The 55,569-nt window shown below is 62.0% G+C and carries 56 protein-coding genes and 2 tRNA genes (1 of these 58 running past the window's edge); 23 read left to right on the top strand and 35 right to left on the bottom strand.

Going from position 1 to position 55,569, the window contains the following annotated elements:
* Positions 1-85: 85 nt before the first annotated feature.
* The 4 genes from earP (at position 86) to ABH945_RS02905 (ending at position 4,515) form a co-directional block, all read left to right on the top strand.
* Entirely contained in the window at positions 86-1,300 is a 1,215-nt protein-coding gene (gene earP / locus ABH945_RS02920) for an elongation factor P maturation arginine rhamnosyltransferase EarP (protein WP_429249661.1), read from the top strand.
* A 437-nt stretch (positions 1,301-1,737) separates the two neighbouring features.
* Complete coding sequence (gene efp, locus ABH945_RS02915) at positions 1,738-2,295, top strand: elongation factor P (protein ID WP_074764902.1); 558 nt, start codon at positions 1,738-1,740, stop codon at positions 2,293-2,295.
* Between the two features lie 290 nt (positions 2,296-2,585).
* Positions 2,586-2,792, top strand: a complete 207-nt coding sequence (locus tag ABH945_RS02910) for a CsbD family protein (protein ID WP_074764904.1) — start codon at positions 2,586-2,588, stop codon at positions 2,790-2,792.
* Between the two features lie 340 nt (positions 2,793-3,132).
* Positions 3,133-4,515, top strand: a complete 1,383-nt coding sequence (locus tag ABH945_RS02905; RefSeq protein ID WP_429249660.1) for a sigma-54-dependent transcriptional regulator — start codon at positions 3,133-3,135, stop codon at positions 4,513-4,515.
* Between the two features lie 108 nt (positions 4,516-4,623).
* Here the strand turns inward: ABH945_RS02905 and nagZ are convergent, their stop codons facing one another.
* From nagZ to ABH945_RS02795, 22 genes are all read right to left on the bottom strand, one after another.
* Positions 4,624-5,652, bottom strand: coding sequence for a beta-N-acetylhexosaminidase (nagZ, locus tag ABH945_RS02900; protein ID WP_429249659.1), 1,029 nt, complete (start codon positions 5,650-5,652; stop codon positions 4,624-4,626).
* 69 nt (positions 5,653-5,721) lie between these two features.
* Positions 5,722-6,174, bottom strand: coding sequence for a holo-ACP synthase (gene acpS, locus ABH945_RS02895; RefSeq protein WP_074764910.1), 453 nt, complete (start codon positions 6,172-6,174; stop codon positions 5,722-5,724).
* Between the two features lie 16 nt (positions 6,175-6,190).
* The gene (gene pdxJ / locus ABH945_RS02890) at positions 6,191-6,955 is read right to left on the bottom strand and encodes a pyridoxine 5'-phosphate synthase (protein ID WP_429249658.1); all 765 of its coding nucleotides are present in this window, start codon (positions 6,953-6,955) and stop codon (positions 6,191-6,193) included.
* Positions 6,952-7,860 carry a DNA repair protein RecO gene (gene recO, locus ABH945_RS02885; RefSeq protein WP_074764915.1) on the bottom strand — a complete coding sequence of 303 codons (909 nt, stop codon included), beginning with the start codon at positions 7,858-7,860 and terminating at the stop codon, positions 6,952-6,954. Before recO ends, pdxJ begins: the two co-directional genes overlap by 4 nt.
* A complete protein-coding gene (gene era / locus ABH945_RS02880) occupies positions 7,847-8,746 on the bottom strand; it encodes a GTPase Era (RefSeq protein ID WP_074764917.1) in 900 nt (299 codons plus the stop codon). Before era ends, recO begins: the two co-directional genes overlap by 14 nt.
* A 54-nt stretch (positions 8,747-8,800) precedes the next feature.
* Positions 8,801-9,994, bottom strand: coding sequence for a ribonuclease III (gene rnc / locus ABH945_RS02875; RefSeq protein WP_429249657.1), 1,194 nt, complete (start codon positions 9,992-9,994; stop codon positions 8,801-8,803).
* Positions 9,995-10,168: 174 nt separating this feature from the next.
* Entirely contained in the window at positions 10,169-11,062 is an 894-nt protein-coding gene (lepB, locus tag ABH945_RS02870) for a signal peptidase I (protein WP_074764921.1), read from the bottom strand.
* Positions 11,063-11,080: 18 nt separating this feature from the next.
* The gene (gene lepA, locus ABH945_RS02865) at positions 11,081-12,874 is read right to left on the bottom strand and encodes a translation elongation factor 4 (protein ID WP_074764923.1); all 1,794 of its coding nucleotides are present in this window, start codon (positions 12,872-12,874) and stop codon (positions 11,081-11,083) included.
* A 203-nt stretch (positions 12,875-13,077) separates the two neighbouring features.
* Positions 13,078-13,341: a glutaredoxin family protein gene (locus ABH945_RS02860; protein WP_429249656.1), complete on the bottom strand. Its 264-nt coding sequence runs from the start codon at positions 13,339-13,341 to the stop codon at positions 13,078-13,080.
* Positions 13,338-14,858 (bottom strand): DegQ family serine endoprotease, encoded by a 1,521-nt coding sequence (locus ABH945_RS02855; RefSeq protein WP_429249655.1) that lies wholly within the window; start codon positions 14,856-14,858, stop codon positions 13,338-13,340. Before ABH945_RS02855 ends, ABH945_RS02860 begins: the two co-directional genes overlap by 4 nt.
* 36 nt (positions 14,859-14,894) lie before the next feature.
* Positions 14,895-15,938, bottom strand: coding sequence for a MucB/RseB C-terminal domain-containing protein (locus tag ABH945_RS02850; RefSeq protein WP_429249654.1), 1,044 nt, complete (start codon positions 15,936-15,938; stop codon positions 14,895-14,897).
* Positions 15,939-15,942: 4 nt separating this feature from the next.
* On the bottom strand, positions 15,943-16,566 hold the full coding sequence (locus ABH945_RS02845; RefSeq protein WP_074764931.1) for a sigma-E factor negative regulatory protein: 624 nt from the start codon (positions 16,564-16,566) through the stop codon (positions 15,943-15,945).
* Positions 16,567-16,648: 82 nt separating this feature from the next.
* Positions 16,649-17,248, bottom strand: coding sequence for an RNA polymerase sigma factor RpoE (gene rpoE, locus ABH945_RS02840; protein WP_006051939.1), 600 nt, complete (start codon positions 17,246-17,248; stop codon positions 16,649-16,651).
* 101 nt (positions 17,249-17,349) lie between these two features.
* On the bottom strand, positions 17,350-17,808 hold the full coding sequence (locus ABH945_RS02835) for a protein YgfX (RefSeq protein ID WP_429249653.1): 459 nt from the start codon (positions 17,806-17,808) through the stop codon (positions 17,350-17,352).
* 40 nt (positions 17,809-17,848) lie between these two features.
* Positions 17,849-19,087 carry a beta-ketoacyl-ACP synthase II gene (gene fabF, locus ABH945_RS02830; protein ID WP_074766510.1) on the bottom strand — a complete coding sequence of 413 codons (1,239 nt, stop codon included), beginning with the start codon at positions 19,085-19,087 and terminating at the stop codon, positions 17,849-17,851.
* A 219-nt stretch (positions 19,088-19,306) separates the two neighbouring features.
* A complete protein-coding gene (gene acpP / locus ABH945_RS02825; protein WP_004197638.1) occupies positions 19,307-19,546 on the bottom strand; it encodes an acyl carrier protein in 240 nt (79 codons plus the stop codon).
* 155 nt (positions 19,547-19,701) lie between these two features.
* Positions 19,702-20,448, bottom strand: a complete 747-nt coding sequence (gene fabG, locus ABH945_RS02820; protein ID WP_074764933.1) for a 3-oxoacyl-ACP reductase FabG — start codon at positions 20,446-20,448, stop codon at positions 19,702-19,704.
* A gap of 104 nt (positions 20,449-20,552) precedes the next feature.
* A complete protein-coding gene (gene fabD, locus ABH945_RS02815; RefSeq protein ID WP_429249652.1) occupies positions 20,553-21,488 on the bottom strand; it encodes an ACP S-malonyltransferase in 936 nt (311 codons plus the stop codon).
* A gap of 102 nt (positions 21,489-21,590) precedes the next feature.
* Complete coding sequence (locus ABH945_RS02810; RefSeq protein WP_429249651.1) at positions 21,591-22,580, bottom strand: beta-ketoacyl-ACP synthase III; 990 nt, start codon at positions 22,578-22,580, stop codon at positions 21,591-21,593.
* Positions 22,580-23,686 carry a phosphate acyltransferase PlsX gene (gene plsX / locus ABH945_RS02805; RefSeq protein ID WP_429249650.1) on the bottom strand — a complete coding sequence of 369 codons (1,107 nt, stop codon included), beginning with the start codon at positions 23,684-23,686 and terminating at the stop codon, positions 22,580-22,582. Before plsX ends, ABH945_RS02810 begins: the two co-directional genes overlap by 1 nt.
* Before the next feature lie 172 nt (positions 23,687-23,858).
* Positions 23,859-24,038: a 50S ribosomal protein L32 gene (gene rpmF, locus ABH945_RS02800; protein ID WP_006051932.1), complete on the bottom strand. Its 180-nt coding sequence runs from the start codon at positions 24,036-24,038 to the stop codon at positions 23,859-23,861.
* 101 nt (positions 24,039-24,139) lie between these two features.
* A complete protein-coding gene (locus tag ABH945_RS02795; protein WP_429249649.1) occupies positions 24,140-24,784 on the bottom strand; it encodes a DUF177 domain-containing protein in 645 nt (214 codons plus the stop codon).
* 279 nt (positions 24,785-25,063) lie between these two features.
* On the opposite strand from ABH945_RS02795, the gene ABH945_RS02790 reads away from it, so the two are divergent.
* Both ABH945_RS02790 and ABH945_RS02785 read left to right on the top strand, forming a co-directional pair.
* Positions 25,064-25,681 carry a Maf-like protein gene (locus ABH945_RS02790; RefSeq protein ID WP_429249648.1) on the top strand — a complete coding sequence of 206 codons (618 nt, stop codon included), beginning with the start codon at positions 25,064-25,066 and terminating at the stop codon, positions 25,679-25,681.
* A complete protein-coding gene (locus ABH945_RS02785; RefSeq protein ID WP_429249647.1) occupies positions 25,678-26,397 on the top strand; it encodes an SAM-dependent methyltransferase in 720 nt (239 codons plus the stop codon). The genes ABH945_RS02790 and ABH945_RS02785 overlap by 4 nt, the downstream gene beginning before the upstream one ends.
* Before the next feature lie 105 nt (positions 26,398-26,502).
* Here ABH945_RS02785 and ABH945_RS02780 read toward each other — a convergent pair whose 3' ends face one another.
* From ABH945_RS02780 to ABH945_RS02765, 4 genes are read right to left on the bottom strand one after another with little or no spacing between them, the layout of a single operon-like run.
* A complete protein-coding gene (locus ABH945_RS02780; RefSeq protein WP_429249646.1) occupies positions 26,503-27,507 on the bottom strand; it encodes a S49 family peptidase in 1,005 nt (334 codons plus the stop codon).
* 33 nt (positions 27,508-27,540) lie between these two features.
* Positions 27,541-27,939, bottom strand: a complete 399-nt coding sequence (locus ABH945_RS02775) for a Rieske (2Fe-2S) protein (protein ID WP_429249645.1) — start codon at positions 27,937-27,939, stop codon at positions 27,541-27,543.
* Complete coding sequence (locus ABH945_RS02770; RefSeq protein WP_429249644.1) at positions 27,936-28,595, bottom strand: HAD-IIIA family hydrolase; 660 nt, start codon at positions 28,593-28,595, stop codon at positions 27,936-27,938. The genes ABH945_RS02775 and ABH945_RS02770 overlap by 4 nt, the downstream gene beginning before the upstream one ends.
* Positions 28,588-29,613: an RluA family pseudouridine synthase gene (locus ABH945_RS02765; RefSeq protein WP_074764952.1), complete on the bottom strand. Its 1,026-nt coding sequence runs from the start codon at positions 29,611-29,613 to the stop codon at positions 28,588-28,590. Before ABH945_RS02765 ends, ABH945_RS02770 begins: the two co-directional genes overlap by 8 nt.
* Positions 29,614-30,343: 730 nt before the next feature.
* Here ABH945_RS02765 and ABH945_RS02760 point away from each other — a divergent pair.
* The 6 genes from ABH945_RS02760 to ABH945_RS02735 all read left to right on the top strand — a co-directional run bounded on the left by ABH945_RS02760 (position 30,344) and on the right by ABH945_RS02735 (position 37,911).
* Positions 30,344-33,685: an Rne/Rng family ribonuclease gene (locus tag ABH945_RS02760; RefSeq protein ID WP_429249643.1), complete on the top strand. Its 3,342-nt coding sequence runs from the start codon at positions 30,344-30,346 to the stop codon at positions 33,683-33,685.
* Between the two features lie 220 nt (positions 33,686-33,905).
* Positions 33,906-35,015 carry a GTP 3',8-cyclase MoaA gene (gene moaA / locus ABH945_RS02755; protein WP_429249642.1) on the top strand — a complete coding sequence of 370 codons (1,110 nt, stop codon included), beginning with the start codon at positions 33,906-33,908 and terminating at the stop codon, positions 35,013-35,015.
* A gap of 16 nt (positions 35,016-35,031) precedes the next feature.
* Positions 35,032-35,646, top strand: coding sequence for a molybdenum cofactor guanylyltransferase MobA (mobA, locus tag ABH945_RS02750; protein ID WP_429249641.1), 615 nt, complete (start codon positions 35,032-35,034; stop codon positions 35,644-35,646).
* Between the two features lie 75 nt (positions 35,647-35,721).
* Positions 35,722-37,035, top strand: coding sequence for a molybdopterin molybdotransferase MoeA (gene moeA, locus ABH945_RS02745; protein ID WP_429249640.1), 1,314 nt, complete (start codon positions 35,722-35,724; stop codon positions 37,033-37,035).
* A gap of 117 nt (positions 37,036-37,152) precedes the next feature.
* Positions 37,153-37,428, top strand: a complete 276-nt coding sequence (locus tag ABH945_RS02740) for a hypothetical protein (protein WP_074764961.1) — start codon at positions 37,153-37,155, stop codon at positions 37,426-37,428.
* Positions 37,429-37,911, top strand: coding sequence for an N-acetyltransferase family protein (locus tag ABH945_RS02735; RefSeq protein WP_429249639.1), 483 nt, complete (start codon positions 37,429-37,431; stop codon positions 37,909-37,911).
* Positions 37,912-37,943: 32 nt separating this feature from the next.
* Here ABH945_RS02735 and ABH945_RS02730 read toward each other — a convergent pair whose 3' ends face one another.
* The 5 genes from ABH945_RS02730 to pncB all read right to left on the bottom strand — a co-directional run bounded on the left by ABH945_RS02730 (position 37,944) and on the right by pncB (position 43,962).
* Positions 37,944-39,392, bottom strand: a complete 1,449-nt coding sequence (locus ABH945_RS02730) for a DNA recombination protein RmuC (protein WP_429249638.1) — start codon at positions 39,390-39,392, stop codon at positions 37,944-37,946.
* Entirely contained in the window at positions 39,389-40,378 is a 990-nt protein-coding gene (locus ABH945_RS02725) for a 2-hydroxyacid dehydrogenase (protein ID WP_429249637.1), read from the bottom strand. Before ABH945_RS02725 ends, ABH945_RS02730 begins: the two co-directional genes overlap by 4 nt.
* 42 nt (positions 40,379-40,420) lie before the next feature.
* On the bottom strand, positions 40,421-41,803 hold the full coding sequence (locus tag ABH945_RS02720) for a sodium:proton antiporter (protein WP_429250355.1): 1,383 nt from the start codon (positions 41,801-41,803) through the stop codon (positions 40,421-40,423).
* Between the two features lie 127 nt (positions 41,804-41,930).
* Entirely contained in the window at positions 41,931-42,593 is a 663-nt protein-coding gene (locus tag ABH945_RS02715) for a LutC/YkgG family protein (RefSeq protein WP_074764969.1), read from the bottom strand.
* A gap of 172 nt (positions 42,594-42,765) precedes the next feature.
* A complete protein-coding gene (gene pncB, locus ABH945_RS02710) occupies positions 42,766-43,962 on the bottom strand; it encodes a nicotinate phosphoribosyltransferase (RefSeq protein WP_074764971.1) in 1,197 nt (398 codons plus the stop codon).
* Positions 43,963-44,253: 291 nt separating this feature from the next.
* Here pncB and fdxA point away from each other — a divergent pair, with 291 nt between their 5' ends.
* From fdxA to ABH945_RS02670, 8 genes are all read left to right on the top strand, one after another.
* The gene (gene fdxA, locus ABH945_RS02705) at positions 44,254-44,577 is read left to right on the top strand and encodes a ferredoxin FdxA (protein WP_074764973.1); all 324 of its coding nucleotides are present in this window, start codon (positions 44,254-44,256) and stop codon (positions 44,575-44,577) included.
* Between the two features lie 126 nt (positions 44,578-44,703).
* Positions 44,704-44,779, top strand: a tRNA-Asn gene (locus ABH945_RS02700).
* A 62-nt stretch (positions 44,780-44,841) separates the two neighbouring features.
* Positions 44,842-44,917: transfer RNA gene (locus ABH945_RS02695), tRNA-Asn, on the top strand.
* A gap of 290 nt (positions 44,918-45,207) precedes the next feature.
* On the top strand, positions 45,208-45,684 hold the full coding sequence (locus tag ABH945_RS02690) for a CreA family protein (RefSeq protein WP_074764975.1): 477 nt from the start codon (positions 45,208-45,210) through the stop codon (positions 45,682-45,684).
* A gap of 96 nt (positions 45,685-45,780) precedes the next feature.
* On the top strand, positions 45,781-46,611 hold the full coding sequence (locus tag ABH945_RS02685; protein ID WP_429249636.1) for an AraC family transcriptional regulator: 831 nt from the start codon (positions 45,781-45,783) through the stop codon (positions 46,609-46,611).
* A 284-nt stretch (positions 46,612-46,895) separates the two neighbouring features.
* Entirely contained in the window at positions 46,896-47,576 is a 681-nt protein-coding gene (locus ABH945_RS02680; RefSeq protein ID WP_429250354.1) for an AzlC family ABC transporter permease, read from the top strand.
* On the top strand, positions 47,573-47,896 hold the full coding sequence (locus ABH945_RS02675; RefSeq protein WP_074764981.1) for an AzlD domain-containing protein: 324 nt from the start codon (positions 47,573-47,575) through the stop codon (positions 47,894-47,896). The genes ABH945_RS02680 and ABH945_RS02675 overlap by 4 nt, the downstream gene beginning before the upstream one ends.
* Before the next feature lie 377 nt (positions 47,897-48,273).
* Positions 48,274-49,044 (top strand): DUF4088 family protein, encoded by a 771-nt coding sequence (locus ABH945_RS02670; RefSeq protein ID WP_074764983.1) that lies wholly within the window; start codon positions 48,274-48,276, stop codon positions 49,042-49,044.
* A 241-nt stretch (positions 49,045-49,285) separates the two neighbouring features.
* Here ABH945_RS02670 and ABH945_RS02665 read toward each other — a convergent pair whose 3' ends face one another.
* The 3 genes from ABH945_RS02665 to ABH945_RS02655 form a co-directional block, all read right to left on the bottom strand.
* Positions 49,286-51,424 carry an ATP-dependent helicase gene (locus ABH945_RS02665; RefSeq protein WP_429250353.1) on the bottom strand — a complete coding sequence of 713 codons (2,139 nt, stop codon included), beginning with the start codon at positions 51,422-51,424 and terminating at the stop codon, positions 49,286-49,288.
* A gap of 263 nt (positions 51,425-51,687) precedes the next feature.
* Positions 51,688-51,954: a hypothetical protein gene (locus ABH945_RS02660; protein WP_074764987.1), complete on the bottom strand. Its 267-nt coding sequence runs from the start codon at positions 51,952-51,954 to the stop codon at positions 51,688-51,690.
* Positions 51,955-52,044: 90 nt separating this feature from the next.
* Positions 52,045-52,485 carry a hypothetical protein gene (locus ABH945_RS02655; RefSeq protein WP_429249635.1) on the bottom strand — a complete coding sequence of 147 codons (441 nt, stop codon included), beginning with the start codon at positions 52,483-52,485 and terminating at the stop codon, positions 52,045-52,047.
* Positions 52,486-52,801: 316 nt separating this feature from the next.
* Here ABH945_RS02655 and ABH945_RS02650 point away from each other — a divergent pair, with 316 nt between their 5' ends.
* Positions 52,802-53,020 carry an RNA-binding S4 domain-containing protein gene (locus ABH945_RS02650; protein ID WP_011489423.1) on the top strand — a complete coding sequence of 73 codons (219 nt, stop codon included), beginning with the start codon at positions 52,802-52,804 and terminating at the stop codon, positions 53,018-53,020.
* A 288-nt stretch (positions 53,021-53,308) separates the two neighbouring features.
* On the opposite strand, the gene ABH945_RS02645 is transcribed toward ABH945_RS02650, so the two are convergent.
* Positions 53,309-53,431 carry a hypothetical protein gene (locus tag ABH945_RS02645; protein WP_429249634.1) on the bottom strand — a complete coding sequence of 41 codons (123 nt, stop codon included), beginning with the start codon at positions 53,429-53,431 and terminating at the stop codon, positions 53,309-53,311.
* On the opposite strand from ABH945_RS02645, the gene ABH945_RS02640 reads away from it, so the two are divergent.
* Positions 53,430-54,845: an MATE family efflux transporter gene (locus tag ABH945_RS02640; RefSeq protein ID WP_074764991.1), complete on the top strand. Its 1,416-nt coding sequence runs from the start codon at positions 53,430-53,432 to the stop codon at positions 54,843-54,845. The genes ABH945_RS02645 and ABH945_RS02640 overlap by 2 nt on opposite strands.
* 406 nt (positions 54,846-55,251) lie before the next feature.
* On the top strand, positions 55,252-55,569 hold the beginning of the coding sequence (panS, locus tag ABH945_RS02635; RefSeq protein ID WP_074764993.1) for a ketopantoate/pantoate/pantothenate transporter PanS. 642 nt of this gene lie beyond the right edge of the window; only the first 318 of its 960 coding nucleotides appear in the window; its start codon is at positions 55,252-55,254; its stop codon lies beyond the right edge, outside the window.

Raw genomic sequence — 55,569 nt, 5'->3', positions numbered from 1 at the left:
CGGCGCGCGCAATCGTGAACGAAGGCTTTAGAATCGCCAGTTTAGAACATTCCGCGCGCGTTCGAACCCCGTCCCTCAGGCCGCCATGTCCTCAGCCTCTCCCGCCTCCCCCGCCAGCGAACAAGTCCCCGAACAACCCGCCGCGCCGTCCGCGGCGATTTCCTGCGACATCTTCTGCGCGGTCATCGACAATTTCGGCGATATCGGCGTGTGCTGGCGGCTCGCCCGCCAACTCGCGGACGAACACCGCTGGCAGGTGCGCGTGTTCGTCGACGATCTGCATTCGTTCCAGAAACTGTGCCCGGCGCTCGCGCTGGATCGCGCCCGGCAGACGGTCGACGGAATCGTCGTCGAGCACTGGCACGAGCCGTCGCATGCGGGCGATACGGTCGAGGTAGCCGACGTGGTGATCGAAGCTTTCGCCTGCGAACTGCCGTCCATCTATGTCGCCGCGATGGCCCAGCGCGAGCGCGCGCCGGTGTGGCTCAACCTCGAATATCTGAGTGCCGAGGATTGGGTCGCGGACTTTCATCTGCGGCCTTCGCCGCATCCCCGCTATTCGTTGATCAAGACGTTCTTTTTCCCGGGACTCGGCCCAGGCACGGGCGGCGTCCTGAAGGAACCGCAGCTCGACGCAGCGCGCGAGGCCTTCGAGGCATCCCCGGCAGCCCGCGAAGCGTGGTGGCTCGACACCACCGGCCACGCGCCGCCGGCCGCCGGCACGACCGTGATCTCGCTGTTTGCCTACGAAAACCTCGCCGTCGACAGCCTGCTCGAACAATGGCGCGACAGCGCGTCCCCGGTCGTCCTGCTGGTGCCGGAAGGCCGCATATCCGGCGCGGTGGCGCGCTTTTTCGGACTGCCGTCGTTTGCCGCAGGCTCGCACTCGACACTCGGCAGCCTGCGCGCGCATGCTCTCGCCTTCACCGATCAACCCGGCTACGACGCGCTGCTGTGGGCGAGCGACGTCAATTTCGTGCGTGGCGAAGACTCGTTTGTCCGCGCCCAGTGGGCCGAGAAACCATTCGTCTGGCACATCTATCCGCAAGCCGACGACGCCCATCTGCCCAAGCTCGACGCCGCGCTCGCCCACTACGCCCGCACCTTGCCCGACGACGCCCGCGAAGCGCTGGCCCGCTTCTGGCACGCGTGGAACGGCGCCGGCCGCCCCGACTGGGCCGAATTCCAGCGCTACCAGCCGGCGCTAACGCAGCGCGCAGCCGAATGGGCCGGCGAACTCGCCCAAGTCGGCGACCTCGCTGGAAATCTGGCCTTGTTCGCAAAAACTCAGTTAAAATAAGCGGTTATCCAACGGCCGACGACGCAAGCGCGGCCCGATCAGAACAACGCACCTAGTCAAACCGTCAGGCCTTTTTCATCGGCCTCATGGGCCGCACGGCATCGAAAGATGCAAGACATGTCGCCAAGCCGCGTCGCTCAGCTTCGGTGGCATGGCGGAAATGTCAAAAAAGGGACGTATGTTGTGGATCGGCGCCACTCGTGTACACGCCCGCACCGGGTAAAAGCAGGTAACGGATTGTCTGGGATCGGTGGAACTCATGGGGCTGCGGCCTCGCTACCGGTCCTCGCAGCAAGCCGGCCACGCTTCTCACACTTACGGTTCACCGCACCGCTCGCATGCGGCGCGGTATCCAGTGAACGAAGCGCCGAAGCCGCTTGCGCCGTATGCCGTTGAGCAACAGTTGAAGCTACTCATTTCGTACAGGACAGTTTTTTATGAAGACCGCACAGGAACTCCGCACCGGCAACGTCGTGATGATCGGCGCAGACGCAATGGTCGTGCAAAAGGCCGAATACAACAAATCGGGCCGTAACTCCGCCGTCGTCAAGATGAAGTTCAAGAACCTGCTGACCGGCGCAGGCATGGAAAGCGTGTACAAGGCTGACGACAAGTTCGACGTCGTCGTGCTGGAACGCAAGGAAGTGACGTACTCGTACTTCGCCGACCCGATGTACGTGTTCATGGACGCCGACTACAACCAGTTCGAAGTCGAAGGCGAAATGATGGGCGACGCCCTCCATTACCTCGAAGACGGCATGGCTTGCGAAGTCGTGTTCTACAACGAGAAAGCGATTTCGGTCGAACTGCCGACCACGCTGGTCCGCGAAATCATCTACACGGAACCGGCTGTCAAGGGCGATACGTCGTCGGGCAAGGTTCTGAAGAACGCCAAGCTGACCACCGGTTTCGAACTGCAAGTGCCGCTCTTCTGCAACATCGGCGACAAGATCGAAATCGACACGCGTACCCACGAGTACCGCAGCCGCGCATAATTTGCGCGTCAAAGTCCGCTAGATGAAACCAGCTTCGGCGCAACGCCGCCGCTGAGAAATAAATCCAAAAAAAAGCGCCCAAATTGGGCGCTTTTTCTTTTTTGTGCCGCCGTGTATGGTTGAGGAAAACTTTACCGGCGGCTGTCCAGAATTTGCCATCCCATGTTCGCAAACTTCCCATGACTCATCGGACAAACCGTTGATAATTCTAAGCAAATTGCGTTGGCATGGTTCATGCTCGAATTGAAGGGAAGCCATATGGAATATTTTCTTCACTTTGGGAGAGAACCATGAATAACGATATTGCTGAAGGCAAGTGGAAGCAGATGGTCGGTAAAGCGAAGACGGCATGGGGCGAATTGACGGACGACGAGCTCACCAAGGCCGAAGGTCGCGCGGACAAACTTGCGGGGCTGATTCAGGAACGTTACGGCAAGACCCGCGAAGAGGCAGAACACGAAGTGCGCCGCTTTTTCGACAGCAACCGGGATTTCTGACTAACCGGTGAGGAACCGCAAAACCGCAAACGCCCCGCCATGCCAGTCAGATACGAGACAGCACCGGAGGGGCGAGTACTTGCCAAGCCCAGAAAATCCAAGGACCAGAGTTACGTGAGTCGAATCGCCATCCGTCGCACCCGGCATCACTGGATGCCTGACGCCGTGCTTCCGCCTGCCGCCCCGTTACTTGCGGGTTGCACAGGCGAACGCTGGCCGCGCGACGCGTCGTTCGACCACATCGGCCAGCCATCGCGCCCGGGCGCGCGCCAGCCAGCAAGTGAATCCCTGCTGCTACGGTGCCCCAGGCATTCCATCCATCTACAAAATAGCGCTCGCCATGCCACACGCCCTGATTGTTGAAGACGATCCTAATAGCCTGTCAGGCCTGTCCGCCATCCTCTCGGCCGACGGCTTTTCCGTCGATACCGCGACCACGATTGCCGAGGCTCGCGCGGCGCTGACGCGCTTTATCCCCGACGTCGTACTGGTCGACCTGAATCTGCCGGATGGCAGCGGACTCGACCTGTTGCAGCACCTGCCGGCGCATCCTCCCGGCGGCGCGTTGCCGGTGATCGTGATGACCGGTAATGCCACCGTCGAAAGCGCCATCGAGGGCTTGCGGCACGGCATCTGGGACTACCTGCTCAAGCCGGTCAACATTCCGCGCCTGCGCAGTCTGCTCGCACGCATTCCGCGTCCGTACGAACTGACCGAAGAAGTGCAGACGCTGCGTGCATCGCTGCGTCAGCTGGGCCGATTCGGTTCGATGCTTGGCCGCAGCGGCGCGGTCCAGCACGTCTACGACACGATCGAACATATTGCGCCGACCGAAGCTGCTGTGCTGATTTCCGGCGAACCCGGCACGGGCAAGCAGATCGCGGCGCGCACGCTGCACGACATGAGCCGCCGTCGCAAAGGCCCGTTCGTTACGCTGGATTGCCGGGGCACGGCAAACGGCGGCGCGCAACGCTCACTGGAGAGCCTGTTACTCGGCCACGAACGCGGTGCGTTCAACGGCGCCGAGCATCGCGAACCCGGTCTGTTCGAACAGGCCAGCGGCGGTACGCTATTTATCGACGAAATCGCCGAATTGCCGCATGCGCAGCAGGAAGCGCTGCTCCGCGCGCTCGATTCGCAGACCTTCATGCGGGTCGGCGGCACGAACCAGGTGGCGACGGATTTCCGCCTGATCGCGTCGACTCGCAAGTCGCCGCGCGCCGCCGTGGCCGACGGCAGTCTGATGGAGGATCTGGCGTTGCGCCTCGAAGCGGCTGCGGTGACGTTGCCGCCGCTGCGCGAACGCGGCGAAGATCCGGCGCTGATCGCTCAGGCGATGGTCGACGAATTGAATCGCGAGGCCGCTGCACATGGCGCGTCCGAGGGCGCGAAGCAGGTTGGGCCGAACTTCCTGCGCGAATGTCTCGCCTACGAATGGCCGGGCAATGTGCGCGAATTGCAGGAGCGCGTGCGGCGGGCCTATCACGCGTCGGGCGACGTGCTGGAATCGTTGCGCGCCGACGACGCAGGCTCGCCGAACGGTCGCGATCTGAACGGCAGCCGCGTGCAGGTCACGGTCGGCACGCCGCTCGCGGACGTCGAAGAAATGCTGATTCGCGCGACGCTCGACGCAGTCGGCGGTACGCGGCATCGGGCGGCGTCCCTGCTGGGCATCAGTCCGAAGACGCTGTACAACAAGCTTCAGCGGATGAGGTTGAACTGAGTCGGCGCTTAATCAGCACCGGCTAACGAAAAACGGCGCCTTGATCGAATCAAGGCGCCGTTTTTTATTTTGCTGAAGTGGCCCGCAAAGGGACAAACAAAGCCAGGCTCAAGCAAACACACTACGCAGCAAAGACTGCGCGTCCAGATACTGCGGATCAGCAACCAGCTTGCTCCACTTCAGCGCCTTGCCGCGCGGCCGCATCCGCTCGATGCGCCGCCGCGATTCCTTCGACTGCGTGAATCGCAACGCATCCAGCACCTTCTCCGCTTCATCCGGCTGATTACAGATCAACACCATGTCGCAGCCGGCCTGCAACGCGGCGGTCGCGCCCTCGGTCAGCGTGCCGCCCTGACGCGCGGCTTCCATCGACAGATCGTCGCTGAAAATCGCGCCTTCGAAGCGCAGCTTCTTGCGCAGAATGTCCTGCAGCCAGATCCGCGAGAAACCCGCCGGCTTCGAATCGACCTGCGGATAAACCACGTGCGCGGGCAGCACAGCACCCAGCGACAAACCGAGCCAGTCATACGGCGCCACGTCGTCACGCATGATTGCTTCGAGTGAACGATCGTCGACCGGCATCGCGACGTGCGAGTCCGCGTGCGCGAAACCATGCCCCGGAAAGTGCTTGCCGCAATTGCTCATGCCGGCCAGCGCGAGGCCGTGATTGAGACTCTTGGCCAGCAAAGTCACCACGCGCGGATCGCTGTGGAACGACCGGTCGCCGATCACCTGCGACTGCCCGTAATTCAGGTCGAGCACCGGCGTAAAGCTCAGGTCGATCCCGCACGCGCGCAATTCCGTCGCGAGGATATAGCCGACCGCCGTCGTCACCTTCGTGGCGTGCAGAACGTCGCGGTCCCACAGCGCGCCGAGCTTGCCCATCGACGGCAGCACCGTGAAGCCGTCCGTACGAAAACGTTGCACGCGGCCGCCTTCGTGATCGACGGCGATCAGCAGATCGTCGCGAATCGCGCGGATCGAATCGGTCAGCGCAATCAGTTGCTCGCGGCTCTCATAGTGGCGCGCGAACAGGATCACACCGCCGGTCATCGGATGGGCAAGGCGGCGCTTGTCGTCGTCGTTCAGCGTTTTGCCGACCACGTCGAGCATCACCGGTCCGGGAATGATTTTCATCGGATTTCGCCAGAAAAAAGCTTGGAACAGGAAGAGACGCGACCTGCATGGGCCGCGTTCAGAGAAGGGTTATTCGATGGCGGCCGAAGCGTTCGGAAGACTCGGTGTGCCGGCCTTATCGCCCGCTTGCCCGGTCTCCGCAATCACGAACGACACCGCGTAATCGCGCTCGTCGCTAATCGTTACGCGCGCCGTGATGCCGCGCGCGTCGAGCCATTCGGCCAGCTCGCCCGATGCGACCACCATCGGCTCGCCGCTCGGCTTGTTCAGCGTTTGCAGCGCGCGCCAGGTCATCGGCCAGCGCATGCCGAGGCCGATCGCTTTCGAGAACGCTTCCTTCGCCGAGAACCGCGTGGCGAGGAACGCGAGACCGCGCGCAGCCGAGCGGGCCGTGCGCGCGTGATAGACGCGAAGTTCGTCCGGGCCGAGCACTTTCTCGGCGAAACGGCCGTTGGTGCGGGTCATCACCGCGGCCACGCGGCTGACCTGAACGATGTCGGTACCGATGCCGTAGATCGCCATATGCAAGCCGCCGGGCTTAGGCGCGCGCGCCGAGACGCGCGGCGACCATGATCGCCTTCATCTCGCGCACCGCGTTTTCCCAGCCCGCGAAGATCGCGTGCGCGACGATCGCATGGCCGATGTTCAACTCGACAATGCCGTCGATCGCCGCGATCTGCTGCACGTTGGTGTAGTGCAGGCCGTGGCCCGCGTTGACCTTGATGCCGAGCGTCGCACCGAATTCGACCGCACGCACCACGCGCTCGAATTCACGTTGCTGTTCGGCGGGATCGTGGGCCTCCGCGTAACGGCCCGTGTGCAACTCGACCACCGGCGCTCCCGCTTCGTGCGCTGCACGAATCTGCGTCTCTTCCGGGTCGATGAACAGCGAGACGCGCGAGTTCGCGTCGGCGAGTTGTTTGCACGCGGCACGCACGGCTTCGAACTGACCGGCGACGTCGAGACCGCCTTCGGTCGTCAACTCCTGGCGCTTTTCCGGCACGAGGCAAACGTCGTGCGGCTGCACTTCGCACGCGATGTCGAGCATCTCCTGCGTGACAGCGCATTCCAGATTCATCCGCGTCTTCAGCAACGGACGCAGCTTGCGCACATCGGCGTCGACGATATGACGGCGGTCTTCGCGCAAATGTAGCGTGATGACATCCGCGCCGGCCTCTTCGGCCATCAAGGCTGCGCGGATCGGATCGGGATAAGACGTGCCGCGCGCGTTGCGCAGCGTGGCGACGTGATCGATGTTCACGCCCAGGTCAATCACATTCGGCGACGTAAGAAAGAAGCTCATAAGTTCTGCAAGTCGATCAGGATCTGGCGCGTCGCGAGCGGCGTGCCGCCAAGGTAGGTGTTGAGCAGGAAGCGCATCAGCGTTTTGCTTTGCGCCACGGTCTGCGCTCGATGGTAATCGTCCTGTTCCATATCGAGCAAGGTTTGCCCCGAAATCACCGGCCATTGCAAAGGCCACTCGTCGGACGCTTCGCGCACGCCACGCTCGGGATCGAACACATAGCGGCCTTCGGCCACCACGGCCCTACGCGCGACGGTTCGATCGAGCGCCATTGCGTAGCCGGTTTCGCGCAGCAGCACGCGCTCGAACGAACGCAGCACCTGCACGGGCGGTTCGTCGTGCGCGAGACGCGTCATCGTGACAACGTAGTGGTGAAATAGCTGCGGATGCGGGTCTTCGCGCGCGCAGAACTTGACCAGCAGTTCGTTGACATAGAAGCCGCAGAGCAGCGCGCCGCCTGTCAAAGGCAACATGCCGCCGACCCATTCGGCGCCCGTCAGCGTGCGCATTTCGGACTTGCCCGACCACGACAACGCGAGCGGCTGGAAGGTCTGCAACACGCCTCTCAGCGCGGAGTGAGGACGCTTCGCGCCCTTCGCGACCAGCGCAATGCGGCCGTGATCACGCGACAGCACGTCGATGATCAGACTGGTCTCGCGGTACGGATAGCTATGCAGAACGAACGCGGGTTGCTCCGCGATCTTGTAGATGGAGGCGGAAGTGCGCGGCGCGCGGGGTGTCGGTGATTTGCGCGCCTCGCCTTCGCCGGCGGACGCGCTTTTGCTGGAAGTTTTTTTGATGCTACGAGCCGGTTTGGACGATGGCTCGCGAGCCGGCGCGGCCGGCTCCTGGTCGTCCGGGGCTGCGTCGGAATTCAGCGTCATCCACGCGTCATTCGTACCCATACGCACGGAGCCCGGCTTCGTTGTCGGCCCAACCGCTCTTCACCTTGATGAAGGTTTCCAGATACACGGGGCCGTCGAACAGCTTTTCCATATCCAGGCGCGCTTCGGTGCTGATCTGCTTCAGCTTCGCGCCCTTCTGCCCGATGATCATCGCCTTGTGCGTGTCGCGCTCGACCATGATGGTCGCGAAAATGCGACGCAGACGGCCTTCGGTTTCGAACTTGTCGATCAGCACGGTGCTCGTGTACGGCAGCTCGTCGCCGGTCCAGCGGAACACCTTTTCGCGCAGGATTTCAGCGGCAAGGAAGCGCTCGCTGCGATCAGTCAGATCGTCTTCGCCGTAGATCGGCGAGCCTTCCGGCAGGAACGGCTTGACGGTCGCCATCAGACGCTTGATGTCGTCGATGTTTTTCGCCGACAGCGGCACGATCTCGCTGAACTTGTGCAGCGCACTGACCTGCTGCATGAACGGGAACAACGAAGCTTTATCCGACACGCGATCGAGCTTGTTCGCGATCAGCAGCGTGGGGACCGACGGTGGAATCAGGTCGAGCACTTTCTGATCGTCCGCGCCGAAACGGCCGGCTTCGATCACGAACAGGATCGCATCCACCGAGGTCAGCGTGGACGTGACCGCGCGATTCAACGAACGGTTCAGCGCGCCGCTGTGCTTGGTCTGGAAACCGGGCGTGTCGACGAAGATGTACTGCGCATCTTCGAGCGTATGAATGCCGGTGATGCGGTGGCGCGTGGTCTGCGCCTTGCGCGACGTGATACTGACTTTCTGGCCGACCAGCGCATTCATCAGCGTGGACTTGCCGACATTAGGGCGGCCGACGATCGCGACCATGCCGCAGCGAAAATCAGTGGGAGTGGGAGCGTTCATATTCGGGCTACGGCAAGTTCAGATCGACACGCGGAAATAGCGCGCCGATGGCAATCAATGGCCCGCGTCGGCGACGCGCGTTTGCACCGCGTCGGCTACGCCGGGTTCGTGTTCGGCTGGTGCCGGTGCGCCCGGCGTGGATACGGCCGCACCGGATGTTGTAGCTTCACGGCCGCGGGGCTTGTCTGCGCCGCGCGGGGATGCAGTTTCGGCCTTGATTTCGGCTTTGGCTTCAGCGGGTTTGTCGCTTGCGTGGGAGCCTGCTCTCTCCGGTTTCTCAAGCTTCTCGGCTTTGTCCTGCCCGCTGTATTCGACATGAGCGGCACGGATCACGGCCAAAGGTGCGCCTATGACCGTCAACGTGGAGCGCTCGGCGGCGGCTTCGGTTGCGGCCGTCGCAGCGTTTGCGCGCGGCTCACCGCGTGCGGCGGCCCGCTCAGCACGTTCGCTTTTGCGATCGGGCGTGCGCAAATCCAGCGCGGCCTGCACGCCGGTGACGCCTGGAACGATCTCGGGTTCGGCATTTTTCGCCGCACGCGCACTCTTCGAACGCTTGGATTTGGTAACCAGGGCGGGCGCCGCGGCCATCACATCGTCGAGCGCTTTCTTGGCGGCAGCCTGCTCCGCCGCGCGACGGCTCGCGCCGGAACCGGACACCTTTACGTCCAGCTTCGGCACCGTGCATTCGACTTCGAACTGTTGATTGTGCGCCGCACCATGCGTCGCCACCACCGTGTAGGTAGGCAGTGCGATCTTGTGACCTTGCAGATACTCCTGCAACAACGTCTTCGCGTCCTTGCCGAGCGTACGCGGGTCGATGTGATCGAGAATCGGCACGTACAAACGCTTGATGACCGTCTGCGCGGCGTCGAAGCCGCCATCGAGGAACACCGCGCCCAGCACGGCCTCGAGCGTGTCGGCAAGAATTGACGGACGGCGGAAACCGCCGCTGCGCAACTCGCCTTCGCCAAGCCGCAAGCCCTCAGAAATATTCAGGGCCTGAGCGATTTCGTAAAGCGACTGCTGTTTGACCAGATTGGCACGGACGCGCGACAGATCGCCCTCGTCCAGCTTGCTGAAACGTTGGAACAAAAGCGCAGCCACCGCGCAATTTAGAACGGAGTCGCCGAGAAACTCGAGCCGTTCGTTATGCGTGGAGCTATGACTGCGGTGCGTTAAAGCCTGGCGCAACAATTCCGCATTGCGAAATTCGTAGCGCAAACGGCTTTCCAACGGAGATAGGGGCATGGGCAGAGTATAACGCGGGCGCCTGACCCGGCGAAAACGCCGGGCGACCTGCGGAAAAAGCGTGGTGAAGCGACGTTACCGCGACTTCTTAAAGTGGCGTGATAACACGCCGCGACTGATGTGACCGATGATCGGTTCACCGCGCGGCGTGTGGGGCAATCGGTGCGCGACGACTCAGTGGAACGTGCCGATGCGCTTCAGATCGCTAAAGTTCATCCAGATGAAAAACGCGCGGCCGACGATATTGCGGTCTGGTGCAAAACCCCAGTAACGGCTGTCCGCGCTGTTATCGCGGTTGTCGCCCATCATGAAGTAATTGCCCGGCGGCACTTTGCAGATCACACCGCGTGCGTTGTACGTGCAGTTGTCGCGATACGGATAATCTTCGGCGCCCACGATGAACGGCGGCACTGCAGGATTATTCAGAATCGCGTTCTTGCGGCCGTCGAGATCTTCTTCGAACTGCTTCGCATAACCCATGCGTTCGTCGTCGAGATAATCGGGCAGCGGCGTTTCGGGCACCGGCTTGCCGTTGATCGTGAGTTGCTTGTCCTGATAGGCGACCACGTCGCCCGGCAAACCGATCACGCGCTTGATGTAGTCGACCGATTCGTCTTTCGGATAACGGAACACGACCACGTCGCCACGTTTGAGCGGGCTGCCTTCCGTGATCTTCGTATTCGTGATCGGCAAACGAATACCGTATTCGAATTTATTGACGAGGATGAAGTCGCCGACCAGCAGCGTCGGCACCATCGAACCGGACGGGATCTTGAACGGCTCGACCACAAACGAGCGCACCACGAACACCACCAGAATCACCGGGAAAAAGCTCGCCGAATACTCGAGCCACCACGGTTGACGCAGCTTGTCGTCACGCAGACGAGCCCGCGTTTGCGCTGCGTTTTCGTCGGCGAAACGCTCGCCGATACGTGCTTGCTGACGGTCGAACTCGGCGACTGCGGCTTCCGCCGCGCGGCGCCGTTTTGGCAGGAAAACCAGTTTGTCCGCGACCCATGCGACGCCCGTCAAAATGACGAGCACAAAAAGAATCAGCGCAAAATTCATAGGGTTCCGTTATTCAACTTATTTGTCTTCGACACGCAGAATCGCGAGGAAAGCTTCTTGTGGAATCTCGACCGAGCCCACCTGCTTCATTCGCTTCTTGCCTGCCTTTTGCTTTTCCAGCAGCTTCTTCTTACGTGAAATATCGCCGCCGTAGCATTTTGCCAGCACGTTCTTACGCAACGCTTTAATGTTCTCGCGCGCGATAATGTTCGCACCGATGGTGGCCTGAATCGCGACGTCGTACATTTGACGCGGAATCAGCTCGCGCATTTTCGCCGCCACTTCGCGGCCCCGATACTGGCTTTGCGAACGGTGCACGATCACCGACAACGCGTCGACCTTGTCGCCGTTGATCAGCATGTCGACCTTCACGACGTCGGCCGCACGATACTCCTTGAACTCGTAGTCCATCGACGCGTAACCACGCGAGATCGACTTCAGACGATCGAAGAAATCGAGCACAACTTCGCCCATCGGAATTTCGTACGTCAGTTGAACCTGACGGCCGTGGTACTGCATGTTGATCTGGTTGCCGCGCTTTTGCGTACACAACGTGATCACGGCACCGACGTAGTCTTGCGGCATGTACAGATTCACCGTGACGATCGGCTCGCGCACCTCTTCGATCTTCGGTGGCTCCGGCATCTTGGCCGGATTTTCGACCATGAGAATCGTGCCGTCTCGCAGCAGGACTTCATACACCACGGTCGGGGCCGTCGTGATCAGGTCCATGTCGAACTCGCGTTCGAGACGTTCCTGCACGATCTCCATATGCAACAAGCCAAGGAAGCCGCACCGGAAACCAAAACCGAGCGCCTGGGAAACTTCCGGCTCGTATTGCAGCGAAGCGTCGTTCAGCTTCAGCTTTTCGAGCGAATCACGAAGCGCGTCGTACTGGTTAGCCTCAACCGGATAGAGACCGGCAAACACCTGCGGCTTCACTTCCTTGAAGCCAGGCAGCGGCTCGGCCGCGGGCCGGTTCACCAGCGTGACCGTGTCTCCCACCTTCGCGGCAGCCAGTTCCTTGATGCCGGCGATGATAAAGCCCACCTGCCCGGCCGACAACGATTCAAGATTTCTGGACTTCGGCGTGAACACGCCGATGTGTTCGACCGGATATTGCGCGCCGGTCGCCATCATGCGGATCTTGTCCTTCGGACGGAGCGTGCCGTTGACAATACGCACCAGCATCACAACACCGACGTAGTTGTCGAACCATGAATCGATGATCAAAGCCTGCAGCGGCGCTTCCGGATCACCCTTTGGCGGCGGCACTTTCGCGATCAACGCCTCGATGACATCTTCGACGCCCAAACCGGTCTTCGCGCTGCAATGCGTCGCGTCGGTAGCGTCGATGCCAATCACGTCTTCGATTTCGGCAATCGCGTTTTCGGGGTTCGCGGCCGGCAGGTCGATTTTGTTGAGCACCGGAATCACGTCGACACCGAGTTCGATTGCCGTGTAGCAGTTGGCGACGGTTTGCGCCTCCACGCCCTGGCTCGCGTCGACAACCAGCAACGCGCCTTCGCATGCGGACAGCGAGCGGCTGACTTCGTACGAGAAGTCGACGTGGCCCGGCGTGTCGATCATGTTCAGGTTGTAGACCTGCCCATCACGGGCACGGTACGTCAATGCGGCGGTCTGTGCCTTGATGGTGATGCCGCGCTCGCGCTCGAGATCCATCGAGTCAAGCACTTGGGCTTCCATCTCGCGGTCGGACAAGCCACCGCAAATCTGGATGATGCGATCGGCGAGCGTCGACTTGCCATGGTCGATGTGCGCGATGATCGAGAAGTTACGAATATGATCCATTCAGTGCCGATCAAGCAAAAAAGGCGCGCTCGGACAATAGCGGAGCACGCCTTGTAAGTAGGTGAAAAACCTATCTATTTTAGCCGAAAAGGCCATCGCCCGGCGCATCTTGCGAAGACCGGGCGGAAAAGACGGCTCAGGAGAGACATGAAACCTGATAAGAACGGCACGCATTTTCGCGCCGTTTGAAGTCCTGAGCGGTGTCAGGGCGCCACTGCAACACGCGCGGCCAGTGCACTGCGAACCCGCGCGACGTCGAGGTGATAGTGACAAAGTTCGACGCCGTCGCAGACCAGAACCGGCACCAATTCGTTATAACGGGCTTCCAGTAACGGATCCGCGTCGACGTCGACAACGATCACCTGCGCGTCGAACTCAACCAGCAAAGGCTCGAGCGCGGCGCGCATGTCTTCACAAAGATGGCACCACGCGCGCCCGTAGAGCGTGAGCGGTGCCGTTTCTGTCATTTCTGGGCGCTGCGCGGACGAATCGGCACGAACTGCGTGTTGTCGCCGCGACGAACCAGCAGCGCGACCATCTTCTGCGGATCGAGATGCGAACTCAGGTCGTCGAACTGCTTCGCGCTCGTGATGTCCGTGTCGCCCACTCGCAGAATAATGTCGCCCTTTTGCAGCCCGACACGCGCCGCCTGACCGTCCACGGCATCGATCTGCACGCCGTTGTGGAGCTTCAGCGCTTTCATCTGATCAGCCGGAATGTCGCTAACGGCCACACCCAGCACGTTCGTGGCACGCTGCTTCGGCGCTTGCGGCTTTTTCTGGTCCGTCTTGGCCGCCTTGTCCGGCTGCATTTCGGCAATCGTAACCGGCAAATCGCGAGTCTGACCCTTGCGCCAGATCGTGATCGTCGACTTCGTGCCCGGCTTCGTATCGCCAACCATGCGCGGCAGATCCGTGGCCGTGTCGACCGAATGGCCGTTGAACTTCAGGATGATGTCGCCCGGTTGCACGCCAGCCTTATCCGCCGGGCCACCCGGTTCGACGCTGCTGACCAGCGCGCCCTGCGCCTTCGGCAGACCGAGCGAGTCAGCCACGTCCTTCGTGACTTCGCCGATCGCCACCGCGATACGGCCACGCACGACCTTGCCAGAATTCTTCAACTGATCGGCCACACGCATCGCCTCGTCGATCGGAATCGCGAAGGAAATGCCCATGAAACCGCCGGTACGGCTGTAAATCTGCGAGTTGATGCCGATCACCTCGCCCTGCATGTTGATCAGCGGGCCACCCGAATTGCCCGGATTGACGGCCACGTCAGTCTGGATAAACGGCAAATAGTCGCCCGTGTCACGCCCCTTGGCGCTGACGATCCCGGCCGTCACCGTATTCTCGAGCCCGAACGGCGAACCGATCGCGACCACCCACTCGCCCACACGAACCTTGTTCGAATCGCCGATGGTGATAGTCGGCAAATTGGCCGCGCTGATCTTCACGACGGCGACGTCGGTGCGGTCGTCCACGCCGATCAGCTTTGCCTTGAACTCGCGCTTGTCGGTCAGCGTGACATAGATGGTGTCCGCGTCGTCGACGACGTGCGCGTTGGTCATCACGTAACCGTCCGCCGACAGGATGAAGCCTGAACCGACGCCACTGTTCTGTTCAGGATCACTGTTATCCGGTGCGTCCTGGCTGCCGCCACTACCGCCGTTGTCGCCGTTGTCCCCGCCACGCGGCGCGCCCGGAGATTGCGGCGACTGCGGCAACGGAATGCCGAAAAAGCGCCGGAAAAACTCCGACATATCGCCGTCGTCCATGCCCGGCGGCAAGCCGCCGCGGGTAGTGCCACCGCTCGACACACGAGTGGTCGTGCGAATGTTGACGACAGCAGGACCCACCTTGTCGACGAGGTCAGTGAAGTCGGGCAGATTGGCAGCGGAAGCCGCCGACGCCGTATGCGGTACGAGCGGCAAACACGCCGCCACCATTGCGGCAGCGAGGAATTTACGCACCGAGAAAGTCGTCATATCGTAGCGAGCCGAGGGATTCAGGATTCGGAGGGATTACTTCGGAGCTTTGTATTCTATGGCAGACGCGAATTGCTGCAATGTGCTCTGGGGCACTTCACCCAGCAGAGTAATCCAGAAGTCGCCCCGACGCTTGACCAGCACGTGCGTCGCGCCGGTGCTGCCCGCGCCTTCCTTGCGCGTATTGTTCTCGACCGGCTCAACGAACACCGAAATCGCCGCCAGACCATCGGAAAAGACCGCCTGGTCGACCGGGATGGTCGGCTGCCCCGCTTCGCGCGCGGCCATTGGACGGCGCAACTGACGGATCATACGAAAACCCGGAACCGTGGGATTGATCTGCCAGCCTTGCGCGGCCATATCGATCGGTTCGATCGGCGGACGCACCACCGTCCAGCCCACCGTGTTACGAATGCCATTGATAATGCCCGCCTTGTCGACCGGCACGCCAATGCTGATTTGCGAAAACGACAGTTGTTCGAGCACTTGCCCGTCGGCGTCGAGAGTCTGCGTGCGGAGCAACAGGCCCGTCTTCTTGTCTGCCCACAGTTTGTGAGCGAATCGATAGCCGTCTTTCGGATCGAGTTCGATTACCTGGCTGTCGACGCCCGCCACGCGGTCGTCACCCAGCAGTTTCGGCTCGTAAACAGAAAGCACCTGCTCGCCACTGACTGCGAGCAACGCGGGGAACGAGTCTTTGTTCTGACGCTTCTCGACTACAAGCAAATGCCGTTCAGGCACGAACGTGTAGAGATCGTCGTTATGACGCAGCATTTTGCGCGGCTTGCCGTCGAGGCTTTCGAGCTGCTCGAATTCTCCATCCGAACGGGTCGAATAGTGCGCGATTCGCGAGGTCTGAACGAAATTACCCCGCTGATAGACGAACGCGCCCTCGTAGTTCTGCTGCTGCGCGGCCTGATGGATCCGATCGAGCAGATCCGCGGCCGTGCGACGGGCGACGAGCGGATCGTCGGTTTGTGCGAATACCCGCGGTGTGGCGGACATCAATACGGCTGCGCAGAACAGGAATGCCGGCAACCGCCCCCAGATAGTCGTTTTATTCAACCGCGGAGTCTGCATCAAACTATTGGCCTTGCGTAGAAACAGCGGCAGCGCGAATCAGCGGCATCGAACCCGGCATAACCGGTTGCTGAGCGAATTGCTGGTGAGCTTCCAGATATTGATCGAGACTGGCGTCACGAATGATGTTGGCATCTTGCGCGACCGGTTGGACGTTGGTAGCCGGCGCCATTGCCACGCGTTGCAGCGAATCGCCGTGCGACTGGATCGACGCGATCTGCGAACCCGGCACTCCCGGCACGCCCTGAAGTTGCGGCACGACAATCCAGGTCAACGTAGCAGCGGCAGCGGCGACAGCGAAAGCCGGCACGACCCGGCGGCGCAATGCCAGCAGACGACGCGCGACCGGCATGGCGGCAGGCGCGAGCACATGCGGCTCGTTGTCGAAACGAGCGGCGAAACCGCTCATGAACGCGCTGCTTGCCTCGGTTCTGATTGCCAGATCGTCGGAGCGCAATGCATCGCCGATCAGGTGATAAGCCGACCAGGCAGTGCGATCTGCACCGTCCAGCTCGGAAATAAACTTGTCCAGATTCAAATGCTCTTCGCCGAACAGCTCACCGTCGACAAAAGCGGACAGACGCTCGCCGCGCGAGCTGGCTTGCGATTGCATCGAGACCGACCCCATGATGCTCCCCATCTTACGAATACCCCGTAGTGACACCACTAATCCAGATATTGCACCCGTGCCCCGGCTGGCCGGCTGGTGTTTACCAGCGCTTGCCCTCAGGTGTGTCAAGCAACGGACGCAATTTTGCCGCAATGGCTTCGCGAGCGCGGAAAATTCGTGATCTGACTGTGCCAATTGGGCAACCCATCATTTCGGCGATTTCCTCGTAGCTCAAACCTTCAATTTCACGAAGAGTAATGGCGGTGCGCAACTCTTCCGGTAAAACCGCCATCGCAGCATTGACCGTCTCAGCGATCTGCTTGCTCATCAACATCGACTCAGGCGTGTTGATATCCCTTAGTTGGTCGGCGTCGGAGAAAGTTTCAGCTTCTTCAGCATCTGCTTCGGTCGAGGTCGGTGCGCGACGCCCCTGGGTGGCAAGGTAGTTCTTTGCCGTGTTGACCGCAATCCGGTACAACCACGTATAAAACGCCGATTCCCCGCGAAACTGCGGCAACGCCCGATATGCCTTGATAAAGGCATCCTGCGCCACGTCTTCCACTTCGGCCGGGTCGCGAACGAGACGCGAGATCAGCCGGAGAATCTTGCGGTGGTATTTGGAGACCAGAAGCTCGAACGCGGCCTTGTCACCTTTCTGAACGCGCTCGACCAGCACCTGGTCAATTTCTTTTTCGCTCACCTGATAAATCCGTTAACTATAGGCCGCATGGCGGGGGACCATTGTAGCGTCCCCATCATTGGGGCACGTTACTCCGGTAACAGCGGTTACAGTCGTTACAGTCAGGCACCGGCGCCGCGACGGCCGAGCACCGACAGTTCGCGGAAAGCGCCGGCCGGCAATGCGTCGGCGGTGAGTAGCAGCGAGCGCTTACGGCCATCCTCCTGCACGAGCGCCAGAATTAACAGACGGTTGCTCCACTGGGAGCAGCCGGAAATACGGCCTTGAACCAGCAGCGCGCCCGCCCGATTCCACGCGGACAATCCGTCCCGGTCGATTTTCAGTGCTACGGGCTGTACGCGCTTGTGTCGTGCCGCGCCAAGCGCGAGCAAGGCCGCCACGGCAAGCGTCAACGGAACCGCCTGCCATGCGCCTAACCGCGGCGCGGCGACGCTGTAGACGGCCAGGATCGCAATCAGAACGACTATCCCCAACGCGGCGCGCATAAGAAAAGAGCGGCGCAGCACAATTCGCTGCGCCGCTCTTTCGAACGGTGCCGATTCGGAGGGAAGCGCCGGCAAAGCCGGCGTCGTCGACTGACGCGTCACCCGTTACTGGCGATCAGGCGCGCTTGAACACCAACGTGCCGTTCGTGCCGCCGAACCCGAACGAGTTCTTCAGCGCGACGTCGATCTTCATCTCCCGCGCGGTGTTTGCGCAGTAATCGAGATCGCAGGCCGGATCCTGATTGAAGATGTTGATGGTCGGCGGCGACACCTGGTTGTGCACGGCCAGCACGGTGAACACCGATTCCAGACCGCCAGCGCCGCCCAGCAGGTGACCCGTCATCGACTTGGTCGAGTTCACGACCATGTCTTTGGCGTGGTCACCGAATGCGCGCTTGATGCCGGTCGTTTCAGCCAGATCGCCGAGCGGCGTGGACGTACCGTGCGCGTTCAGGTAGTTCACCTGATCCGCATTGATGCCCGCGTTCTTCAACGCGGCCAGCATGCAGCGGCGTGCGCCATCGCCGTCTTCCAGTGGCGCGGTCATATGATACGCGTCGCCGCTCATCCCATAGCCGCTGACTTCGGCGTAAATCTTCGCGCCGCGTGCCTTCGCGTGTTCGTACTCTTCGAGCACCATCACGCCGGCGCCCTCGCCCAGCACGAAACCGTCGCGATCCTTGTCCCATGGACGGCTCGCGGTGGCCGGATCGTCGTTGCGTTGCGACAGCGCGCGCGCCGCCGCAAAGCCGCCGATACCGAGCGGCGACACGGTGGATTCCGCACCGCCCGCGATCATCACGTCGGCGTCACCATATTCGATCAGGCGCGAAGCCTCGCCGATGCAATGCAGACCCGTGGTACATGCAGTCACGATGGCGAGATTCGGACCCTTGATGCCGAACTTGATGGACAGGTGGCCGGAGATCATATTGATGATCGATGCCGGCACGAAGAACGGCGAAATACGGCGCGGACCGCGGTTGAGCAGTTCGGTTTGCGTCACTTCGATCATCGGCAGACCGCCGATGCCCGAACCGACGATTACGCCGATACGCTCCGAATTCTCGTCGGTGACTTCGAGGCCGCTGTCCTGCATCGCCTGGATGCCTGCAGCCACGCCGTAATGGATGAACGTATCCATATGGCGTGCTTCCTTACCGGGGATGTAGTCCTCGATATTGAAGCCCTTCACCTCGCCGGCAAAACGAGTCGAGAAGTTCGACGCATCGAACTTCGTGATATTGGCAATACCCGACTTGCCGGCGACCAGATTGGCCCAGCCGTCGGCAACATTATTGCCAACAGGCGAAATCAGCCCCAGGCCTGTAACAACAACACGACGGCGGCTCACGGTAACCCCTTTTTCATAGATGACAAAAGCAAAAGCCACAGCGGCCACAGGAATTTGCCCTGTGTGCCCTGTGGCTGTTAAGTCGGCAATCGCGCGGAAAGTTGCGCTGTCAACATCGCAGGCTCCTGCACGGCAAAAAGCGCCAACCCTGCTGGCGTCGGCAAGCGACACGGCAGGGCGTCATACGCCACCAACGCAGAAACGCAGGCGCGAATGACTTTAGGCCTTGACGTTCGCGCGAGCGTAGTCGATCGCTTGCTGAACGGTGGTGATCTTCTCGGCTTCTTCATCCGGAATTTCCATGCCGAATTCGTCTTCGAGGGCCATCACGAGCTCAACGGTGTCGAGCGAGTCGGCGCCGAGGTCGTTCACGAACGAAGCTTCGTTCTTGATCTCAGCTTCTGCAACGCCCAGTTGTTCTGCGACGATCTTCTTGACGCGCTGTTCGATATTGTCCATTAACCCCTCCAAGGGAAAAGAAGTTCAAAAATACAGGTGCGCGCATTTTATCAGGTTTGACCCGGCAAAAAAGCGGCGCGTCGGGTTCCTGTCAAGGCATGCGCCTTACGCTTTTGCAAACGCATCAAGGCGCGGATAGTAACCGAAATTGGTTACTACATGTACATTCCGCCGTTCACATGCAGCGTAGTGCCGGTGATATAGCCCGCTTGCGGCGATGCGAGGAACGCGACAGCGTGCGCGATATCGTCCGGGCTGCCCAGGCGGCCCAGCGGAATCTGCGTCTTCAACGCGGTCTGCTGCTCTTCCGGAAGACCTTTGGTCATGTCGGTATCGATAAAGCCCGGTGCAACGCAATTCACGGTGATGCCGCGGCTGCCGATCTCGCGTGCGAGCGAGCGCGTCATCCCTGCAACGCCCGCTTTTGCTGCAGCGTAGTTGATCTGGCCAGGGTTGCCGGACGAGCCGACCACCGACGTGATGTTGATGATGCGACCGCCCTTCGCCTTCATCATCGGGCGAAGCACTGCGCGCGACAGACGGAACACCGAACGCAGGTTGGTGTCGATCACCGCGTCCCAGTCGTCGTCCTTCATGCGCATGGCGAGCTGATCCTGCGTGATGCCGGCGTTGTTCACCAACACGTTCAGCGCGCCGAACTCCTTAACCGTACCGTCGATCAGCGCATCCACTGCAGCCGAATCGTTCACATTGAGCACGGCACCGCGGCCGTTCACGCCAGCTGCGTTAAATGCTTCAGTGATGGCGGCAGCGCCGCTTTCGCTGGTCGCCGTACCGATCACCGTCGCGCCCTGGCGCGCCAGTTCCATGGCGATTGCACGGCCAATGCCGCGCGACGCACCGGTCACGATTGCAATCTGCTTGTCGAGAGTCTTTTCCATCTGTCAGTCCGAATGCCCTTCGGAGGGCTGATTGATTCCTGATGCTGAAGCGCAGTGCCGTTTGCAGCCGCCAGTCAACCCGGCGCCTGCCGTCGGCACGGCCTTCAGCCTGCGGTCACGAGCTTGAGGGTTTCTTCGAGCGATGCCGGATCGAACACCGAAGCGCCGACCAGATTGCCGTCGATCCGCTTGGTCAAACCCGACAAAACCTTGCCCGGACCGCATTCGATCACGTGCGTAACGCCCTGCGCCGCGATTGCCTGAACGCTTTCGACCCAACGCACGGCGCCGGCCGCCTGGCGCACCAGCGCATCCTTGATTCCGGCCGGCTCGTTGACGATAGCGACGTCGACGTTATTGATGACGGGAATAGCCGGCACCTGCACATTGACGCTCGCCAGATATTCGCGCAACTGGTCCGACGCCGGCTTGAGCAGCGACGAGTGGAACGGTGCCGACACCGGCAACGGCAACGCACGCTTCGCGCCCTTCGCCTTCGCCACCTCGCACGCTTTTTCAACCGCCGCCTTATGGCCCGCGATCACGACCTGAGCCGGCGCATTGAAATTCACCGCCTCGACAACTCCTGCCACCGAAGCTTCGGCGCAAACCGCGCGCACGGTGTCGTCGTCGAGACCGAGAATCGCGGCCATACCGCCTTCGCCGACCGGCACTGCTGTTTGCATCGCCTGAGCACGAAAGCGCACCAGCGGCACAGCGTCGCGGAATGCAATCGCGCCCGCCGCGACCAGCGCGGTGTATTCGCCGAGGCTATGGCCGGCGACGATAGCCGGCTTCGGGCCGCCCGCCTTCTCCCACGCGCGATAAATCGCGTACGCGGCGGTCAGCATGACGGGTTGGGTGTTGGTGGTGAGGTTCAGATCGTCGGCAGGGCCCTCGGCGATCAGCTTGCCGAGATCCTGATTGAGCGCGTCAGACGCTTCCTGAACCGTCTCACGCACGATCGCGTGATCGGCAAATGCGTTGAGCATGCCGACGGTCTGCGAACCTTGCCCAGGAAAAACGAACGCAAATTTCATATCGTCCCCTAAATCGGATTAGTCAGATGTGGGTGCTGCACGGCGCGAACTCGCGCCGGAGCGCGGACGCCGCAAACGGCGCCCGTCGATGCGTCGCCGCTATCAGTAGCGGATAACCGACGCGCCCCACGTGAAGCCGCCGCCGACGCCTTCGATCAGCACGTTCTGGCCGCGCTTGATGCGGCCGTCGCGCACTGCGACGTCAAATGCGAGCGGAATGGACGCAGCCGACGTATTGCCGTGCTCGCCCACCGTGACGACCATGCGTTCCTGCGGCAAGCCGAGCTTGCGGCAAGTGCTTTGCATGATGCGGATATTGGCCTGATGCGGAATCAGCCAGTCGATCTGCTCCGCTTTCAGATTGGCTTTTTCGAGCGCTTCGACAGCGACTTTTTCGAGCACGTTGACGGCGAGCTTGAACACCGCCTGGCCGTCCATGTGCAGGAACGCGCTGCCGGCGACCACGCCCCCGTTCACGTTACCCGGCGTGCAGAGAATGTTCGAGTGGCTGCCGTCGGCGTGCAATGCGCTGGCGAGCACGCCTGGTTCCTCGGACGCCTGCAGGATTACCGCGCCCGCGCCGTCGCCGAACAGCACGCAGGTGGTGCGATCGTTGAAGTCGAGGATGCGCGAGAAAGTTTCCGCGCCGATCACGAGCGCCGTGCGATGCTGGCCGCTGCGAATGAAGCTGTCCGCCGTCGCGACCGCATACGCAAAACCGGAACAGACGGCTTGCACGTCGAACGCTGCGCCGTGGTTCTTGATGCCGAGCTTGTTCTGCAACAGGCAGGCCGTGCTCGGGAACACGAAGTCCGGCGTGGAGGTGGCGACGATGATCAGATCGATGGACTGCGGATCGATGTCCGCTGCTTCGATCGCGCGCTGCGACGCGATCAGGGCGAGATCGCTGGTCGTGACATCAGGGTCGGCGAAATGGCGCGAATGGATACCGGTGCGGGCAACGATCCATTCGTCGCTCGTCTCGACGCCTTGTCTGGCGAGACGTTCAGCCAGATCCTGATTGGTGACGCGGTTGGGCGGCAGATAGCTGCCGGTGCCCAGCACGCGGGAATAAATTGTGGATTGAGCCATTATGCCTTCGAGGATTGCGCAGCGTAGGGCTCGGCAGGCTGGCCGGCAATCGGGCTTGCGTTACCCGCGCCGCTTGCATCCCGCGCGGCCTGTTCGAGAGAACCCGCGTTCTCTTCCATCGCTCGCGCAAGGCGCTCCAGCACGCCGTTTTTGACGGCATCATACCCGCGTTTGATAGCCCACTCAAACCCGTAGGCATCGGCGGAGCCGTGGCTTTTGATCACCAGTCCGCGCAGACCGAGCAGCGCAGCGCCGTTATATTGCCGATGATCGACGCGCTTCTTGAAGCGCATCAATACTGGCAATGCCAGCACCGCCATCACCTTGGTGAGCCACGAACGGCCGAACTCTTCCTTGATGATGTTGGACAGCATCTGCGCGAGACCTTCCGACGTCTTCAGCGCGACATTGCCGACAAAACCGTCGCAAACGATGACGTCGACCGTACCTTTGAAGATGTCGTTACCTTCAACGTTGCCGTGAAAGTTAAGTGTACTCGCGCGCAGCAGTTCGCCGGCACGTTTGATGGTGTCGTTACCCTTGATAACTTCTTCGCCGATGTTGAGCAGCCCGATGGTAGGCCGCTCCTTACCTTCGATCGCCGACACGAGCGCATGCCCCATCTCGGCGAACTGCAGCAGATGCTGCGGCTCGCAGTCGACGTTGGCGCCCAGGTCGAGCATCGTGGTATAGCCAATGGGATTAGGCATGGCGAACGCGATGGCCGGGCGTTCAATGCCCGACAGCGTTTTCAGCACATAACGCGAGACCGCCATCAGCGCGCCGGTGTTGCCGGCGGAAATGCAGGCTTCCGCCTCGCCTTCCTTGACGCGGTTCAGCGCCACGCGCATGGACGAATCTTTTTTCTTGCGCAGCGCGACCTCGACCGGATCGTCCATGGCGACGATCTCGGATGCGGGTACGACAGTCAGCGCTGGCAGGTCTTGCGCCTTTAACTTCTTTAACTGCGCACTAATCGCACTTTCAATGCCGACGAGCAGCAATTGTGCGTCGGGATGCGAACGCACGAAGTTAACGGCTGCGGGAACGGTCACGGACGGGCCGTGGTCGCCTCCCATGCAATCTATCGTGAGCTTTACTGTCATGGAGTGCGACGAATTTCAGGCGCCCTGAATGGGACCGCGACAAGCGCCAGGGCGCCAATTGCGATCGACACAAAAAAGCGGCAAACGAATGCCGCCTTTTTGCCGAGCCGGGAAAATGTCAAGCGAGCCGATCGCCACGCGAAACGCCAAAGGGCGCAACGCAGTGAAACGATTAGTCGTTCTTCGTCTTGACGACTTTCTTACCGCGATAGTAGCCATTCGGGCTAACGTGGTGACGCAGATGCACTTCACCCGTGCTCGGTTCCACGGCCAGCGGCGCTGCCGTCAGGAAATCGTGCGAACGGTGCATGCCGCGCTTGGACGGCGACTTCTTGTTTTGCTGAACTGCCATGACTAACTCCTAAAAATTTTCCGAATTCTAACACAGCCCGATACGGTGTCCGCCATAGGCCGAATGGCCAATGCGCCCGCCTCGCGCTTCCCTGCAACTGTTCAGTGCTTCTTGTCGCCCGGCTCACCGCGCTTCAGACTTTCGAGCGCCGCGAACGGATTGGGCCGCTCGGGCTCATCGCCCTCACTGGCTTCGTCGAACGCAGCTTCGTCGCCCTCGCCTTCGGCACCGGCCACACCAGAGACGAGGCTCTCGTGCACTTCGGGACAAACCTCGTGTTTGGGCACGAGTGGCAAGGAAAGCAGCAACTCTTCTTCGATCAAGTCGATGAGATCGAACTGGCGCGAGCCCACGATCACTTCGACTTCATCCTCGTCGAGCGGAAACTCTTCGGCTTCCGCCTCAGTGTTGACGACCCGGTAAGTTGCATCGACGTTGAACGGCTGCGAATACGGTGTCATGCACCGTTGGCATTCGAGCCATGCCGCGCCGTGAATCGCCAACCTCAAATACGGCTGGGGACCCTCAGTGCCGTCATCCTGCAACTCCGGCTGCGTCGCTCCTTCGGCTTGCCAGGTGAACGCGGTATCGCGCTCTGGCGCTTCTGCCGGGACTTCGTTTAACATGCGCGGCAGTTGCGAGACGCGCACGACACCCGCGGCCTGACGCCCACTCCGCGCAAATTCGAACAGATCGATTTCATGCGGGTCGGACGGACCAGCAGGGTTGCCAGGATGTTGAGTCATGTGCGCTCCTGCGTCGGCGAGAATTTCGCCGGGGCTAAACCGCGATAAGCCGCGAGGTAAAACCGGTTTGCAAGCCTACCCGCCAAGCCGCGGCGCTGGATTCAACAAGGCTCATAACGAAGCCTGATTGAACGCACCGAGACCCGCCTAAGCGGAAGCATACTGATGAAAAGCCCGAAATCATATCTGTTTTGTCTTTTCGAGTCAAACACTTAAGCCCGTATGCGTGCGCACTCCGCGCAAGCCCGTACGCCCTGTCTTTCTAGCCGTTGGTTGACCATGCCAGATTCCCCCAATCGCCCGCCGCGCCTGATTCTGGCGTCGAGTTCGCCGTATCGTCGCGAACTGCTCGAGCGCCTGCGCGCGCCTTTCGATGTCGTCGTTCCCGCGATCGACGAAACTCCGCACGCCGGCGAAACGCCCGAAGTCACAGCATTGCGGCTCGCAGAAGCCAAAGCGCGCAAAGTGGCGAGCGAACTCGGCAAAAATGAATCCGCGCTCGTGATCGGCTCCGATCAGGTCGCCACGTATGACGGCCTGCAGATCGGCAAACCCGGCACGCACGAAAAGGCGCTCGCCCAGTTACAGGCAATGCGCGGCCGCGAAGTGCTGTTTCATAGTGCCCTATGCCTGTTCGACAGCGCGGCCGGTACCGTACAAACTGCGGATGTAATCACCCGCGTTCAGTTCCGCAACCTGCCGGACGCGGCCCTGGAAGCCTATTTGCGAGCCGAAACGCCTTACGACGTCGCGGGTAGCGCGAAATCCGAAGGCCTCGGCATTGCATTACTCGAAGCCATCCACTCCGACGACCCCACCGCGCTCGTCGGCCTACCGCTAATTACCCTGTCGAGCATGCTGCTGGCAGCCGGCTATCCAATTCTGGAGGCGCAATGAGCGGCACGCTCTATCTGATTCCAAACACGCTCGGCGAGGGTGATGCCGACGCGCTCGGCGCCGTTCTCCCCGCCCCCGTGCGCGCCCGCGCAGCTTCATTGCACTACTACATCGGCGAAAACGCGAAAACCACACGCGCTTTTCTGAAGAAGGTCGGCACCGAGCGGCCGATTCAGGAAATCGAAATTAGGGAACTGAACGTCAACACGCCGGTTGGTGAGATCGACAAGCTGCTGGCTCCCCTACTGGCCGGCACCGACGCCGGCCTCGTTTCCGAAGCCGGGTGTCCGGCGGTTGCCGACCCGGGCGCGCTACTGGTGCGTCGCGCACACGAGCGCGGCGTGAAGGTCGTACCGTTTGTCGGACCGAGCTCGATTCTGCTGGCCTTGATGGCGTCCGGACTCAACGGTCAAAGTTTTGCGTTTCACGGCTACCTGCCGGTCGATGCCGCTGAACGCGCAAAGCGTCTGCGCGACCTGGAGCAGCAATCGCGCAAGGGCAAGCAAACGCAGATTTTTATCGAGACGCCCTATCGGAATCGCGCGCTGCTCGACACTTTACTGGCGACTTGCGCGCCGTCCACGCTGGTTTGCGTCGCGGTTGATTTAACCCTGGAAACAGAGACGATCGCCAGCCGCACTGTCGCCGACTGGAAGAAGAAGTCAGCGATCGATCTGCATAAGCGACCGGCTATTTTCCTGATTTTAGCCGTCTGATCGGCGCCGAATCGGCGATAAACACACCAAAATCCAAACAACAAACAAAAAGCCCCGCGCGATCAATTCGATTGATTGCGCGGGGCTTTTTCGCTGTCACACCGATTAACGCAGGCTCAACTTCCCGCCGAGCGCCATTGCGTGTACTGCCCCGTTACCCACCGCCGCACCGAACTTACGTGCCACGCGGTCGGTAATGCTCTCCTTTACCGTGTAGTCGACGATATCCGGCGCCTTGAAAAGCTCACGCGCTACATAGTCGGCGTCGCCGAAATCGTCGGCGAGGCCCAACTCCACACTCTTCTGACCCGTCCAGAACAGACCGGAGAACATGTCGGGCGTTTCATGCAGACGCTTGCCCCGCCCCTGGCGTACCGCGTCGATGAATTGCGCGTGAATCTGATCGAGCATGTCTTGGGCATGTGCGTCCATCTTCGGCGTTTCTGGCGAGAACGGATCGAAAAAGCCCTTGTTCTCACCCGATGTGTGCAGGCGACGCTCAACGCCCAGCTTATCCATCAAACCGGTGAAGCCGAAACTGTCCATCAACACGCCGATAGATCCGACGATGCTTGCCTTATCGACGTAAATCTTGTCAGCCGCCGCCGCCGCGTAGTAACCGCCCGACGCGCACATATCACCCACTACGACGTAAAGCGGAATTGACGGATATTTGACACGCAATCGCCGAATTTCGTTGTAGATGATGCCCGCCTGAACCGGACTGCCGCCCGGACTATTGCAGCTCAGGATCACCCCCGCCGTACCGGCATCGTCGAAGGCACTCTCGAGCGCCGTGTTGATATCTTCGGCGTTCGCATTGGTATCAGCGGAGATTTCGCCGTCAAGCGACACCATTGCAGTGTGACGCCCGGTGGTTGCGACTTTATCGCCGGAGAACACCAGCCCGCCCCATACGACGAGTATCAATACGATCAGGAACACGAACCGGAAGAAAATCTTCCAGCGACGCGCAGCGCGTTGCTCATTGATCGCCGCCATTGCAATGCGTTCGAGCGCAGCCCTTTCCCAGCCGGGTTCATCGGCGGGCACACGGGAGCGACCTGTTGGGGACAGATCTTTTGGGTCGGGAGTCAGGTTGTCGGACATGCGGAGCAGTGGAGGATCGAAAAGAGGGAAAAATCAGGGCGTGGCAGGGCGCAATTCGCCGTCGGGCAGCCAGAAAATGGCGCGGCCTTCCGGCGTATCCCGCTCCTCGACCAAGACAGGGCGCAATTTGCCGCCCCGGCACGGGCCACCCACGCATTTGCCGGTATCAGGCGCGTAAATCGCGCCATGTGTCGCGCACATCAAGTATAAGCCTGACGATTCGAAGAACTGTCCCTCAGCCCAGTCGAGTTCCATGGGCACGTGCGCGCAACGGTTCAGATAGCCATATGCACGGCCGTCGTAGCGAACGAAGAACACCACGGCGTCGCCGCCTCCCAGCCTGGCCGCGCGCCTCACGCCTGCGCCGCCGTCAACCAGGTCGTCCGCCGCGCAAATGCGGACGGCCTCCGCTTCGCTCGCATGGGTGCTCATGCGTTGTCCCGCAACCAGCCAGATAAATCGCTCACACTCGACGCCACGAATTTCGGCGACATCGCGTTCAGCGAATTTGCCGGATGTGCGCCATACGTCACGCCGATGCCCGCGACGCCCGCGTTCATCGCCATTTGCAGATCGTGCGTCGTGTCGCCGACCATCACCGTGCGCGCGGGATCCTGCCCCAGTTCGCGAGTCAGCTCATGCAGCATGGCCGGATGGGGCTTCGAAAACGTCTCGTCGGCACAACGGGTGCCGTCGAACAGGCTGGTCAGACGCGACTGGTCGAGCGCCCGGTTCAGCCCGACCCGGCTCTTGCCGGTCGCCACCGCCAGCAGATAACCCTGATCTCGCAGCTCCTGCAACATTTCGCGGACGCCGGCAAAAAGCTCCGTGGTCTGATCCTTCACCAGATAGTGGAAGCGGTAACGTTCGGCCAGACGCGGGTATTCGGACGGATCGAGCGTGGGCGCAGCGATCTGCAGCGCCTCGCGCAAGCCGAGGCCGATCACATAACTCGCGGCCTCGTGCGCGGGCACTGGCAAACCAAGATCGCGGCACGCCGACTGGATGCTGCGCGCGATGTGCGCGGTCGAATCCATCAACGTTCCGTCCCAATCGAACACGATCAGATCAAATTGCTCTCTAGCCATTCGGTGTTGTCTCCGGGTTTGACCCATTTCGTAATTCGTTGAGCTGCGCGACGAAGCTGCGGCACTCGGCCGGCAACGGCGCCTCGAACTGAATCGGCACGCCGGTGGCCGGGTGCGCGAGCTTCAGCCGGTAAGCGTGCAGGAACATGCGTTTCAAGCCGGGTTTGGCATTGGTGCGCGCCAGTTCCTTGTTCAACGCGAAGTCGCCGTATTTTGCATCGCCGACAATCGGCAGTTCCAGATGCTGCAAGTGAACGCGAATCTGATGTGTGCGGCCCGTCTTGAGTTCCGCTTCGAGCAACGCGTACTCCGGCCAGCTGTCGATCAGATTGAACACCGTATGCGACGCCAGACCGTCCGGCTGCACGCGCACGCGGCGCTCTCCGTCGGCGGTCAGATACTTGTGCAGCGGCGCCTTGACCGCGCGGCGACGGCCCCAATCGGCCGCCCAGTCGCCATGAACGCACGCAAAGTAGCGTTTGTCCATTTTGTTCTCGCGGATCTGTTCGTGCAGGTTGACCAGCGCGCTGCGCTTCTTGGCCAGCATCAGAATGCCGGAGGTTTCCCGATCCAGCCGATGCACCAGTTCGAGGAATTTCGCCTGCGGACGCGCCTCGCGCATTTGCTCGATCACGCCGAACGCCACGCCGCTGCCGCCATGCACCGCCACGCCGGCCGGTTTGTCGATGACCAGCATGTGGTCGTCTTCAAAAATAATCTTGAAATCCGCACTCGGCACATGCGCGTGCGCGGCGGCTTCACTCGGCTGCGCGACGCGAATAGGCGGCACGCGCACCAGATCGCCAAGCTCCAGGCGATACTGAGCGTCTATCCGGCCCTTATTCACGCGCACTTCGCCGCTGCGCAGAATTCGATAAATGTGGCTCTTGGGCACGCCTTTACAGACGCGCAAGAGGAAGTTGTCGATGCGCTGTCCGGCCGCGCTGTCGTCGATCTCGATGATGGAGACCTGGTCGCTTGCGACCGATTTCTGGGATATTTTGCCTAACTCTTTCATTCTGAATATAATTTGCCCAGCAGTCTGCGGCGGCCGGCGCAGTGACCGGAATTCGGGCAGGTTGCGCAGGTGCAAGCGATAAACCGTTATTTTACTTGCGCCGGGGTCTGGTTGCTCACCCTCAAATGAGATGCAACAAGTTGCACGCACGAAGTCAGTGCCCGGCAGGGACGGCGCCCACAGGCGCGTTCGGTCAAGGTCAGCTTCGACGGTAACGGAATTTTGGTCAAAAAGAATTTAACTTTCAGCTTCGGTATCCGGCGGTATGACGCCAAGTTGTAGAAGCTGCGAGTTGCGAAAATACGGCGTGCGCCCGAGGCGTCTTGTAGAAAGTACAAGACATGGCGACGTCAAAATGAGGCGAGACACCCCCAGCAGGAAAAGACGCGCCGCCTGCGCGAACTTCCCGCTGCGGCATGACCGCAGCCTCCGACCCTCCGGTCACGCGCCCAGTTGGCGCACCGGCGCGAGTGGACGAAGGCTTATGAAGGTCTGCCGGCAGAACCCGCGGCGTGTCGGGTCATTATTTGAAGCCGTGTTCGCATGTGCCCTGCGGCCTCGCGTCCATTTTTTAATGGGGCCGGGCCCTCTCAGGCAATTCTCCCGCCATTTTTCCCGCTCCAGCGTGCTTGTGAAAACACAATAAGGCGCGGCATGCCGCTGCCCTCATGGCTCTCGCGACTGACAACCGCGCAGCCGGAGGCAGGCTAAGCCGCTCTGGAGCCGTTCAATGAAACGAATGTTGTTCAACGCGACGCAGCAGGAAGAACTGCGCGTCGCCATCGTCGATGGGCAAAAACTCATCGATATCGACATCGAAACCGCCGGGCGCGAACAGCGCAAAGGCAATATTTACAAAGGCATCATCACCCGCATCGAGCCGTCGCTCGAAGCGTGCTTCGTCAACTACGGCGAAGACCGTCACGGTTTTCTGCCGTTCAAGGAAGTCGCCCGTCAGTATTTCCGCGACGGCGTCGACATGCGTTCCGCCCGTATCCAGGACGCCCTGAAAGAAGGTCAGGAACTGATCGTCCAGGTCGAAAAGGAAGAACGCGGCAACAAGGGCGCGGCTCTCACCACATTCATCTCGCTCGCCGGCCGGTATCTGGTTCTGATGCCGAATAACCCGCGTGGCGGCGGCGTGTCGCGCCGTATCGAAGGCGACGACCGTCAGGAACTGCGCGAAACCATGGCGCAACTGCAATTGCCGGAAGGCATGAGCATCATCGCGCGCACGGCCGGCATTGGCCGCAGCGCCGAAGAGCTGCAGTGGGACCTGAACTACCTGATGCAGCTGTGGCGCGCGATCGAAGCCGCGTCGCAAAGCGGCTCGAACGGTCAGCCGATGCTGATTTATCTCGAGTCGAGCCTCGTGATCCGCGCGATCCGCGACTATTTCCAGCCGGACATCGGCGAAATCCTGATCGACACCACCGAAATCCATGACCAGGCCCGCGCCTTCATGGATATCGTGATGCCGGATAATGTCAGCAAGGTGAAGCGGTATCACGACGACGTGCCGCTCTTCTCGCGCTTCCAGATCGAACACCAGATCGAAACGGCGTACTCGCGCACGGTTCCGCTGCCGTCGGGCGGCGCAATCGTGATCGACCACACCGAAGCGCTGGTCGCGATCGACGTGAACTCGGCACGCGCCACCAAGGGCGCCGATATCGAGGAAACGGCTGCACGCACCAACCTCGAAGCCGCCGACGAAGTCGCTCGCCAGTTGCGTCTGCGCGACCTCGGCGGCCTGATCGTGATCGACTTCATCGACATGGAGTCGGCCAAGAGCCAGCGTGAAGTCGAGCAACGCCTGAAAGACGCGCTCAAGCATGACCGTGCGCGCGTCCAGATGGGCAAGATTTCGCGTTTCGGCTTGATGGAACTGTCGCGTCAACGTCTGCGTCCGGCGCTGTCGGAAGGCAGCCACGTGACCTGCCCGCGCTGTAACGGCACGGGTCATATCCGCGATACCGAATCGTCCGCGCTGCAAGTGCTGCGGATCATTCAGGAAGAAGCGATGAAGGAAAACACCGCGGCGATCCATTGCCAGGTGCCGGTCGAAGTGACCGCCTTCCTGTTGAACGAAAAGCGCGCCGAAATCAACAAGATCGAGTCGCGTTTCAAGGTCAATGTCGTCCTGATTCCGAACAAGCATCTCGACACGCCGCATTACAAGCTCGAGCGCCTGCGTCACGACGATGCACGCCTCGACGACCCGCGCGCGTCGTGGAAGATGGCCGAAGAAGCGGCACGCGAACTGGAATCGGAAACGGGTTACAGCAAGCGCACCGAAGAAGTGAAGCCGAAGCAGGAAGCGGCGGTCAAGGGCATCACGCCTGAGAAGCCGGCACCGAGCGCGCCGGTTCGTCCGGCGGCAACCCCGGCTCCGGTCGCGGTGGCTCCGGCTACCGGCGGCTTCATCGGCTGGCTGAAGAACCTGTTTGGCGTGCAGTCGGCGGCTCCCGCTCCTGTCGCACCGGCTACGACCGAAAAGCAGGCGCGTCCGCAACGCGGCGAGCGCACGGAACGCGGTGAGCGCACCGGCGAACGCGGCGGCGACCGCAACCGCAATCGCCGTAGCGGCACAGCCGGCCGCGATGCGGCAGGCCGTACCGAAGGCGCGACCGGTGGTCGTCAGGCTCAAGGTCAGCAACCGTCGCAACGTCAGGAACGCGAACCGCGTGAGGGCCGTGAGGCACGCGAAGGCCGTGAACCGCGCGAAGCACGCGAGCCGCGTGGCAACCGTGAGCCGCGTGAAGCACGCGAGCAACGCGAACCGCGCGAGGCCCGTGAAGGCCGTGAACCGCGCGAGGCTCGTGAGCCGCGCGAAGGCCGCGAAAACCGTGACCGCGACACTCGTGGTAACGATCGCACGGAAACCGCGGAAGGCGCAGCACAGCGCGCTGAACGTGGCGAACGTCAGGAACGCGGCGAGCGTCGTGAGCGTGGCGAACGTGCTGAACGTGGTGAGCGCCGCAAGCCGCAAGCCGAAACCGCTGACGCACTGACGCAAACCGACGCGCAAGCGGAAGAACTTGCCCGCAATCAGGCCGCACTCGGCGAAAACGGTGCTCCAGTCGATCAGGAAGCCGTGGCGCGTGAGGGTGAAGAGCGTCGTCGTCGCCGTCGCGGCCGTCGTGGTGGTCGTCGTGAGCGTGAAGAGGACGTGAACGGCAACCTCGCAGCGGACGTTGCGGAAGCCGAAGGCGACTCGTCGAACGTCAGCGATGAAGCACCGGTGCGCGCGGCTCATCAGCCGGTCGAGCACAAGGCCGATGTCGTCGAATCGAACGAAAAGGCGCAGGAAGTCACGCCGGTGGAAGTGGTGGTTGCCGCTGTCGCGACCGAAACCGCCGTGGTGACCGAACTGCACGCGTCGGCCGAAACGCCGGCTCTGGCTGTCGAGAAGGCTGCGAAGTCGGAAACCGTGGTGCCGGTCGAACAAGCTCCGGCTGCAGTTGAGCCGGTGGCAGTTGCGCCGGTGGCAGTTGAGCCGGTGGCACAAGCCGCCGCGCCGGTCGAAGCTGCGCAAGCCGCTCCGGCCGCTAGCGAAACGGTTTCGCTGGTCGAACCGGTCGCGCGTGTCGAAGCTCCGGTTCAGGCGCCCGTCGTGGCCCCGGCTGTCGAGGCGCAAGCCGCACCGGCGCCGGTAGTCGCAGCGCAGGCTGCACCGGCTCCGGCCGCCGTGGTCGAAGCACCGGCAGTTGCGCCGGCGCCGCAAGCCGAGATCGTCGAAGCGCAACCGGTCGCAGCAGCAGAACCGGCTGCAGTCGTCGCGGTTGCTCCGGTAGCAGAACCGGCAGTGGTCGAGCCGGCGCCTGTCGCCGCAGCGCCGCAGGCAACGCAGGCGCCCCGCGCAGCCAGCGTGTCGGCTGAAGCCCTGAAGCCCGTGCTCGAACAGGCCGGCCTCGTCTGGGTGAATACCGACGCCGACAAGCTCCGCGCCGCGCAGGATGTAGCTGCACAAACCGTCAAGCCGGCCCGTGTGGTTCGTGAGCGCAAGTCGCTGCCGCCGGTCGACAACGCACCGATGCAGCAAGTCGAAACGGGCAAGCATCCGCAGTAAGCTGCTCTGCCTTAGTCAAAAAGCCCGCCTTCACAGGCGGGCTTTTTGCTTTTATGAGCGTGAAGATGGACGCAGAGCGAAATCCCAAACGCGCCCGGATATGCCCATCCCCGTATACCCGACGCGCTCGGAAGCCCGCCTGTCATCGGAAGCATTTCCGATAGAATGAATAATTGGCTTTCTATTCAAGCATCAGAGCAAGCACCAAGCGAAGCAATCCATGTCCCGACGCATCATCCCAGTTGCCGATTTCAGCGCGGCGCCGGTCATCTCCGGCCCAGTGCAAACGCCTAGCGGCGTATTGCATGACACGCTGTCGCGTCCGCTGCGTGATCTGCGTATTTCGGTAACGGACCGCTGCAACTTCCGCTGCGTTTATTGCATGCCGCGCGCGGTGTTCGACAAGGATTACGCGTTCCTGCCGCATAGCGCCCTGCTCAGCTTCGAGGAAATCGAGCGACTGGCGCGACTCTTCGTCGCGCATGGCGTCGAAAAAATCCGGCTGACGGGTGGCGAACCGCTACTGCGCAAGAATCTGGAGTTTCTGATCGAGCGGCTCGCGCAACTGACCACGCCAACCGGCCGCCCGCTCGATCTGACGCTGACCACCAACGGCTCGCTGCTGGAGCGCAAGGCGCGCAGTCTGAAAGACGCCGGCCTGACCCGCGTCACGGTAAGCCTCGACGCGCTCGACGACACCCTGTTTCGCCGCATGAACGACGCCGACTTCTCGGTTGCCGATGTGCTCGACGGCATTGCCGCGGCGCAGGCGGTGGGACTCGCGCCCGTCAAGGTCAACATGGTGGTGAAACGCGGCACCAACGACAGCGAAATCGTGCCGATGGCGAGCCATTTCAAAGGCTCGGGCGCGGTGCTGCGCTTCATCGAATATATGGACGTGGGCACGTCGAACGGCTGGAACATGACCGAAGTGCTGCCGTCCGCCGACGTGGTCACGCGAATCGCCCAGCATTTCCCGCTCGCTCCGCTCGACGCGCATAGTCCCGCCGAGACCGCCCAGCGCTGGGGCTACGTGGACGGCGGCGGCGAGATCGGCGTGATCTCGAGCGTCACCCGTGCGTTTTGCAGCGATTGCACGCGTGCCCGTCTGTCGACCGAAGGAAAGCTGTACCTGTGTCTGTTCGCGTCGTCCGGTCACGATTTGCGCGCGTTGCTGCGCAGTGGTGCGAGCGATGCCGAGATCGCCACCGCCGTCGCCGAAATCTGGCAGGGCCGCAGCGACCGCTATTCGCAGTTGCGCGGCAGCCAGGCGGCGCAAGCGCGCGAACAGGCGGGCCGCCGCGTTGAAATGTCGTACATCGGCGGCTAATCTGGGCGGCCCACGCATGGAAACGTCCCGCGCACAAATCACCGGCCTGCTGCTGGCCGGTGGGCGCGGCATGCGGATGGGCGGCGTCGATAAAGGACTTCAACTGCTGCGCGGCGAGCCGCTTGCCGCGCACGTTTTGAAGCGCCTCGCGCCGCAAACAGGCGCGCTGCTGATCAGCGCCAATCGCCATCCCGATACTTACGCCGCACTTGGTGCGCCGTTCGGCGCCACCGTCGTTGCCGATACGCTGCCCGGTTTTCCCGGACCGCTGGCCGGCCTGCTCGCCGGACTGCGCGCGGCCGGCACCACGTACGTGCTGAGCGCCCCTTGCGATTCCCCGTGGCTGCCCGCCGACCTCGCCGCCCGCCTCGCTCTGGCAATGGACTCGGCCCAAGCCGATATCGCGACCGTCACGACCGTCGACGAAAAAGGCCAGAAGTCGCTGCATCCCGTATTTGCGCTGCTGCGCACCACCCTCGCCGACGACCTCGCCGCGTTTCTGGACGCCGGAGAGCGTAAGGTTCGCGCGTGGTACGCACGCCACAGGGCGGTGGAAGTCGTCTTTGGCGACGAGCGCGCGTTTTACAATATCAATTCGCTACAAGAACTCGCCGACCTCGAACGTGATTGAGGCCCCGGTTGACAATCCCGCTTCGGCCATACGGCAATTGCTGCTCCCGCCTCCGGTTGCGCCGTCCCGCTCTTCATGACCACGCTTATCGAATTTTCCCGCTGCATCGCGCAGTACGATCCTCATGCGCTACCCGTTTCGGCCGCTCAGGCGATTGTTCGTCAGTGGGTCTCGCCCGTCACGGCCGTCGAGCGCGTGCCGTTGCGCGACGCGCTCGACCGCGTGCTCGCAACCGATATCGTTTCGCCGATCAACGTGCCGTCGCACGACAATTCCGCGATGGACGGCTATGCGTTCAAACGCGCAGCATTGGCAACGGGCAATTCTGCGGATGAGTCCGCGGTCCAGCTGACGATTGTCGGCAAGGCGCTGGCCGGGCATCCGTTCGAAGGCGGCATCGGCGTCAATCAATGCGTCCGCGTGATGACCGGCGCCTGCATGCCGGCCGATTGCGACACGGTGGTGCCACAAGAACTGGTCGAACGCAACGCCGACGCCACGTCGATCCGCTTCGCGGCCAACGCGGTCGCCGCGGGCGCGAACCGGCGCCTGGCCGGTGAAGATCTGGCCCGTGGCCAGGTCGCGTTACGGGCTGGCCGCATCATGCGCGCGTCGGACCTCGGCTTGCTGGCGTCGCTCGGCATCGGCGAAGTTAGCGTGCGGCGGCGTTTGCGCGTCGCGTTTTTCTCGACCGGCGACGAATTGCGCTCGCTCGGCGAACCACTCGATCCCGGCTCGGTGTACGACAGTAACCGCTATACGCTGTTTGCGATGCTGCGTCGGCTGAACGTCGACACGCTCGACCTCGGCGTAGTGCGTGACGAACCCGCCGCGCTCGAAGCCGCGTTGCGCAGCGCCGCGGCCAGCGCCGACGTGGTGCTGACCTCGGGCGGCGTGTCGGTCGGCGAAGCGGATTTCACCAGACAACTGCTGCGAACTTTCGGCGACGTCGCGTTCTGGAGCATGGCCATGCGGCCAGGCCGTCCGCTCGCGTTCGGCCGCATCTGGTCCGGCGAGCGGCCAGGCGTCGGACTGCCTGCGCTATTCTTCGGCTTGCCCGGCAATCCGGTCGCCGTGATGGTGACGTTCTATCAGATCGTGCGCGAAGCATTGCTGCTGATGTCCGGCGCAACACCGCAACCGCTGCCGGTCATCCACGCTAAAAGCCGTCAGGCGATCCGCAAACGCGTCGGACGCACCGAGTTCCAGCGCGGCGTCGCCGAACAGGATGAGCAAGGCATTTGGCACGTCACGCCCACCGGATCGCAAAGCTCCGGCGTGTTGAGTTCGATGAGCGAAGCCAATTGCTTTATCGTGCTCGGGCACGACGAAGGCGAGATTGCCGAAGGTGAGCGCGTCGATATCATGCTGTTCGACGGGCTTATCTGAGCGGGCCGCACACGGCGCGTCGCGCAACATAGCAGCATTGGCAACACACCCCAGCTTCACCCGCATTACCCGCAACACCTATTAACACCACGACCACGACACACGGGTTTGACTCACATGAAAAAACAGATTTCGTTTATTGCACCAGGACAGACAGCCAAAGCACTTATCCTCGTGTACCTGACGTTCTCGGTGCCGATCGTGCTGCTGGGCGTGCTGGTTGCATTTATTCGTTATGGGTCGGTGGAATTGAGCACGGTGTTCAGCGCGCTGCTGCTGAACGCGATTCTCGGCTTCGTGCTGCTGTGGATCGCTTGCCACGCGTACAACTGGGTGGCATCGCGCTTTGGCGGCATCGAGATTCACCTGACCGACGCCCCCGAAGAGGCGTAAATGCTCGCGACGATCCGCGCCGCCGCGCCTGAGGACACCAGTGCCATCTTCGCACTGACCTACGAACTGGCGGAATTCGAGAACCTCACGCACGTCTTTGTCGCGACCGAAGACGGTCTGCGCGACGCGCTGTTCGGCTCGCGCCCGTCGATCGAAGGGCTGGTCGCGGAGAACGAAGGACGGCTCGTCGGCTACGCGCTGTTCTTCCACAATTATTCGAGCTTCGTCGGCAAGCGCGGCTTGTATCTCGAAGACGTCTACGTCCAACCTTCGCAACGTGGCAGCGGTTTGGGCAGCGCTTTCCTGCAACGACTCGCGGCTCTCGCGGTGGAACGGCAATGCGGCCGATTCGAATGGACCGTACTGGACTGGAACCAGCCGGCCATCGATTTCTATAAAAAGATGGGCGCCACCGTGTTGCCGGACTGGCGCGTGGTGCGAGTCTCAGGTGACGCGCTCGATAAGCTGGCCTCCGGCGCGTGAGTTAGCCTTTAACCAGGCTGTAAAACTCAGCCTTACTGCTCCTCTGGGTCCACCCCCGACAGCGCATCGCCGATCAACCCGCTCGCCTCATCGCCCGGCAATGCCTCGACGTCGCGCAGCTTGCGGGTCATCACGCGGGTACGCGTTTCCGCTGCTTCGATCGAACGCGTGACCGTTTCCAGTTGCGCCTTGGTTTTCGCGAGCACGTCGCCGAATTTGCCGAACTCCGTCTTCACCGCGCCCAACACCTGCCACACCTCGCTCGACCGTTGTTCGATGGCGAGCGTGCGGAAACCCATCTGCAAACTGTTGAGCAGCGCGGTCAGCGTGGTCGGTCCGGCAATCGTCACGCGATAGTCGCGTTGCAGCATGTCGCTCAGGCCCGGCCGGCGCAACACTTCAGCGTATAACCCCTCGGTAGGCAGGAACAGCAGCGCGAAATCGGTGGTGTGCGGCGGCGACACGTACTTCTCCGCGATCGTGCGCGCTTCGGCGCGGATTCGCGCTTCGAGCGCGCGCGATGCTTCTTCCACCGCGACCGGATCGGCGCGCTCCTGCGCTTCGATCAGACGCTCATAGTCCTCGCGCGGAAACTTGGCGTCGATCGGCAACCAGACCGGCATATTCACGCCGCCCTGCTCCGCGCGTCCCGGCAATTTGATCGCGAACTCGACGCGGTCCGCGCTCTTCGGCACCGTCGCCACGTTTTTTGCGTATTGATCGGCGGTGAGCAACTGTTCGAGCAACGCCTCAAGTTGCACCTCGCCCCACGTGCCGCGCGTTTTGACGTTGGTGAGCACCTTCTTCAGATCGCCGACACCCGCCGCGAGCGTCTGCATCTCACCCAGACCGCGATGCACCTGCTCCAGCCGGTCGGACACCAGCTTGAACGACTCGCCCAAACGCTGTTCAAGCGTGGCGTGCAGTTTTTCGTCGACGGTACGCCGCATCTCCTCGAGCTTGACCGAGTTGTTTGCTTCGATGTCCTTCAGCCGCGCCTCGATGGTCGCGCGCACTTCGGCAAAGCGCCGGTCGTTCGCCTCGGTCAACTGGCCGAGTTGCAGGCTCAGCGTGTCGCCGAAATGCTTCAGCGAGCGCCCCTGTTCGTCACGTGCCTGTTGCGCCTGGACCTGCAAACTCTGACGCACCGCGTCGAGTTGCTGCGCGAATCCATCGATCTTGCCGCCCTGCACCGTCGTCATGCTGCTGAATTGCGCCGCCAGCGTCTGCTGAAAGTGCGCGAAACCGCTGCTCTGCTCGGTACGCGACACGCGCGCCGCTTCGGTGATGTCGTTACGCAGTTGCCGTTCAAGCCGCTCATAAGCATGGGCCTGCGTATCGGCGGCGACGTCGATACGCTGATGCAGCAGCTCGAACTGCTCCTCGTCGTCAGCGCGTTTGGGAGCGCGCATCAGCAACGCCAGCGCGATTATCAGCGCGACCGCCAGTACCGCGACGGCGGCCACCAGAACCATGGTCATGAACGCGCCTTGCCGATAACGTCAGGGTTGATCGGATTCGGCGGACGACCCGCGCGCGGACCTTCACCCAACGCGGCAATCAGATTATCTGCGGCGAGATTCGCCATTGCGCGACGCGTGCTTTCGGTTGCGCTGGCAATGTGCGGCGTCAGCACGATATTGGGCACGGTCAGAAGATCAGGATTCAGATTCGGCTCACCTTCGAATACATCCAGACCGGCCGCCGCGATCTGTTTGGATCGAAGCGCTTCGACGAGCGCCGCATCGTCGACGATACCGCCGCGCGCGATGTTCGTGAGCGTCGCGGTCGGCTTCATCTGCGCGAGTTCAGCCGCGCCGATCGTGTGATGGCTTTCCTTCGAGTACGGCAAGACCAGCACGACATGATCGGCACGCCGCAACAAATCTTCTTTCGATACGTAGGTCGCGTTCAACCCGGCTTCGATCTCCGGCGCTACGCGCGAACGGTTGTGATAGATCACCTGCATGTTGAAGCCCTTTGCCCGACGCGCAAGCGCCTGACCGATCCGGCCCATGCCGATCACGCCGAGCGTCGAGCCGTACAGGTCGCTGCCGAGAAAACCGTCGTACGTCCACTTCTGCCATTTGCCCGCGCGCAGCCAGTGCTCCGATTCGGCGATACGGCGAGCCGTCGCCATCATCAGCGCCCAGCCGAAGTCGGCGGTCGATTCGTTCAGCACGTCCGGCGTATTGGTGCCAAGCACGTTCGCGGCGTTAAACGCAGCCAAGTCGAAGTTGTTGTAGCCCACCGCCATGTTCGACACCACGCGCAGACGCGGGGCCGCAGCGAGAACGGCGGCGTCGATCGGCTCACCCGCGGTCAGCGCGCCGTCTTTATCCGCGAGACGGCGCTTCAGTTCGTCGGCGGGCAACACGTCGCCCTGATTCCAGTCGACCTCGAAATGCTGCTTGAGCCGCTCGATCACATCGGGAAAGATCGAACGGGCGACGAGGATTTTCTGCATTTCAATTCTCCATATAGCGCTTCGAGCGGAATTATCGCGGCATCAAAAAAAGAGCCATCCGGTGACGATAAAAAGCGGCAGCAATATCGCACCGGACCAACCCATGTAGGCGAAAAAACTCGGCATGCGCACGCCGCGCGATTGCGCGATGGACTTAACCATGAAGTTTGGTGCGTTGCCGATGTAGGTGTTCGCGCCCATGAACACGGCACCCGCGGAAATCGCGGCGAGCGTGGTGGCGCCCGTGGTCATCAGCGTCGACGCGTCGCCGCCGGCCAGGTTGAAGAACACGAGGTAGGTAGGAGCATTGTCGAGAAACGAAGACAGCAGGCCGGTCGCCCAGAAATAGCGGATGTCGTACGGCTGGCCGGACGGGTCGTTGACCAGATGGACAAGGCCCGCGAATCCGCCCGCCTCGCCTGCACGCAGAATCGTGATGACCGGCACGATCGTCACGAAGATGCCTGCGAACAGTTTGGCCACCTCTTCGATTGGCGCCCAGTTGAAGTCGTTGCCCGCGCGAGCCGCACGCGGAGTCAACGCGAGCGACAGCAAAGTGACGCCAGCTAGCGTGACATCACGCACCGCGTTCTGCAATGCCACGTGTGTGCCGAACACGTCGAACGTGACCTGCGGGCGCCACAAACCGCTCATCAGCACGAGTCCGATCACGACGGCGAGCAACAGAAAATTGATCTTGCCGTCGATACCGAACGGCAAGCCGTCAGGTGTCGGATCGACAAAACGCGAGTGTTCCTCTTCCCGCCGATGAAAGTAGTACGAGTCGAGCGCATAGAAGCCGGCCAGCAGCACACCGCTGACGAACAGCATCGGCAGCGCGAGATGCGTCGTGGTCCAGAAGAAATTGACGCCTTCGAGAAAGCCCAGGAACAGCGGCGGGTCGCCCAACGGCGACAACGAGCCGCCGACGTTCGCCGCGAGAAAAATGAAGAACACGACGACGTGAACCACATGCCGCCGGTTATCGTTCGCGCGCAGCAGCGGACGGATCAGCAGCATGGCCGCGCCGGTCGTGCCCATGACACTTGCGAGCAGCGTGCCCAGCGCAAGAATCGCCGTGTTCAGGCGCGGCGAGCCGTGCAGATTGCCGCGCACGCAGATGCCGCCCGCCACCGTGTAAAGCGCGGTCAGCAAAACGATGAACGGCACGTACTCGTCGAGCATGGCGTGCACCAGCGAGCCGAAAGCCGCGCCAGCGCCGAACTGCAGTCCGAACGGAACGAGGAAAATGAGCGCCCACGTGGCGGCAATCTTGCCGAAATGGTGATGCCAGAACGCTGGCGCGACGAGTGGAAATAGCGCGATGGAAAGCAGCACGCCCGCAAAGGGCAAGCCCCAGAGGGCCGAGAGCTTTGCGCCGTCGAGCGTGGCGGCAGAGGCTGGTTCAGACCATCCCGCCAGCATCAATACAGCAGCGAGCAAGATGGCCGCCGACCCTGCCAGCCCCTTCAGATTCCCTGGCTCGCGGGCGTTAAAGGCGTTGCGGGCAACCCCGACCGCGCGCGCGCCGAAGCCCTGCTGCAGTCGCGCTTCAAGCATCCTGTACGACGATGGCATGTACCCGATAAGGGCCGTGCGCGCCCAGCACGATGGTCTGTTCGATATCGCCCGTGCGCGACGGCCCGGAGACGAAATTGACGGCACGGGGCAACTCGCCGCGCTCTTTGCGGATCAGGCCAAACGCCTCTTCATGGCCCGCGACAATGCGCGAAGCAGGCACGATGGCAATGTGCGTTTCCGGCAGCAGTCCGGCCGATGCATAAGTCTGCGGCCCCGACAGCAGCACGAGCGTGCCGGTCTCGGCAGTCGCACAGAAGCAGCCGGTGAGACCGACTACATCGCCGTCTTTCGGTTTGCGGAATTCGACGCTCAGGCCCGCTTCGGCCCATTGCAGATCTTGAAGCGTTTGCCACGCGATAGCCTGCAGCGGCAAAGCAAGTTGTGTGAGGTAGCGATGTGCGGCGGCTGGAACGTCGGCCAAGGTCTGGACAGACTCGACCGTGGTAGCCATCTTCTGCGCTTCTTCGATGAAACGTGCGACCAGATCGCCGGGCATCTCCGGCCGGGGACCTGCGGGATGACGCGCCAGATAGTCCGCTGCGGCTTCGCGTTCGGAAGCTGACGGCTCCGGCTCACGCCCTTGCGCTGCGCGGATGCGCGCCAGGATGTTGCGGCGGGCAATCGATGTGTCCATATGCGAAATCCTCGTGTCACAGCCGTGCGATGTAACGAGGATTATACCGGCCGCCCTTCGCGCGAACACCCTGGCCGAACGGCCTGTTGCGCTGCATTCGACGCGCGGTGAAACTGGTCACCGCGCGACTCGAAGCATGTGTAAAACAGTTTGAAGCAAGCGTGAAGCGACGTTACTTCGCAACGTCCTCTTCAGGCTGGGCAATGCCGAACACCTGCCGCAAATACGCGAGATAGGCCTTGTCCTCGCACATGTTCTTGCCCGGCGAATCCGACAGCTTGGCCACCGGCTGACCATTGCAGCGGACCATCTTGATGACGATCTGCAGCGGGTTATAGCCGAGGTCGTTGGTCAGATTCGTGCCCACGCCGAATGCCAGCTTGCAGCGTCCGCGGAAACGTTCGTAGAGTTGCAGGACCTTCGGAATGTCGAGCGCGTCGGAGAACACAAGGATCTTCGTGCGCGGGTCGCAGCGGTTCGCCTCGTAGTGCTTGAGCAGGCGCTCACCCCAATCGAACGGGTCGCCCGAGTCGTGACGCGCGCCGTCGAACAGCTTGCAGAAGTACATGTCGAAGTCGCGCAGGAACGCCTGCATGCCGTACACGTCGGAGAGCGCAATACCGAGGTCGCCGCGATATTCCTTCGCCCACATTTCGAAGCCGAAGGTTTGCGAGTCGCGCAAACGCGGACCGAGCGCCTGACATGCCTGCAGGTATTCGTGCGCCATCGTGCCGAGCGGCGTGAGGTTGTGCTTCATCGCGTAAAAGACGTTGCTGGTGCCCGCGAACTGCTCGCCCAGGCCGTCTTTCAATGTGAGCGTCACTTCCTCGTGCCATTGCTTCGAGAAGCGGCGGCGTGTGCCGTAATCGGCAATCTTGCAGTCGGCGAATTCCGGACGCGCGCCCAGCAGCTTGATCTTCTCGACCAGACGGCCGCGCCCTTCGCTGTAGTCGGGCTTTTGCTGCGTGTTGCGGAAATAGACCTCGTTGACGATCGCGAGCATCGGAATTTCGAACAGGATCGTATGCAGCCACGGCCCTTTGATTTCGATGTCGATTTCGCCATTGCCCTTCGGCGACGCTTCAATCGAAATGTATTTCTCGCTCAGATGAAACAGCGCGAGAAATTCGATGAAGTCGCCCTTGATGAAGCGCATGCGCCGCAAATAGTCGAGCTCGTCGTCGGTGAAGCGCAGCTCGCAGAGCTTGCGCACTTCATCGCGAATCTCGCCGATATACGGCACGAGATCGACATTCGGTGTGCGGCAGCGGAAGCGGTACTCCACATTCGCGGCGGGAAAATGATGCAACACCACTTGCATCATCGTGAACTTGTACAGATCGGTATCGAGCAGCGAAGTAATAATCATGATGGTGCGAACTAACCGCTTGAAAACGGAAGGCCTGACTCAACCCATGCGCTTGCGGCACGCCCCGTGCGCGCCGAATTGACGCATGTTACCCGAATGCGCTTGACTTCTGCGCGGCGGCGGGCTGCCGCACCGCTTACCTCGAAAAAGCCTGTCGCGCCAAGGCTATAAACTAATCACGAAAACATATAAAAGGCGTAGCCCGATGCTATATGCGCCTCTTGACGTTACGTTACAATAGCGCTTTTGGCGTTTTCGCCTCCCCTGATTCTGCATGCAGGAGCTGCCTGAATGACTCACGTTGTGACCGAAAGCTGCATCAAGTGCCGCTATACCGACTGTGTCGATGTGTGCCCGGTGGACTGCTTTCGCGAAGGTCCCAACTTCCTCGCGATCGACCCCGATGAATGCATCGACTGCGCCGTGTGCGTGGCCGAGTGTCCGGTGAACGCCATTTATGCCGAAGAAGACGTGCCGGGCGACCAGCAGAACTTCATCGAGCTGAATGCCGATCTGGCGAAGAACTGGCCGAGCATCACCAAGACCAAACCGCCACTTCCGGAAGCCGAAGAATTCAAGGACGTGAAGGACAAGCTGGAACTGCTCGCGCGCTGAGCTTCGTAGCCGGCCACTAGCTGGTCAAGACCCTGCAAGATTCAAATTTAAACGAGATGAACACAGGGTATTGACAGGCGCAAAAGCTGCCCCTACAATTTCGCTTCTCTGCTGTTGTTGTTCTGTTCCTCGATAGCTCAGTCGGTAGAGCGCCGGACTGTTAATCCGTAGGTCCCTGGTTCGAGCCCAGGTCGAGGAGCCAAGAATTGCAAAGGCCCGTTAACCAAGACGGGCTTTTTAATGTAGATCAAGTTGTACTGCTGTTCCTCGATAGCTCAGTCGGTAGAGCGCCGGACTGTTAATCCGTAGGTCCCTGGTTCGAGCCCAGGTCGAGGAGCCAAAATTTTAAAAGGCCCGCATTCGTGCGGGCCTTTTTGTTTTTGCCCACAGATTTGCTGCACCACCCTGCGACCGACTTTGGATCGCAATTCGGGGCCGCGCAAAAGTTGTTACGCGCTTACGCAGTTGCTTCGGAAAAGCGCGACGACGTACATCCTGTCGCGGTAACGCCAGCCTCCTCATGCGCACGCCGTTATACGATGGCAACTTCCCGGCGCAAATTTCGCACTCGACTTGACCCGACTCGCATCCGATTTGCGCCCAACCCTCGCGCTCATATCCGGCCATCTCATGAAATCGACTTTGTCGCGCATCGTGCTTGCTGCCGCCACCGCACTTCTGTTGCCTTTGGCCCACAGTGAAGAAGTCGGCAGCGTCAATACCAATTTCCGCGTCACGGGTTCGGACCGCGTGGTCGTCGAAGCGTATGACGATCCCGTGGTTCAGGGCGTGACCTGCTATGTGTCGCGTGCGCGCACGGGCGGCGTGAAGGGAACGCTCGGCATCGCCGAGGACCCGACCGAAGCCTCTATCGCGTGCCGTCAGGTGGCCGACATTCATTTCGCCGGGCCTGTGAAGAAACAGGCCGACGTGTTTTCCGTCAGCATGTCGCTGATTTTCAAATCGCTGCATGTAGTGCGCGTGGTCGACACCAAGCGCAACACGCTGGTGTATCTCACTTATAGCGACCGCGTCGTCAGCGGTAGTGCGAAAAACAGCGTCAGCGCCGTGCCGATGCCGGCCGGCACCACGATCCCGCTCAAGTGATGACGCCCGGCGGCCAGGCATCCGCATGCACGCAACTCAAGCGCGCCGCGAGCCGGCGCGACGCGCTACACTGATCGGTCCCACCCGATCTTCGCCATGACCGCCGCCCATCGTTTTCAGGACTCCGCCCACTACTGGCGCACGCCGCTTCTGCCCGGCGCGGACCTGCTCACCGCCGAATATCACGATCACGAATTCGCACCGCACTGGCACGACGCGTACACGATTCCGGTGATTACTGCGGGCGCGGAAGGTTATCGGTATCGCGGCTCAGACTATGTGGCCGAAGTCGGCGGAGTGCCGATCATCAATCCGGGTGAGTTGCATACCGGCTCGAAGGCGGTGGACGCAGGCTGGCGATATCGCGTGATCTATGCGCCGGTCGACTTCATCCAGCAACTTGCCAACGAACTGGGCGACAAGCCGCAAGCTTTGCCGTGGTTCGCGCCGGGTGTGATCCGCGATGACGATCTGGCGAAGCGGCTCGCGCACGCTCACCGTCTGCTCGAAATGGGCGACGATCTGCTTGCCGCCGAAACCGCGATGCTCGACGCGCTGTCCACGCTGCTGGTCCGTTACGCGCAAACGCAGCCCGAACCGTCGCCCGTCGCAACCGACGACGCGCGCGTGGCGCTCATGCAGGAACGGCTGACAGGCGATCTTCTCGAACCGGTGACGCTTGCCGAAATGGCGCTGGCAGCGGGCTTGTCGCCGTTTCACGCGGCGCGTCTTTTCACGCAGACCACCGGCTTGCCGCCTCACGCGTGGCGTAACCAGGTGCGCTTGCAGCGCTCGCTTGCTCCGCTGCGGGCCGGCGTCTCCGTGACCGATGTGGCGGCCGCGAGCGGCTTCACCGATCAGAGTCACTTCACGCGGCATTTCCGGCGGATGTTTGGGGTGCCGCCGGGGCGTTGGCAAGGGGCTTGAAGGGTGCGATAGCGGCCATCGGGCCTTAACAAGGGTCTCGAAGCACGCCTTCTTTTCTGCGCGCCAACGCTCTCCAGCCATCTGCTCATCTAATTTCCATTCTTCGCGCGGGCTTGCGCTTTTTGCCGCCCCGCTCCACCGCAAGAACGTACAAGCCTCGCCCACCCGCTCGCAGCTAAGCTCCTCGAACCAAGGAGACAAGTTTGAGCCATCCCACCGCAAGCCCGGCCGCACACCCGGGCCACCTGAAAGAACTCGCCGCCGGCGCTCGGGACATCATCCCGATGATGGTCGGCGCGGCCCCATTCGGCGTCATCTTCGGCACGCTCGTCGCCTCCGGTCCGCTGCACCTTTGGCACGGACAGCTGATGTCGCTCGTCGTGTTCGCCGGCTCGGCGCAGTTCATCGCGCTCGGTCTGATCGCCGGTCACGCGAGCTTTGCGGTGATCTGGGCGACCACGCTCGTCGTCAATCTGCGTCACGTGCTGTACAGCGCGACGCTCGCGCCGCACGTCGCGCATCTGTCGACCCGCTGGCGCTGGGCACTCGGTGCGCTGCTCACCGACGAAGTCTTCGCCGTCGCCTGGGAACATTACCGGCACAAGGAGCCCGGCACGGTCGGCCCGCACTATTTTTTCGGTGCTGGACTGGCGATGTACCTCAACTGGCAGCTCTGGACCATTGGCGGGCTGCTGTTCGGCGCGGCGTTTCCGGGCCTGCAATCGCTCGGACTCGATTTCGCGATGGTCGCCACCTTTATCGCGATCGTCGTTCCGCAACTCGTCGCGCTGCGCTATATCGCGGCGGCCGCGACCGCCGGCGCGCTGGCTTTTTTCTGGCAAACGTGGCCGTACAAACTCGGCCTGCTGGGCGCCGTGTTCGCGGGCGTTGCGATCGGCGTGCTGTTATCCACGTCGCATTCGTCGCCGCGCGGCGCGCGGAAAACTGCGGAGGCATCGCGATGAACTACGTCGTCCTGATCCTCGGTATGGCGCTTATCACGTGGGTGATCCGCGCGGCTGTTTTCGTCCTCGGCGACCGGCTGGTGTTTTCGCCGCTCGTACGCACGGCGCTCGGTTTCGTCCCCGTTACCGTGCTGACGGCGATCATCGTGCCGATGGCGGTTTCGCCGCACGGCACCAGCGCCGAGTTGACCTGGCGCAATCCGCAACTGGTCGGCGCGCTTGCCGCTGTCGTGGTCAGCGCGGTGACGCGGCGGCCGCTCCTGACGATCGCGGTCGGTCTGACGGTGTTTTTTGTCTGGCAATGTGTCGTGCTTAAATAAACGCGCGGCGTTGGCTTTCCGATGCGAGGGCGCGAAGTTAGTTTGGGTGGCGATGTCCGGCTGGGAGGTGGCGGTTCGTGGCTTGGGCTTCGGAGCAGGCGTAGACCTCGACGCCCCCGCCTGCATCCACCTAAAAACCTACCTACCCGCCCCGACATCCCCCTCTAAACCGCCCGCCCGTCGCCCGCCCTCCCTCAAGTTCCCGCCGAATCCGCCGATATGCAATCGAGGTCCGCGCATCGACATCGGGTACGTCCCGCTGCTCACGCGGCAACTGCAGGAATAAACCGCGTCGGCTTCCGGCGTCGCGCCGCCCGGAATACGCGTGCGGCCGACGGCATCACAAGACCGCGCGGCAGGACCAAACGGGATAACACATGGGTCAAATCACCCTCAAGCTCAAAGACGAAACTCTTGCGTCGCTACGCAAGGATTTCGACGCCTTTCTGCGGGTATCGCTGAAGCTCGATCCGCAGTTCGCGACGCCGTCGTTCGAGGACTTCTTGCGTGCCAAACTGCTCGACAACATGGTGCCGCTGACCGAACACGCGGTTCAGCGAATGCTGCAGGGCGGTCAATACGCGTGGGCCAAACGCACACTGGACAAGGAATTCCCGGACGTCGTCGCGATCCTGATGCGGCAGGCCGGCGAATTCGGCTTCGGCTTCGCGGCGCGTTCGGAGTGGACACCCGAGGAACTCGCGAAGCAGTGTCGCGACTGGGCGGCGGCGATCGTCAAGGAAGCGGAAGGCGACGCGACGCTGATCGACCCGCTCGCGTCGCAGATCAAGAGCGCGGCGCAGGACATTCAGGCACTCGAGGAAACCATGCAGACCCCGGCATGGCGGCTGGTGGAATCGTTGCGTCAGCGTGTCTACGAGGCCAAGGTGGCGTGCGAAGTGAGCGTGGGCAGCACCGCCCGCGAAAAGCTCGGCGAATTGCGCGGATTGTTGCGTCTGGGCATTTCGCACGGTTCGTTCCAGAAGCAGGAAGCGCAACAGATCATGGAATATCTGCGCCTGCTCAAGCCGGAAATTTTTGTCGAAGAACCGTACGACGTGTTTTCGCGGATGGCGGCATGGCTGCGCAATTTCTTCACGCCGCCGAGACCGGCGCCGCAGCAACAACAGCAAAGGCAGTCGCGGTAAGCGCAGCAACGTCGCGGGGGCAGGACACATGCGCATTCGGCGCATCGCAGTCGCCCCGGCCGATATCGGCGCTTGCGTGTGCCAAATGGCCGTCCCCAGTCCGTGCGCAGAATCGAGCCGCACACATTGCCGCCCCGGCGCATGGAGCCCCCAAGTCCCCAATTCGCGCCGGCCTGCCGGTACCTGCCTCTCGAGTCGCCTCAGCCTGCTCGCCTAACCCCCGGCCACATTCCCGGCCTCGTCAATCCCACATCTTCCTGAGCTTCGCCGCGATCTCGATCTTCGCCTGCGCGGCCGCAGCGAGCCCCGTCGCCGTCGGCGCGCTCGGCACCGGCACGCGCGGCCAAGCGTAAGCGTCGAACAACGGCATCAGGTGCGCGGGAATGAAGCGCGTGCGCGACGCCCACACGTGACGGTCGCCCATATGCGTCTGGTTATGCACGTAGAAACGCTGCGGCACGACGATATGCAGATCTTCTTTGGCGCGCGTCATCGCTACGTAGAGCAGACGGCGCTCCTCGTCGATTTCTTCTTCGCTGCCCGTGCCGAGATCGGACGGAATGCAGCCGTCGACGCCATTCAGCACGAACACATTGCGCCATTCCTGCCCCTTTGCCGAATGGATCGTGGACAGGATCAGGTAATCCTCGTCGATGAGCGGCACGCCCGATTCGCCGCTGGTTGCGTCGGGTGGATCGAGCGTCAACTCCGTCAAAAACCGTTCGCGCGACGGATACGTCGCCGCGATGCTTTCCATCTGCAACACATCCGCGTGACGGATCGCGGCGTCTTCGTGATTGCGCTCCAGATGCGGCTCGTACCAGCGCCGCACCATCTCGAACTCGGCGGGCCAAGGCGTCTGCCGCCCGTACACGCTCGACATCAGCCTGACAAACGGATTCCAGTCTTCCTGCGCGCGAGCCGGCGCGGCGAAAGCGGCAAGCGCGCCGCCGGCCGTATCGGCGGGATTGCCGGAACCCGCACGCGCGACGATTTCATCGAGCACCTTCGCGGCGGTCGCCGGCCCCACGCCCGGCAGCAATTGCACGACGCGAAAACCCGCAACACGGTCGCGCGGATTTTCCGCCCAGCGCAATACGGCCAGCACGTCCTTGACATGCACCGAATCGAGAAATTTGAGGCCGCCGAATTTGACGAACGGAATGTTGCGCCGGGTCAGCTCGATCTCCAGCGTTGCGCTGTGCTGCGCGGTACGGAACAGCACCGCCTGCGACTTGAGTTTCATGCCCTGCTCGCGCGCTTCGAGCACCTGCTCGACGATGTAGCGCGCCTGATCGGCTTCGTCGGCGACGGTGACGAGGCGCGGGCGCTGCGCGGACGCCTTGTCGGTCCAGAGATTCTTCGTATAGCGCTCACTGGCCAGTTCGATCACCGCGTTGGACGCGGCCAGAATCGGTTCGGTTGACCGGTAGTTGCGTTCGAGCGTGATCTGCTTGGCGGGCGGATCGAAATGCGCGGGGAAATCGAGAATGTTGCGAACCGTGGCGCCGCGAAACGAATAGATGGACTGGGCGTCGTCGCCGACTACGGTCAGTCCGCGCCCGTCCGGCTTCAGTGCGAGCAGGATCGACGCCTGCAGGCGATTGGTGTCCTGATACTCGTCGACCATCACGTGATCGAAGCGCGCCGACAGATCAGCGGCAATGGTGGGCTCGGCGGCCATGTGCGACCAGTACAGCAGCAGATCGTCGTAATCGAGCACGCTCTGTTTTTGCTTGGCGTCGACATAAGCCGCGAACAGCATGCGCAAATCGGCTTCCCACTCGCGGCACCACGGGAACGCGTTTTCGAGCACATAGCTAAGCGACGCACCCGTATTGACGACGCGCGAATAAATCGCGAAGCACGTGCCCTTGGCCGGAAAACGCCGCTCTTTCGCGGACAAACCGAGTTCATGGCGCACCAGATTCATCAGATCCGCGGAATCCTCGCGGTCGTTGATCGTAAAAGCCGGTGCAAGGCCGATCAGTTCGGCGTATTCGCGCAGCAGGCGCGCGCCGACGCTGTGAAACGTGCCCGACCAGGTGAGCCCCTGCGCGAGCGCGGCCCGCGTACCGAGCGCCGCACCGGCAATACGCGTGACGCGGCGGGTCATCTCCAGAGCGGCGCGGCGCGAAAACGTCAGCAACAGGATGCGGCGCGGATCGGCGCCCTTCACCACCAGATTCGCGACCCGATGCGCCAGCGTATTGGTTTTGCCGGAGCCCGCTCCCGCGATGACGAGCAACGCGCCGGGTGGAGCGTTGGGCATGTCCGCGCCATACTCGACGGCTTCGCGTTGCGCAACGTTCAGCTTCGCCAGCCAGGCGGCGCTATCGAGCGATGGGGACGGCGGAGGCGATTCGGCGACGGAGAGCACAGTGGATTTGGGCGTTGGATGGAATCGAGGATGGCGACGCATACTGTATATCCATACAACTACCGCCGACAAGCGACCCTTTTTTTGTGTGAATCGGGTGTGGTTTTTTGGGGCTCGCGGGACGCGCAGTGCCAGCTCGTGCAGAGCGCGTTTCGACTGACGGAAGCGCGGAAAAATCGGCTAGGCGGGTCAAAAGCTAACGTAAAAAATGGCCCGCGCGCATCAAGCGAACGGGCCATTTTTGTGGGATCGGCAGCATCGAACTACTGCTGCTTTTTCGCGTCCTTCACATTGGCGTCAGCGTTCGCCTTGTCGGCGTCGGCCTGGGCATCGGTCTTCTTCTGGTCGGCCTTGGCCTGCGCGACCGAAGCTTTCTTGTCCGCCTTCGACTGCTCCTTCGCGGCCTTCTTGTCCGCATGGGTGACAGGAGCCGCAGCCGGCCCGCTCGCCTGAGCAAATGCCACCGACGACAGGCAACCCGCGATCAACGCGGCATAAATCCTGTTTTGCGTGGTTCTGGTGATGTTCATGCGATTACCTCCCTCAAACTTTTTTATGCGATGCGTCACACGAAGTCGTCCAAGCATGCCGTCGTCAGCCGACAGCACGCTTCGCGTCTATTAGTGCTTCACATCGGCGCCATCTGTCTGAGCCGATGCCTGACCTTCCATGTTCATCTTCATTTCGTTGTTGGCGGCCTGCTTATCAGCCTTCTTGTTGATCTTGGCGTCGCGCACCTGCTCCTTGTATTGCGCCTTCGCCGCCTTCTGCTGGTCGTTCATTTCAGCCTTCGACGCCTTCTTCGACGCACGATATTCGGCGTTGGCCTTCGCGTTGGCGTCACGCTTTTGCACCAGCGGATCGGTCGAGCCCGACGCGGTCAGACGCGTCGGCGCAGGAGTCGCCGGTTGCATGCCCTGAGCGGCGTCCGTACCTTGCTGCATCTGGGCTTGCGGCTGGTCGCCCGCCCCTGCGGCGGGTTGTGCGGTTTGCGCAACGGCAGCAGTCGCGGCAAAGGCGGTCAGGGCGGTACCGATCAGAAGCGAACGAATCTGGGTCATGGCTAATCCTCTCTAAAGTTGTTGTGACGCGGGCGTATGGGTTTAGGGTCCGGCTCGCGCAGGATGTTTTCCCGCTGCTTGCCACCGACGCCACCCGGTCTTCACGCTGCTGTAAATTCAGCAGGCTTTGCTACATGAGTCCACTTTACGAGTGAAATCGACGATGTACGACCAGTGTTACGGAAGGTTTCACTTTCTGACAATCGCATAACAACTGCGTACCTTAGTCCAGCCGAGGCCGGCATACACCGCGAGCTTCATTCAGGGCAAGCTTGTGGCTTATGATGCGAACCCTTTGCCTGGAGGCGCAAACGCCATGCCCAACCTCGATTTCACGCTCACCGGCGACTACGTCGAACTGCACAATCTCCTGAAGATAACGGGTCTCGCAGACAGCGGCGGCTCCGCAAAAATGATGGTTGCCGACGGCGCAGTCACCGTCGACGGCCGGGTCGAGACGCGTAAAACCTGCAAGATCCGCGCGGGCCAGGTCGTGCTGCTCGGCGATACGCGTATTGCGGTACACGAGGCCTGACCGGTCTCCGGGCACATACTGACGCGGCCTGACAATCCGGAAAGCTGTAGGACGGCGCGCACCAGAATCGTGCTTCTTCGATCGACATCGCCGGACGCAACCCATAAGCTGTTGGTTTCGACAGGCAAACAAGCGGCTGACAAACCGGCATAACGCGCGTTTCATCGCACGACCGGCAGCGGGAAACACCGGGCAGACACTGGCGGACACGGCAAGCAGGCCCGCAACGACGAGCGCAGACAATCAATTTCTGCGCTGCGTCGAGCGAGCGCTCACTACGCCGGCTTTTTATCGAAGCTTGTACGGCCCGCACCCGCCCTGCCGCGACTCGCCGCCAGCCAGCAGCCCCGGCCGGCCACCGAGCCACCCACTGTCGCCAATCTGGATATTTCCGCCGTCAGGCGCTTTCATGACTCAATCCGGCTTCTCCCGGCTGGCCGCCAGGCCGCCGACCCTGTCCCGCCACGCCGCCGACACCGCGCGGCTCGCCGCTCCGCTCGCCATCGCGCAACTGTCGCAAATGGCGATGAGCGTCACCGACACCATCCTGCTCGGCTCGCTCGGCCCCGACGCGCTTGCTGCGGGCGGCCTCGGTGCGAACCTGTTTTTCGTCGTGGTCACGCTGTTGCAGGGCGTGCTGACATCGGTGAGCGTGAGCGTGTCGCACGCGCGCGGCGCGCAGGACGACGGCCGCGTGCCCGACATCTACTGGACCGGCTTTGTGCTGTCGCTGCTGCTGTCCGTGCCGGCGTTCATCCTGCTGTCGTTCGCTTCGCAGATCCTGCTCGCGTTCGGCGAACCCGGGCTGCTTGCGCACAACGTCGGCGAATATGCGGCGGTGCTGCGCTGGGGCGCGCCCGCGAGCCTGATCGGCGTCGGCCTGATGCGCTCGTTCCTGCCCGCGATCGGCGCGGCGAAACGGCTGCTGTGGGTGTCGATTGCGAGCGTCGTCGTGAACGCGTTTCTGAACTACGGGTTGATTCACGGCGCGTATGGTTTGCCGCGGCTCGGCTTTCTCGGCTCGGCGGCGGCGACGTCGATCACCGTCTGGCTGAGCGCGATCGTGCTGATGGCGCTGTTGCATCTGCGGCCGCGCTATCGCCATTTCGTCGTCGCGACACGGCCCAAGGTCCCGTTGATGGGTGAACTGTTCGGGATCGGCTGGCCGGTCGCGATCACTTACGGCGTCGAATCGATGCTGTTTCTCGCCACCGGCCTGATGGTCGGCCTGCTCGGCGAGTCGCAACTGGCCGCGCATCAGATAGCGCTGAACGTGGCGTCGGTCGCGTTCATGGTGCCGCTCGCGATCGGCCAGGCGGCCAATGTGCGGGTCGGCTACTGGTCCGGCGCGGGGCAACCGCTGGCCGCGCGCCATGCGGGTTTTGTCGCGCTCGCGCTCGGCGTCGGCTTCATGACGTTGTCCGGCATGGTGCTGATCGCCGCGCCGCGCTGGATCGTCGGCCTTTACCTGCATCTCGACGATCCGGCCAACGCAGCCACGGTCGCGCTGGCGAGTTCGCTGCTGGGCGTGGCGGCAATTTTCCAGATCGTCGACGGCATGCAGACGGTGGGGTCCGGCTGCCTGCGCGGGCTGAAGGACACTCGCGTGCCGATGATCGCCGCCGCGTTCGGCTACTGGGTGATCGGTTTTCCGACCGGCTACACGCTGGCGTTTCACTTCGGTCTCGGCGCACGCGGGCTGTGGTGGGGACTCGCGGCAGGCCTGGCGAGCGTCGCGGTGCTGATGACGCTGCGCTTTCACAAGCTGAGCCTGCGGCACGTGTCGCCGCAAGCGGCCGATGCTCCGTCGGCGGGGCCGGTTTGAACCGGCGGTTTGAATTGACGGTTTAAATTGAGTGAGGCGGTGCGAACAGGCGTGGCTCAGTAATCCGGCTTCAATGGTTCGCGCCCGTTTGCACGCATGAGCGCGCTTCGCGCCGGGCCCCCGCCAGATCCTGTCGAGCCTCCGTCCCAAGCCCATCCGCCGCAAAAGGTAAAATGCCGGTCCCGGCACCGTGGCGCACACCCGCATCCAGGCGCCGGAACCCGCTAGCACGCCTCACAAAGGCCAGCATCGCCACAAGGCTCATCCATGGCCCGCCCGGCTCGCCGCTTCGTCGCGGCAGACTTCGAAGGCCCGCCGTCCTGCAGGACGGCCCGCTCGACACACCCCGATTTACCCCGCCTCACCCCGACTTCTCGCGATAAAACATAACCAAGGACCACCCGTCATGCTTGCCCGCGTCACTCGTCTGTTTCCGCTCTGGGCCGTGCTCGTCTCCGTCGCCGCCTACTTCTCGCCGGCCTCGTTCGCCGGCATTGCGCCGCACGTCACCACGCTTCTCACCATCATCATGCTGGCGATGGGCGTCACGCTGTCGGTGGCCGACTTCCAGCGCGTGTTCACGCGGCCCGCGCCGGTAATCGCCGGCATCGTGCTGCATTACCTCGTGATGCCGCTCGCCGCATGGGTGATCGCCAAGGCACTGCGCATGCCGCCGGATCTGACCGCAGGCATGGTGCTGGTGGGCAGCGTCGCGAGCGGCACG

The sequence above is a fragment of the Paraburkholderia sp. GAS333 genome, assembly GCF_050435665.1.
Taxonomy (GTDB): Bacteria; Pseudomonadota; Gammaproteobacteria; order Burkholderiales; family Burkholderiaceae; genus Paraburkholderia; species Paraburkholderia fungorum_A.
The sequence above is the reverse complement of the archived record's forward strand: the minus strand, read 5'-3'. Positions and strand labels throughout refer to the sequence as shown.

Excerpts from the sequence above, each read along its gene's own strand:
- earP (WP_429249661.1), top strand. The coding sequence starts at position 86 with ATGTCCTCAGCCTCTCCCGCCTCCCCCGCCAGCGAACAAGTCCCCGAA.
- efp (WP_074764902.1), top strand. The coding sequence starts at position 1,738 with ATGAAGACCGCACAGGAACTCCGCACCGGCAACGTCGTGATGATCGGC.
- ABH945_RS02910 (WP_074764904.1), top strand. The coding sequence starts at position 2,586 with ATGAATAACGATATTGCTGAAGGCAAGTGGAAGCAGATGGTCGGTAAA.
- ABH945_RS02905 (WP_429249660.1), top strand. The coding sequence starts at position 3,133 with ATGCCACACGCCCTGATTGTTGAAGACGATCCTAATAGCCTGTCAGGC.
- nagZ (WP_429249659.1), bottom strand. The coding sequence starts at position 5,652 with ATGAAAATCATTCCCGGACCGGTGATGCTCGACGTGGTCGGCAAAACG.
- acpS (WP_074764910.1), bottom strand. The coding sequence starts at position 6,174 with ATGGCGATCTACGGCATCGGTACCGACATCGTTCAGGTCAGCCGCGTG.
- pdxJ (WP_429249658.1), bottom strand. The coding sequence starts at position 6,955 with ATGAGCTTCTTTCTTACGTCGCCGAATGTGATTGACCTGGGCGTGAAC.
- recO (WP_074764915.1), bottom strand. The coding sequence starts at position 7,860 with ATGGGTACGAATGACGCGTGGATGACGCTGAATTCCGACGCAGCCCCG.
- era (WP_074764917.1), bottom strand. The coding sequence starts at position 8,746 with ATGAACGCTCCCACTCCCACTGATTTTCGCTGCGGCATGGTCGCGATC.
- rnc (WP_429249657.1), bottom strand. The coding sequence starts at position 9,994 with ATGCCCCTATCTCCGTTGGAAAGCCGTTTGCGCTACGAATTTCGCAAT.
- lepB (WP_074764921.1), bottom strand. The coding sequence starts at position 11,062 with ATGAATTTTGCGCTGATTCTTTTTGTGCTCGTCATTTTGACGGGCGTC.
- lepA (WP_074764923.1), bottom strand. The coding sequence starts at position 12,874 with ATGGATCATATTCGTAACTTCTCGATCATCGCGCACATCGACCATGGC.
- ABH945_RS02860 (WP_429249656.1), bottom strand. The coding sequence starts at position 13,341 with ATGACAGAAACGGCACCGCTCACGCTCTACGGGCGCGCGTGGTGCCAT.
- ABH945_RS02855 (WP_429249655.1), bottom strand. The coding sequence starts at position 14,858 with ATGACGACTTTCTCGGTGCGTAAATTCCTCGCTGCCGCAATGGTGGCG.
- ABH945_RS02850 (WP_429249654.1), bottom strand. The coding sequence starts at position 15,938 with ATGCAGACTCCGCGGTTGAATAAAACGACTATCTGGGGGCGGTTGCCG.
- ABH945_RS02845 (WP_074764931.1), bottom strand. The coding sequence starts at position 16,566 with ATGGGGTCGGTCTCGATGCAATCGCAAGCCAGCTCGCGCGGCGAGCGT.
- acpP (WP_004197638.1), bottom strand. The coding sequence starts at position 19,546 with ATGGACAATATCGAACAGCGCGTCAAGAAGATCGTCGCAGAACAACTG.
- fabG (WP_074764933.1), bottom strand. The coding sequence starts at position 20,448 with ATGGAAAAGACTCTCGACAAGCAGATTGCAATCGTGACCGGTGCGTCG.
- fabD (WP_429249652.1), bottom strand. The coding sequence starts at position 21,488 with ATGAAATTTGCGTTCGTTTTTCCTGGGCAAGGTTCGCAGACCGTCGGC.
- ABH945_RS02810 (WP_429249651.1), bottom strand. The coding sequence starts at position 22,580 with ATGGCTCAATCCACAATTTATTCCCGCGTGCTGGGCACCGGCAGCTAT.
- plsX (WP_429249650.1), bottom strand. The coding sequence starts at position 23,686 with ATGACAGTAAAGCTCACGATAGATTGCATGGGAGGCGACCACGGCCCG.
- rpmF (WP_006051932.1), bottom strand. The coding sequence starts at position 24,038 with ATGGCAGTTCAGCAAAACAAGAAGTCGCCGTCCAAGCGCGGCATGCAC.
- ABH945_RS02795 (WP_429249649.1), bottom strand. The coding sequence starts at position 24,784 with ATGACTCAACATCCTGGCAACCCTGCTGGTCCGTCCGACCCGCATGAA.
- ABH945_RS02790 (WP_429249648.1), top strand. The coding sequence starts at position 25,064 with ATGCCAGATTCCCCCAATCGCCCGCCGCGCCTGATTCTGGCGTCGAGT.
- ABH945_RS02785 (WP_429249647.1), top strand. The coding sequence starts at position 25,678 with ATGAGCGGCACGCTCTATCTGATTCCAAACACGCTCGGCGAGGGTGAT.
- ABH945_RS02780 (WP_429249646.1), bottom strand. The coding sequence starts at position 27,507 with ATGTCCGACAACCTGACTCCCGACCCAAAAGATCTGTCCCCAACAGGT.
- ABH945_RS02775 (WP_429249645.1), bottom strand. The coding sequence starts at position 27,939 with ATGAGCACCCATGCGAGCGAAGCGGAGGCCGTCCGCATTTGCGCGGCG.
- ABH945_RS02770 (WP_429249644.1), bottom strand. The coding sequence starts at position 28,595 with ATGGCTAGAGAGCAATTTGATCTGATCGTGTTCGATTGGGACGGAACG.
- ABH945_RS02765 (WP_074764952.1), bottom strand. The coding sequence starts at position 29,613 with ATGAAAGAGTTAGGCAAAATATCCCAGAAATCGGTCGCAAGCGACCAG.
- ABH945_RS02760 (WP_429249643.1), top strand. The coding sequence starts at position 30,344 with ATGAAACGAATGTTGTTCAACGCGACGCAGCAGGAAGAACTGCGCGTC.
- moaA (WP_429249642.1), top strand. The coding sequence starts at position 33,906 with ATGTCCCGACGCATCATCCCAGTTGCCGATTTCAGCGCGGCGCCGGTC.
- mobA (WP_429249641.1), top strand. The coding sequence starts at position 35,032 with ATGGAAACGTCCCGCGCACAAATCACCGGCCTGCTGCTGGCCGGTGGG.
- moeA (WP_429249640.1), top strand. The coding sequence starts at position 35,722 with ATGACCACGCTTATCGAATTTTCCCGCTGCATCGCGCAGTACGATCCT.
- ABH945_RS02740 (WP_074764961.1), top strand. The coding sequence starts at position 37,153 with ATGAAAAAACAGATTTCGTTTATTGCACCAGGACAGACAGCCAAAGCA.
- ABH945_RS02735 (WP_429249639.1), top strand. The coding sequence starts at position 37,429 with ATGCTCGCGACGATCCGCGCCGCCGCGCCTGAGGACACCAGTGCCATC.
- ABH945_RS02730 (WP_429249638.1), bottom strand. The coding sequence starts at position 39,392 with ATGACCATGGTTCTGGTGGCCGCCGTCGCGGTACTGGCGGTCGCGCTG.
- ABH945_RS02725 (WP_429249637.1), bottom strand. The coding sequence starts at position 40,378 with ATGCAGAAAATCCTCGTCGCCCGTTCGATCTTTCCCGATGTGATCGAG.
- ABH945_RS02720 (WP_429250355.1), bottom strand. The coding sequence starts at position 41,803 with ATGCTGGCGGGATGGTCTGAACCAGCCTCTGCCGCCACGCTCGACGGC.
- ABH945_RS02715 (WP_074764969.1), bottom strand. The coding sequence starts at position 42,593 with ATGGACACATCGATTGCCCGCCGCAACATCCTGGCGCGCATCCGCGCA.
- pncB (WP_074764971.1), bottom strand. The coding sequence starts at position 43,962 with ATGATTATTACTTCGCTGCTCGATACCGATCTGTACAAGTTCACGATG.
- fdxA (WP_074764973.1), top strand. The coding sequence starts at position 44,254 with ATGACTCACGTTGTGACCGAAAGCTGCATCAAGTGCCGCTATACCGAC.
- ABH945_RS02690 (WP_074764975.1), top strand. The coding sequence starts at position 45,208 with ATGAAATCGACTTTGTCGCGCATCGTGCTTGCTGCCGCCACCGCACTT.
- ABH945_RS02685 (WP_429249636.1), top strand. The coding sequence starts at position 45,781 with ATGACCGCCGCCCATCGTTTTCAGGACTCCGCCCACTACTGGCGCACG.
- ABH945_RS02680 (WP_429250354.1), top strand. The coding sequence starts at position 46,896 with ATGATGGTCGGCGCGGCCCCATTCGGCGTCATCTTCGGCACGCTCGTC.
- ABH945_RS02675 (WP_074764981.1), top strand. The coding sequence starts at position 47,573 with ATGAACTACGTCGTCCTGATCCTCGGTATGGCGCTTATCACGTGGGTG.
- ABH945_RS02670 (WP_074764983.1), top strand. The coding sequence starts at position 48,274 with ATGGGTCAAATCACCCTCAAGCTCAAAGACGAAACTCTTGCGTCGCTA.
- ABH945_RS02660 (WP_074764987.1), bottom strand. The coding sequence starts at position 51,954 with ATGAACATCACCAGAACCACGCAAAACAGGATTTATGCCGCGTTGATC.
- ABH945_RS02655 (WP_429249635.1), bottom strand. The coding sequence starts at position 52,485 with ATGACCCAGATTCGTTCGCTTCTGATCGGTACCGCCCTGACCGCCTTT.
- ABH945_RS02650 (WP_011489423.1), top strand. The coding sequence starts at position 52,802 with ATGCCCAACCTCGATTTCACGCTCACCGGCGACTACGTCGAACTGCAC.
- ABH945_RS02640 (WP_074764991.1), top strand. The coding sequence starts at position 53,430 with ATGACTCAATCCGGCTTCTCCCGGCTGGCCGCCAGGCCGCCGACCCTG.
- ABH945_RS02645 (WP_429249634.1), bottom strand. The coding sequence starts at position 53,431 with ATGAAAGCGCCTGACGGCGGAAATATCCAGATTGGCGACAGTGGGTGG.